The organism is Tissierellales bacterium (assembly GCA_035301805.1).
Classification (GTDB): Bacteria; Bacillota; Clostridia; order Tissierellales; family DATGTQ01; genus DATGTQ01.
In genome coordinates, this window is record DATGTQ010000152.1 from 1 (window position 1) to 46953 (window position 46953).

The following is a 46953-nucleotide window of genomic DNA, read 5'->3' on the forward strand; positions in this document are numbered from 1 at the left end:
CAGATAATAGTTCAAAGGTGCACTTCAATTTAACAGAAACTTAGGATAACTCTCAGCTAGGTAGAAACCCCTCTCTGTAAGTATGTTAAATTTACTTTACCTTATCATAACCTTTAAATATGAAATTGATTACTTAACATTGTACATTAACTTTACATATATTTCAAGAACTACTTTAGATAATTTTCCTTTATATAATCTATGCGCTTTAATATATTTTGTTTACCTAAAACATATATTATATTAACCATTTCTGGCCCATGTACAGCTCCAGTCAATGCAACTCTTGTTGGCATAAATAAATTTTTACCTTTTATTCCAGTTTGCTTTTGAATTTTTTTCATAATACCCTTAGCAAAATCTTCATCTATTTCTTCCACTTCACTTACCGCTTCTTCAAAAGCATTTAATAGTTCGGGCACTTGTTCTCCTTCAATAACTTCTAACGCTTTATCATCTTCTATAACTACTTTATCATTAAAGAAAAAATCTACTTTATCCACAATATCTTTTGTTGTAGATAGGTTTTCTTGAACAGTAGTTACCATAGTCTTCAACCATTCATATCTATTTTTTACATCTTCATCAGTAATATAACCTGCTTCTTTTAAATAAGGAATACAAAGGTCTGTAATTTCATCTGCAGTTTTACCTCTAATATAATGTTCATTTACCCAATTTAATTTTTCTTTATCAAATATCCCACCAGTTTTAGCTACTCGTTCAAAGGAAAATTGTTCTATTAATTCATCCATATAAAGTATTTCTTCATTACTCTTAGGACTCCAACCTACTAATGCCAAATAATTTACTATAGCCTCTGGTAGATACCCTTCTTTTATAAATCCATCTACCGAAACATCTCCATGCCGTTTACTTAATTTTTTCTTGTCTTTATTTAAAACAGTAGGTAGATGAACATATTCCGGTTTTTCCCATCCAAAAGCTTCATATAACAGTATATGTTTTGGGGTAGAAGCTAGCCATTCTTCACCACGAACTATATGAGTTATCTTCATTAAATGGTCGTCTACTACTACGGCCATATGATAAGTAGGAAAACCATCTGATTTTAAAAGAACTTGGTCATCTATATCGTCAGTATTTATAGTAATATCTCCCCTAACATGGTCATGGAACTTCACATCTGTATTATGAGGTAATTTTAATCTTACTACATATTCTTCTCCGTTAGCGATTCTCTCTTTGGCTTCTTCAATAGAAATATTTCTACAAAAACCATCATATTTAGGAATTAAACCTTCAATCTTTTGTTCTTCTCTTACTTTGTCAAGTCTTTCCTTTGAACAAAAACAATAATAAGCATGACCTTTTTCTATTAATTCATCTATATATTTTCTATAGATATCTAATCTTTCTGATTGAATATATGGTCCATAATCTCCTTTTTGTATTATTTCCCCATTCTTCAAAAATACGCCTTCATCATGGCTTATTCCAGCCCATTCTAAAGACTGGATTAAGTTTTCAATAGCACCTTCTACAAATCTACTTCTATCTGTATCTTCTATCCTTAAAATAAATTTTCCATTATTATGTTTTGCAAATAAATAATTATAAAGAGCCGTCCTAATGGAACCTATGTGTATATATCCAGTAGGACTAGGAGCAAATCTTAATCTTACTTCTCCCATTGCTACTACACCTCCTAAATAAAATACCTATATACTATTATGATTAATCAAATAATCCTTTAAAAAAATCTGCTATGGCATCAAATATTTTACTTATAAATGATTTCGCTTCTTCACTCTGTCCAATAATATTATCTAACTTTCCAGAAATGTCCTTTAATTGGGTTTTTATATCATCTAAATTTAAATCTAATTCAGAAATATGCTTCATTAATGATAATATTTCTTCTATTTGCTTGTCAGTTAGCTTAATACCAGATTCTTGGGCCATATCTTCTATTGTTTCCCTAATTCCTTTTTCATCTTTAATATTATTAGCAACTACATAAGCCTTTACATTGTTAATAAGTTCTGTAGCATTTTCATTACCAATTTCATCACCTAGCATGGCAGTTTTAGCAATTTCTTCACTAGCTACTTCCTTTTCTTCTTCTGTTACTACTTCTCCAGTTATACCCTCAAAGGCCTTTATTATACCTGTTAATGCTGCAGTTCCAGAAACATTTATAGGACTTGTAACTTTTACATTTGCATCTTTAACACCAGCTGTTATAAGTGCATTTCTGTACATATCTTCTGTAACCCAAGAAATATTATTAGTTTGTACTGTAATTCCTTGGCCTTCATCGAGTTTTTCCACATAGGCGCAAGATAAAGCTTTAGTACCTAATAAGCTTTCATCTATATGTTTTCCAAGATATTCTCTTTCTTCTTGATTAGTAACTTCTACTATCCTAGTATTTTCATCTACACCAAAGTGATTAAGCACTTCTTGTCTTTGAGCTTGCGTTAAATTTTTTCCAATACTTACTACAACTTCATTTGTTATACTATCAGCAAACACTATAACAGAAGAAAGCAATAGAACTACAATCAATAGACTAGATGTTATTCGCCTCAACATTAATATCCCTCCTTAACTCATAAAATATTAACCTTCTAAAATAGAATACCTTATTATCTTATATTTTTCAATTCTTTTAGAACTCTATCCTTAATTTCCTTTACTTCAATATCCATATTTTCTCCTTCTTTCCTTAAGGAGTACTCCACTACATTTTCCTTTGCCTTTTTACCAACAGTAACTCTTATAGGTATTCCTATTAAATCTCTATCATTAAACTTAACTCCTGCCCTTTCATTTCTATCATCTAAAAGAACTTCTACCCCTAAATCTTCAAGTTCCTTATATATTTCTTCTCCTAATTTCTTTTGCTCTTCATTTTTTACATTAATAATAGTTACAATTACATGGTATGGTGCAACTATCAATGGCCATATTATACCATATTTATCATGGTTTTGTTCAACTATTGCAGACATGGCTCTAGAAACCCCTATACCATAAGAGCCCATATAAAAATGCTTATCTTTTCCATTTTCATCTAGATAAGTAGCTCCTATACCTTCACTATATTTTTTCCCAAGTTGAAATATATTTCCCACTTCAATACCTCTATCTAAAGAAAGAACTTCCCCACATTTAGGGCATAAATCACCTTTTTGTATATCTATTAAATCTTCTACTACTTCCCCGATAAAATCCCTATTATAATTTACATTTTTAATATGATAGTCTGTTTCATTTCCGCCTACGACAAAGTTTTTCATTTTTGTTACCCTAGAATCTACTAAAAGTTTTACATCTTCTTTTAAATCCACAGGTCCAGTAAATCCTGATTTAGCTCTTGTTATTCTTTCTATAGTTTCATCATCTGCTATTACTAGTTCATGTTCTGCAACCCCTAAATGATTACACAATTTAGTTTCATTTAATTCCCTATCTCCTGGTATTAAAGCAATAATAGGCTCATCCTGAACTTTGTAAACTACAGCCTTTGCAAGTTTATACTCCTCGACATCCATAAATCTAGCCAAATCTTCTATAGTTTTAATATTTGGAGTGTGTACTTTTTCTTTTTCTAATTCATCTTCTCCATCTATCTTTTGCCTATATACTACTTTCACCTTTTCATCTGTAGCAGCATAATCACAAGAATCACAATAGGCAACTAAGCTTTCCCCTACTTCTGACATGGTCATGAATTCATGGGATTCATTTCCTCCCATTGTACCTGAATCACCTTCTACCACTTTGTATTTAAGATTTAGTCTATCAAATACTTTTTCATAGGCTTCCCACATATTTTCATAGGAAACTTTCATATTTTCTTCATCAGTATCGAAACTATAAGCATCTTTCATAATAAATTCTCTACTTCTAATTAACCCAAACCTAGGCCTTTTTTCATCCCTATACTTAGTTTGAATTTGATATAAATTTAAAGGCAATTGTTTATATGATCTTATTTCGTCTTTTATAAGGTTTGTAAAATACTCTTCATGAGTTGGCCCTAAACAAAATTCTCTTTCATGTCTATCTTTTAACTTAAACATTTCTGGCCCAAAATCATCCCATCTTCCACTAGCTTCCCATAATTCTTTAGGTTGAATTGCAGACATTAACATTTCTTGTGATCCTGCTTTATCCATTTCCCCTCTAACTACATCTTCTATCTTTTTTATAACACGATAACCAAGAGGTAGGTAAGAATACACTCCTGACACTAATTTTCTCATCATGCCTGACCTTAATAATAATTGATGGCTAGAAATTTCTGCTTCTGATGGTACTTCTCTTAAAGTAGGCATATATAAATTCGACATTCTCATTTCTTTTCCCTCCATATTTATTAATATTTTTTATAATAAAAACCTTCGCCTCATTAGAGACGAAGGTTTTTCGCGGTACCACTCTAGTAATTTGTAGAATACAAACTACAAATTCACCTTAAAATTTTTAACGGTATTACCGTTTAGAACTACTTACTTTTCATTCTAAATGCTCAGAGACGGGTTCAATATTAAGAGGGTCAGAAGTCTTCCAGCATTTTAACTTCCTCTCTAGGACCATTAATACATACTATTTCTCATCTTAGCAAATATTTAATTACATACATATTACTAAAAGAACATTATATTGTCAATAAACTTAATTTCTAAAAACAACTTCTTCCTTCTCAAACATTTTTACAGTAATAAACAAAAACAGAACTATATATGTTAAATTCCATAAACTAGTTGTTAAAATATGTTTATAGTTAAATACAGACACAATTACCTCTTTAATTACACCAATAGTACTCATTACTGGTATATGAAAATAATGCTCTGGTACTGATCTGCCATCAGTGAACATAGTAAAATAAGCTGGTACCATAAGAACTATAGTTAAAGGGCCTAAATAAGTTTGTGCCTCTTTAAAGTTCCTTGCATAGAAGCTTATCGATAACTCTATACTAGCAAAAGTAAAAGCTAGCTGTAAACATACAAAAGTTATTACAATAGCAGATTTAAAAGGTAATGCTGCCCCTTCTCCCATAAAGTCTGGACTTATTTTAGACGCTATTAGAAAGCCTATTAGAGATGCTATTGTACCTATAACCCCTGCTACAACTACAGTAAAGTATTTACCCATAAGGATTGATGTTCTACTAGCTTTAGTAGTTAAAAGTGGCTCTAAGGTCTGCCTTTCCTTTTCCCCAGCTCCTAAATCTGTTGCCGCTGCAATTCCACCAGCTGCCGACCAAATAGTTAGCATAAAAGGTAGCATCATAGCAAACATCATAAGCCCTTCTCCACCTTCTTTAGAAACACTGGTACCTTCGATTGCTATAGGATTAAGAACCTCGGGATCGATGCCTGCTTTATCTAATCTATTTGCAACAATAACCTGTGAATAACTAGAAATAATTTCTGATATCCTTGAAAATGCTATATTAGATTTTTGACTAGTATCATCATATATTATTTCTACTTCAGGCTTTTCTCCTTTTTCTAATTTTTCATCTATTTTATCATCAACTTTTACTATAGCCTTTACATCTAGTTTATCTAAAGCCTTGTCTATATCTTCTACTTCTTTTATATTAATTTCTTCACTATTACTAAGATATTCAGTTAAGCTATTTTCCGTTTCATATATTAATCCAATATCTACTGGTTCAGTGCTTTCTTTCATTAAATCTGAACTACCTAATCCCATGAAAAAGGCTATTAAAGGAAATATAATAATAGGAATTATTATACTAGAAATAATGGTTTTTTTGTCTCTAAAAGTATCCATTATTTCTTTTTTAAAAACTATCCAAGTATATCTATTCATTATTACCACCTACCAAGGACACGAATATTTCTTCTAAATTATCTTCTTCATATTTGTCTTTTAAATTTTCTAAACTCGAAACTTCTACTAATTCACCTTTATTTATAATTCCTACTTCATCACATAATTTTTCCACTTCATTCATAGAATGACTTGAAAAAATAATCGTCTTACCTTTAGCCTTTAGTTCCTTTATAAACTGGTGTACTATCCTTACGGCTGTTACATCTAATCCCGATGTAGGTTCATCAAAAAACATTATACTTGGATTGTGAATAATACTCCTTGCTAAAGAAACTTTCTGTTTCATACCCTTAGAAAATTTTCCAGTCTTTTTATCCATATACTCTCCCATATCTAATGTTTTTGAAAGTAATTCTATACCAGAGTCAATTTCTCTTTTGTCCATACCATTTAACAAACCGAAATATTCAATATTTTCTCTTGCTGTTAATCTATCATAAAGGCCAGTTTCTCCACCGAAAAGTATTCCAATTTCTTCTCTAACCTCTGCCGAATCTTCTACTATATCATATCCATTAATTACTGCTGTACCATTAGTAGGCTTAAGCATTGTAGCTAACATCCTAAGGGTTGTAGTCTTACCAGCGCCATTTTCACCTAATAAGCCGAAAACTACTCCCTCTTCCACTTTAAAGGATATATTATTTACTGCAGTAATCTCTTTAAATTTTTTTGTTAATTCAATTGCTTCTATCATAGATTTCCCCCTTTAAAACAAAAATTTTAGTGTATTGAGTTTATGGTACACTAACATACTATAGGTGTCAAGAGCTAATTTTACCTTTTAGACTTCTTTATTCCTTAATTATATATACTTATCCTGTTAAAATTTCTTTTATTCTTCAATTCTTTTCAATAAACAAACGCTATAAGAAGATATACCCTCTTTTTTCCCTACAAAACCAAGTTCTTCTGTTGTAGTCGCTTTAACATTTATATTTTCTATAGGGGTATTTAATACCTTTCCAATGTTTTTCCTCATGTCCAATATATAAGGTGCTAATTTAGGGGATTGTGCCGCAATTACACTGTCTATATTTCCAATTTCATACCCTTTTTTCTCCATAATAATATATACTTTCTCTAATAGTACCATACTGGATATATCCTTATATTTCATATCTGTATCAGGGAAGTGTTTGCCTATATCATTTAATGCTAATGCTCCTAAAATACTATCCATTATAGCATGTACTAAAACATCTGCATCTGAATGACCTAAAAGCCCCTTTTCATGAGGAATGTCCACTCCTCCAATAATTAATTTTCTCCCTTCTACCATTTTATGAACATCATAGCCTATTCCTATTCTCATTTTTATTCACCCTATCTAGTTTGAAAAATATATTTTCTTTGTCTAAAGAAATAATCTTTATCCTTTAAAAGAGATTCTGCCACAATTAAATCTTCAGGAGTAGTAATTTTTATATTTTCATAACTACCCATTACCATTTTTACCTCATATCCAGCTCTTTCTACTAACATACTATCATCTGTTCCGACAAATCCGTCTTTTATTGCCTTTTCATAAGCTTCCATAATAATAGTATGCTTGAAACATTGAGGAGTTTGAGCTGCCCAAATTTTATCTCGATTTGGTGTTTTATCTACATCATTATCAGAATCTACTACTTTTATAGTATCTTTTACAGGAACACCTATGACACAAGCATCATATTTTAATACTCCTTTTATACCATCTACTATATTTTCATTTTTTACAAAAGGTCTCGCTCCATCATGAATTAGTACTATATCTGCTTTTTCATCTAAAGCTAATAATCCATTATATGCTGAATCTTGCCTGGTTTTGCCACCTCTAACTACCTTAGAAACTTTATTGAAACCATATTTTTTCACTATTTCTCTTTTGCAATATTCTATTTCCTCATCCTTAGCTACAACAATAATTTCATCTACATAATTACAAGCTTCAAATTTTTCTATAGTATGAGCTAAAATAGGTTTATTATCTATTGAAATAAATTGTTTATTTATTTTACTTCCCATTCTATTACTCATTCCTGCCGCAGCTATTATTACTGAAACGAATTTTTTATCCAACATTCTTTTCACCTCTTAAACATTATAGCATAACCTAATTGCAACTTGAAATAATATTATAGATTTAATCTACCCAAAAAAACAAAAAAATATTAGGGTCATGTCCGACCCTAAACAGCTTTATCTACTGCAGATTTCGGTTTTGCAAATATCATTCTTCCTGCAGAGGTTTGAAGTACACTTGTAACTAGCACCCCAATAGTATCACCTATATGTTTTTTTCCACCTTCTACAACTATCATAGTACCATCATCTAAATATGCCAAACCTTGACCTGCCTCTTTTCCATCCCTTATTACCTGAACAGTCATTTCTTCTCCAGGAATAACTACTGGCTTAACAGCATTAGCTAATTCATTTATATTTAAAACATCTATGCCTTGTACTTCCGCTACTTTATTTAAATTATAATCATTTGTTAAAACCTTACCATTCATTTTCTGAGCCAATTTTAAAAGTTTCGAATCTACTTCTTGTATATCTTCAAAATCTTTTTCATAAATAATAACTTCTACATCTAATTCCTTTTGTATCTTATTTAATATATCCAAACCTCTTCTACCTCTATTTCTTTTCAAAGAATCTGATGAATCGGCAATGTGTTGAAGTTCTTCTAGTACAAATTGAGGTATAACTAAAGGTCCTTCAATAAATTCCGTTTTACATATATCTGCAATCCTTCCATCAATTATTACGCTAGTATCCAAAATTTTAGGACAAAATTTACAATCTGACCTTAAAACCTCCTTAGTTGCTGTATCCCTTCTAAAAAATCCTCCAACTGTATTAGCAATATCTTCTCCCTTTCTAGTTGGAACAGTAGCACCTAAATATCCAAGTATTAAGTATAATATAATAGATACAACAACCCCTAAATAGGGCACTTTCAAATTATAAAATGGTTGGCTTAGTAAATAAGCAATAACTAGACCTATTATTAGTCCAATAGAACCTACTACAATATTAGATAATGGAATTTTCTGTAGTTCTACTTCTAAAAAAGATATTGCCTTTTTGCCACCTTTTATAAACTTATGGGATAAAGAATAAAATATAATTCCAAATAAAATACTAACGCCGATACTAAACCCTATATTTAAAATTCCTTTATTACTTAATTTTAAAAAGGGTAATGCTTTTAAACCTATGGATATTCCATAGCCAATTAAAACTCCTATAATTGTAATTACTCCTTTTGCAATTTTATCAACCATAAATTCACCTCCTGTATATATATTTATTACCATATAAACAATTAATATAACCACAAAAATATTTTTTAAAAAATATTTTTGTGGCATAATAATTATATACTATTCAGCAACCTCAAATTTTATTGATTCATCAATAAGATTCTCCGCACTTTCTTGTTCTACATCAAGCACCAATACAATTTCACTTACTAGCATCTGTTTTGCATTATTTAACATTTTTCTTTCCCCAGTTGATAAACCTTTTACATCATCTCTAATCATTAAATTTCTAACTACTGTTGCTATTTCATGTATATCTCCACTTTTTATTTTTTCCATATTCATTCTATAACGCCTATTCCAATTTTGAGGCATTTTACTTTGTTCTCCTCTTAAAATATTGAAAACTTGATTCATTTCCTCATTTGTAATGATTTCTCTAATACCTATCTCTTCAACATTGTCTACTGGCACCATAACTCTCATCTCACCTATTGGCATCTTCATAACATAGTATTTTTTCTTATCCCCTAGAATTTCTTTTTCCTCTACCGCTATAATTACACCGGCCCCATGCATTGGATAAACAATCTTATCTCCTATATCAAACATGCTAGACAACCTCCCATAATCATACTTGTTTATAATTATACATTATTTGCTTATGGTTGTCAAAGAGTACATTGTATCACATTGATATTTCCTTTGTCAAATAAAAAAAATTTCTTTTAATTTAAACTTTTTTATAAAAAATAATAAGAAAAATTTGACAACAACTTGTCCTCATAAGTATAATAAAGCTAGGGTATAAAAATACAAACAATTAAATTTGACTGGGGTGGGGATATATGGTTAAAGATGCAATAAACATAGATGAATTTAATATTTGCGATGATTTTCAAAAGAAAGTTTCAGAAGTCCTTATAAGACATAAAAGTATTTTAGATGTCATTACAAAGCTAGAAGAATATAACTCTAGAATAAATAGGGCTATAGTAAAATCTGTAACCTCATGTGGATGTCTCTCAATTTCTGCTACTAAACAAAGTTATAATAAAGAAACTTTAGAAGAGGTAAGAGATCATATGAGCGATCATTTGGAAGGCAATTTATGTGAGGTCTGCGAAGAAATGATAGAAGAAGAAATAGGCGCTTATTTATTTTATCTTGCCGCTTTATGTAATACAATAGATGTAAATTTAACAGATGTATTGCTAAGAGAGTATAGTAATTTAAAAACTTTAGGTATATATAGTATAAAATAGAAAAGCACATATATGTGCTTTTCTATTTTATACCACAAATTTGTCTTCGTGAACTACCGCCACTTATAGAATATGGCAGAATTTTTGCAGGTCTAGGTTAAAACAAAATTCTACCTTTCTTAAAAGTAACCTTTTCTTTAAATTAGTGTTCTATCTATCATAGCTTGTTCTTGACATCTTCTTATACCTTCTTTTATAGTTCTAGCTCTCACTTTACCTATGCCGTCAACTAAATCTAAATCTGACACTGAAGCTTTCAAAATCTCTTGGAAGGATCCAAACATTTTTATAACATTTTCTAAAACTGCTAAAGGCAATCTAGGTATTTTACTTAAAATTCTATAACCCTTTGGATATACACTAGTATCTAAAGATGCTAATCCATTACTATAGCCTAAAACACTTCCTATATTTTCTAAACTCAATAATGCATTTGATGAAAAATTAGATATTTCCTTTCTTACTTCTGTATATTTTTCTTCCCTTATGGAATAATCTTTTACCACATTATATCCATCTTCATCTACACCACTCATTAATTCATTTAATTGCATACTAATAAGACGTCCTTCATTACCTAATTCTAAAATATATCTTTCTATTTCAAAAGCCACTCTAGAAACCATTTCTAATCTTTGTATCACCCTTGACACATCATAAACAGTTACTAAATTTTCAAATTCTAAAGCTGTTAAATTATTCATAGCTTGGTCTAACACAGTTTTATATTTTTCTAAAGTTTGTATAGCTTGATTAGCTTTATTAAGTATTTCACTGGATTCTTTAAGAATATATTTATCTTCTCCTTTGTAAAGAGTAATAACATTCCTTCTTTGAGATATGGCAATGACTAAAGTTTCACATTGTTTTGCAACTCTTTCTGCCGTCCTATGTCGAGTGCCTGTTTCTTTGGAAGAAATATTTTGATTGGGAATTAATTGAGCATTAGCATAAAGTATTTTTTTGCAATCACTACTTAAAATAATTGCTCCATCCATTTTTGCTAATTCATATATATAAGATGGTGTGTATTCACTATTTATATTAAAACCACCATCTACTATATCCAATACCTCTTTTTCATCTCCTATTACGATTAATGCACCAGTTTTAGCACGAACTATATTTTCTAACCCTATCCTTAACCGGGTTCCTGGTGCTACTATTTCTAATGAACCATATATTTTATTCTTTTTAGCCATACCTTCCATAACTATCCTCCCAATATTATCTCTAATGCTTCGCCTACATTATTTATTCCAATAACTTTAATGTTAAGCTGATTTTCATTCTTTAAATCTTTTTTATTTGTATTAGGAATTATAGCAATCTTAAAACCTAGTTTTGCTGCTTCCTTCAACCTCTTTTCAACAAAACTAACAGTCCTTACCTCTCCTGTTAACCCAACCTCTCCCATTACTATAATATCCGATCTTATAGGAGTATCTCTGAAACTTGAGGCAATAGAAGATATAATTCCTAAATCCATAGCCGGCTCCTTAGATTGTAATCCACCAACTATATTTACATAAGCATCACTATTCTGAAGCTGGTATCCAACTTTCTTTTCAAGAACTGCTATCATAAGAATAACTCTATTATAATCTATCCCCATAGTTGCCCGCCTAGGCATACCAAATATAGTTGGACTTATTAAAGATTGAATTTCTACCAACATAGGCCTAGTACCTTCTATAGTAGGTACTACTACGCTACCAGAAGCAAGTTCTGGTCTTCCAGAAAGTAAAAATAAAGATGGATCCTCTACTTCTACTAATCCCATTTCACCCATTTCAAACATACCTATTTCGTTAGTAGAACCAAATCTATTCTTTACAGCCCTAAGTACCCTATAACTATGAAACTTTTCCCCTTCCAAATATAAAACCGTATCTACCATATGTTCCAATATTTTAGGACCAGCAATTGAACCTTTTTTAGTTACATGGCCTACAATAAATGTGGCTATGCCTTGTTCTTTTGCTATATTCATCAAAATATGAGTTACTTCCCTTACTTGACTCATACTTCCAGGGGTAGAAGTTATAGTTGGCGTATAAACAGTTTGAATAGAATCCACTATTAATATATCTGGAGAAACTTTATCTAATCCTTCCTTTATTATATCCCAATTTGTTTCTGGTAAAATATATAAATTATCAGTTTTTAATTTTAATCTTTCAGCCCTTAACTTTATTTGCTTTGGAGACTCTTCTCCTGCTATATATAAAACTTTTAGATTTTTATTTCCTAGTTTATTTGCTACTTGTATAAGTAGTGTAGACTTTCCTATTCCTGGCTCTCCTCCAACCAGTACTAGAGAACCTTTTACTATTCCTCCGCCAAGTACTCTATCTAATTCTTGACTTCCTGTATAAGTCCTATCCTCATTATCTATTTTAACATCTGCAAGTTTTTCTACTTTGCTTTCAACAAATCTACTAATGGGCTTTGATTTTTGCCTATCCTTAATTTCTTCTTGAAAAGTATTCCATTCATTACAATCTGGACATTTTCCTGCCCATTTATAGGTTTCATAACCACAACTTTGACAGACAAATACAGTTTTTACTTTAGCCACATTATCCCTCCTTACTGCCATTAAACTAATTATATCTAAGAAGAAAAATTCTTGCAACAAAAGAAAGCCATGGTTAAACCATGACTTCTTTAGAAATTTATTTTAAAGATGTTTTAGAAAATACTAACTCTTTATCTTTATAACCTATGAATATATCATCTTCTTTAGACACATTTCCCTTCAGTATTTCTTCAGCTAATTGATCTTCTACCATTTTTCTTATAGTTCTTTCTAAAGGTCTTGCACCATAAACTGGATCAAAGCCTTTTTTACTTATATATTCTTTGGTATCTTCACTAATATTTATATTTATACCTAATTTTTTAAGCCTTTTTGATAAATCTTCAATCATTACATCTACTATTTCTTTAACATGTTCTTCTTGTAATGAATGGAATATTATGGTCTCATCTATTCTATTTAAGAATTCTGGTCTAAAAGTTCTTTTTAATTCTTCAGATATAGTCTCTTTCATTCTTTCATACTCTTCTTTCCCCTCATCTCCAGGAGAGGCAAATCCAAGTACATTTTGTTTTCTTATTGATGTTGCTCCTACATTGGAAGTCATAATAATAACTGTGTTTTTAAAATCTACTACCCTTCCTTTAGAATCTGTAAGCCTTCCATCATCAAGTATCTGCAACAACACATTAAATACATCAGGGTGAGCCTTTTCTATTTCATCAAAAAGTATTACAGAATAAGGCTTACGTCTTACGGCTTCGGTTAACTGGCCTCCTTCATCATAACCAACATATCCTGGTGGCGAACCTATTAACCTAGAAACTGAATGTTTTTCCATATATTCAGACATATCTATACGGATCATAGAATCTTCATCGCCAAATAAAACTTCGGCTAAGGCTTTAGCTAAATAGGTTTTTCCTACACCGGTAGGTCCTACAAATATAAAACTTCCCACAGGCTTACCAGGATCTTTTAATCCTACTCTAGCTCTTCTGACAGCATTTGATACAGCATCAACAGCTTGATCTTGACCAATTACTTTTTCATGAAGAATTTCTTCCATCTTTAATAATCTTTCACTTTCTTCTTCAGTCATTTTCTTTACTGGAACACCAGTCCAATCAGATACTACTTTTGCTATTTCCTCATATCCTACTACCATGTCTGAAGTTTTCTTCTTTTGTTGCCATTTACCTTTTTCTTCCTTTAATTCATCTTTTATTCTTTTTTCTTCATCCCTAATTCTTGCTGCTTTTTCAAAGTTTTGAGTATTAACTGCTTCTTCTTTTTCTTGGTACAATTCCTCTAATCTTTCTTCTAAATCTTTCAATCCATCTGGAGCTGTATAGGATTTTAATCTTATTAAAGAAGCTGCCTCATCTATTAAATCAATAGCCTTATCAGGTAAATATCTATCAGTAATATACCTATGAGACAATTCTGATGCCGCCTTCAATGCTTCATCTTGTATCTTCACTCTATGGTGGGCTTCATATTTATCTCTTAGTCCCTCAAGTATTTTAATTGTATCTTCTACGGTAGGCTCTTCTATCATAATTGGCTGAAATCTTCTTTCCAACGCTGAATCTTTTTCTATATATTTTCTATATTCATCTATTGTAGTAGCTCCCACTACTTGAATTTCACCTCTTGCAAGAACAGGTTTCAAAATATTAGATGCATCTATAGCTCCTTCTGCTGCTCCAGCTCCAACTAAAGTATGAAGTTCATCTATAAATAATATTACATCCCCAGCCTCTTGTAGCTCTTTTAATACAGCCTTTAATCTTTCTTCAAATTCACCTCTATATTTTGCCCCAGCTATCATACCAGGTAAATCTAATGTGACTACCGTTTTATTCCTACTAGTTTCCGGCACATTCCCTTCAACTATTTTCTGCGCCAGACCTTCTCCAATAGCCGTTTTTCCTACTCCTGGTTCTCCAATTAGAACTGGATTATTCTTTGTCCTTCTACTTAAAATTTGAATTACTCTTTCTATTTCCTTCATTCTACCTATAACTGGATCTATTTTCCCATCTTCAGCTAATTTATTTAGATCTCTACTATATTTATCAAGGTTTGGAGTAGAACTATTCTTACTTGGTGCTCCATGGGAAGGTTTTGGGTGATTTTCTGAAACTGATTTTATTATACTTTCCCTTATTTGGTTTAAATCGGCACCTAAATTAACTAATACTACAACAGCAATTCCTTCACCTTCTTCTATTAATCCTAACAATATATGTTCTGTTCCTACATAATTATGTCCTAACTGTCTAGCAGCTACAAAACTTAATTCAAAAATCCTTTTAGTTCTAGGTGTAAAACCTAATATATCTGTTTCATACTTTCCTTCTCCAACTAATTTTATAATTTGATTTCTAGCCTTTTCTAAGTCTATTCCCATATTATTTAGGGTTTTAGCTGCTATACCTTCTCCTTCACTTAATAACCCTAATAATAAATGTTCTGTTCCTACATAATTATGTTTTAAATTACGGGCTTCCTCTTGAGCCAATAATATTGCCTTTTGAGCTCGTTCTGTAAATCTATTAAACATAGCCATACTATTCCTCCTAACTCATTATATCTTATCTCTTATTAATTGTGCTCGTTTAGTATCTCTTTCCCCTTTAGTCATTTCTTTTTTAAAACTTTTTTGTAAACTTGCAGGTTGGGTTAGTATCATAAGATTACTTATATCCTTTACATTTACATCTTTAATTAGACCTATTTCTGCACCTAATTTTACATTGGATAATAGTTTCATTGCTTCCCTAGAAGAAATTATCCTAACATACTTTAAAACACCATAGGATCTAAAAACCCTATCTTCAATTTCCATTTTTCGTCTACTAACAAATCCATCTCTAATATCTCTTTCCTTATTTATTATTTGATGAGCTACATTTTTTAGTTTTTGAATCATTTCCTCTTCTGTTTCACCTAAGGTTGTTTGATTAGATATTTGAAATAAATTTCCCAAAGCCTCTGAACCCTCACCATAAAGACCTCTAACTGTCAAACCAACTTGATTTACTGCTTGGATAATATTATTAATATATCTTGTAAAAACTAAACAAGGTAAATGAAGCATAACAGATGCTCTAAGACCTGTGCCTACATTAGTAGGACAGGAGGTTAAATATCCTAATTTTTCATCAAAGGCATAGTCTAAACTTTCTTCTAATCCATCATCAATTTCACTACATAAATTCCAACTTTCATCTAAATTAAGACCTGATGAAAGAATTTGCATTCTTATATGATCTTCCTCATTTATCATAATTCCAACTTTTTCATCATCCCTTAATAACACACTACTTTTCATAGAATTCTTAACAAGCTCTGGACTTATTAAATGTTTTTCTACATAAAATCCCTTATCTAGATAATCTAAATCCTTAATTTTAACAAAGTTATAATTTCCACTATCTATACTATCTTTTGCAGCATTTAATATTTCATCTGTAACAGATTTTGCATCTTCTAAGTTCATATGTTGAGGAAATTGATAATTGTTTAAATTTCTAGCAAGGCGTATTCTACTACTTATAACTACATCTTCTTCTGGCCCAGTACCTTCAAGCCATTTAATCATACCCATCACTTCCGACCTCCTTCAATTTCCCCTTCTAATTCTTTTATTTTATCTCTTACTATAGCTGCCTTTTCAAATTCTTCTTTCTTAACCAAAGAATCTAATTGACTTTTTAGAACTTTTAACTCCCTTTTTATACCTATAATTCCACCACCTCTTTTAGGTATCTTACCTATATGACTATTATGTCCATGAACTTCTTTAAATAATGGAATAAGTCTATCTTTAAAAGCATCATAACAATTAGGACAACTAAATTTACCTACTTGTTTAAACTTCTCATAACTCATCCCACAAGTTTTACATACAAGATCTTCTTCTTTTTGCGTTGGTGAATCTTGAATATTATCAATTAATCCTGTTAAAAACTTATGAAAAGAAAAAGGGGTATCAAATTCTAATTCCTTATGATCCTTGGCACACTCTTCGCATAAATGTAACTCTGTCACTTCACCATTAACTACTTTAGTATAGTGAAGAGTAGCAGGGTTTTTTTCACAAGCTTGGCATAACATTTAAATCCCTCCCAATTATTCAACAAAAACTAATAGTAAGTTTTTGAGAATATCTGCTCTTAATTTATTTCTTTCACTTGTTACACTAGCTAAAGCACTATCTCCTAATACCACTTTTATTATTTCTCCTTCTCTTTTTGTAATTACATCTTCATCTACTAATCCTTCTATTACATTATAAGATTTATACTTAGTAATTGAATCACCAATTGTATCTATTATTAAACTCTTTATATTCTCATCTTCTTTTATACTAACCTTCTCTATTTTTATATACCCTCCTCCACCTCTTCTACTCTCTATATAATAGCCCTTATAGGGTGTAAACCTAGTAGTAAGTACATAGTTTATCTGAGAAGGTGCACAATCAAAATATGCTGCTAGTTCATTTCTTTGGATTTCTACAATTCCTTCCTCTGCCTCTTTAAACAATTCTTTTATGAATTCTTCGATTATATTACTTAATCCTGGCACATTTCCACCTCTTTTGACTTTGACTTTCTTTGCCCTTGATTATATTGTCCATTATACCATAAAACTTATCTATATGTATAGTACCCAATTTTTATTTAAATAAAAGATATAAATAAAAAATCATTATACTAAATAAAGGTCCAATCCTGATTAGATTGGACCTTTATTTATATTATTCTTTTTCTGCTTCAGCTTCTTCTATTATTTTCTCTCTTACTTCTGCTGGAACTTCTTCATATTTAATAAATTCCATTGTAAAACTTCCCCTTGCCTGAGTCATACTTCTTAAATCAATAGCATATTCAAATAACTCAGATTGAGGTGCTTCTGATATAACAAGTTGCTTACCATCTTCTTGAGGTTCCATTCCTAATATTCGTCCTCTACGTTTATTCATATCTCCCATTACGTCCCCCATATACTCTTCAGGAACTAATACTTCAACTTTCATAATAGGTTCAAGTAATATAGGCTTTGCTTTAACTATACCTTTTCTAAAGGCTAAAGTAGCAGCCATTTTAAAGGCCATTTCATTGGAATCTACTGGATGATAAGAACCGTCATATAATGTAGCTTTAACATTAACTACTGGATAACCAGCAAGAGGTCCACGTTCTAAAGCTTCTTCTAACCCTTTTTCTACTGCTGAAAAATATTGTCTTGGTACTGCTCCACCAAATATTTCTTCTTCAAAAATAAACTCTTCTTCAGCAGGTTCAAATTTTATAAATACATCACCATATTGACCTGCGCCACCACTTTGTTTCTTATGTTTACCTTGTACATCTGATTTCCCCTTTATAGCTTCCCTATATGCTACTTTCGGTGTAGTTAATTCTACCTCTACCCCAAAAGAATTTTTCAATTTATCTTTAATTACGTTTATCTGCATATTTCCCTGTCCGCCGATTAATAACTGTTTAGTTTCACTATTTCTTTCTACTGTAAAAGTTGGATCCTCTTCTCTTAGTCTTGATAGAGAAGTTCCTATTTTTTCTTCATCTCCCTTTGACTTTGGTTCCATAGCAAAAAATAATGTTGGTTCTGCGAACTCTATTCCTTCATAAGTAATCATATTATCTTTATCACATAAAGTATCCCCAGTTTCTGTTACTTGTAACTTAGAAGTTGCTCCAATATCTCCAGCTACTATTTCCGATACATTTATTTGTTCCTTTCCTCTTAATACAAATAAACCACTAAGCTTTTCTGAATCTTCTCTATTTGAATTGTAAATATTATCATCTTTTTTTATCTTACCCGATTTTACTTTAAACAAGGTTAATTTACCAACAAAGGGGTCTACGATTGTTTTAAATACTGATGCTGAAAAAGGTTCTTCTGGATTTACTTTTTCATCTACTTCGCTTGGCGCTGGAATATATTTTTTCACTGTATCCAGTAATTCTTCCATACCTATATCCTTATCTCCTGAACCTACCAATAAGGGAACTAAATCTCCATTCTTTAGCGAATTTTTTAAACCTCTTTGTAACTCCTCATCAGTAAACGCTTCTCCTTCAAAATATTTTTCCATTAATTCTTCTTCTGTTTCTGCCACTTTTTCCATTAACATTTCTTTAATTGATTCTACTTCATCTTTTAATTCTTCTGGAATGTTTGACTCTTCACCAAATACATTTACTATTCCTTTAAAATCCTCTACTTGCCCTATTGGTAGAGTGAAAGGTACTATATTGTCTCCAAAAAACTCTTTCAATTGGTTAAATGATTTTTCATAGTTAACGTTTTCTTTCTCCATTTTATTCAAAAATATTATTTTGGGTATATTAAAATCTTCTGTATATTTCCATGCCTTTTCTGTACCTACCTCTACACCTGACGCAGCATCTACTATTAGAATTGCTCCTTCACTTGCCGTTAAGGCGCCTAACATTTCCCCAGCAAAATCAAAATATCCTGGAGTATCTAAAAAGTTATATTTAATATTATTACTTTCTATGGGAATTATAGAAGTTCCAATTGAAACTTGTCTGGATATTTCTTCTTCATTAAAATCAGACATAGTATTTCCATCTTCAACACTTCCCTTTCTCTTTGTAACACCTGCTGCATGTAATAAAGCTTCTGTCAACGTTGTTTTACCACTGCCAGCATGACCGATTAAGGCTACATTTCTAATTTCATCTGTTCCATATACTTTCATATATACTTTTCCCCCTTAACAAGCATTTTTGTTCCTTATGAGTTATTATTCTACAAAAGTTTTTAAATTCCTTTAAAAATTTATTTCCTTAAATATAATATCCTCATAATAAACTTATAAGATGTTAATTAAAGTATCTTTATTAAATTGTATCATGAACTTTTAAAAAATTCTAATACTTTTTTCTTGCTCTTATTCACTATGGTTGATATACTAAAATTTAGATAGATCTGAAAGGAGCTGATCTTTTGTCAATACATTTTAGAAAAGAAATTAAAGACTTACAACCCTATAAGCCAGGAAAACCTATTAGAGATGTTAAAAGAGAGTTTAACTTGGACAAGGTTGTTAAATTAGCATCAAATGAAAATCCATTAGGTTGCTCTAAAAAGGCTAAAAAAGCTATTATGGACTCTTTAGACAATTTGGCAACTTATCCTGATGGTAATGCAACTATTCTTAAAGAAACACTTGCTAAAAAATTTAATGTATCCACAAGGGAGATACTTCCTTCTAGTGGTGCTGATGAAATGATTGACTTAATATCTAAAACCCTCTTAGAGAAAGATGATGAAGTTATTATGGCAGATATTACCTTTCCAAGATACATAGCTACCGCCGAAATGATGGGTGGAAAACCTGTAATTGTTCCATTAAAAAATTATACTTATGATTTAGAGGGTATGTTGGAATCCATAACAGAAAAAACAAAACTTATTTGGTTATGTAATCCAAATAATCCAACAGGTACAATGGTAACTAAAAAAGAGGTATTAGACTTTTTAGATAAGGTACCTGAAAACGTTGTAGTCGCCTATGATGAAGCTTATAGAGATTATGTTACAAGAGAAGATTATCCAAAGAACAGTATAGAACTTATGAAAAAATATCCAAATGTTATAGTTATGAGAACCCTTTCAAAAGCCTATGGCTTAGCTGGAATAAGAGTAGGCTATATAGTAGCAAATGAAGATATTGTTACAAATATCGATAAAGTAAGAGGACCTTTCAATGTGAATTCTTTAGGACAAGTTGCAGCAGTAGCCGCCCTTGAAGATGAGGAGTTTTTAAAAGAAGTTTATAATAATAATTTAGAAGGTAAGAAGTATTTTTATGAGGAATTAGAAAACATGGGATTATTCTTCCCACCTTCAGAAGCTAATCACATTTTTGTAGATGTTAAAAGAGATGGAAATGAAGTTTTTAAAGAAATGCAAAAACTTGGAGTAATTATCAGGCCTATGGCTGGAACCTTTATTAGAATTTCTATTGGTACTATGGAAGAAAATAAATTATGCATAAAAACTTTAAAGAAAGTCTTAAAAAACAACTAAGGTCTCCTTAGTTGTTTTTTGTTAAAACTATACAAAGGGTATAACGATTATATATCGAATTTACTACTATCTTATAATATAAGGAGTTGGACAGTATGACAGATAGAGAAAACATATTAATCTTTAAAGGAAATATAGCATTTACACCTACTAAAGATTCTTTTATTACTTATGAAAATCATTACTTAATAGTCAAAAATGGAAAAGTAGAAGGCATTTATCCTAGTTTAGATGAAAAATATAATAATATAAAAGTTAGAAATATAGGAGATAAAATTATTATACCTGGATTTGTAGATTTACACTTTCACGCTCCTCAATACCCTAATAGGGGATTAGGATTAGATAAGGAACTTATTCCTTGGTTAGAAACTTATACCTTCCCAGAAGAAGGCAAGTATAAAGATATAGATTATGCAGAGAAAGTTTATACAAAAATGATTGAAGATATTTGGAAAAATGGAACTACAAGAATTTCTCTTTTTTCTAGTGTTCACAAAGAAAGTACTAAATTGCTTTTAGATTTATTGATAAAATCAGGCCTTGGAGGATATGTTGGTAAAGTAAACATGGATAGAAATACTTCTGAATATTTAACAGAAGATACTAATATTTCTTTAAAAGAAACAGAAGAAATATTAATAGATTATAATAATAAATCAAGTGTAGTAAAACCTATTATTACTCCACGATTTGTTCCTACATGTACTCCAGAATTATTAGAGGCTTTAGGAAAACTTTCTAAAGAATATAATATTCCTATTCAATCTCATCTAAATGAAAATATTGGTGAAGTAGAATGGGTAAAAGAGCTACATCCTGAATCTGAAAATTATTCTAGTGTATATAATAATTTTGGATTATTTGGACAGCAGAAAACCATTATGGCTCATTGTATCCATAATACAGAGGAAGAGCTAGTTTTAATGGCAGAAAATCAAGTACATATAGCTCACTGTCCTCATTCAAATTATAACCTATCTAGTGGAATTATGCCTGTTAGAACATTTTTAGATAAAGGAATACCCGTTGGTTTGGGTTCAGATGTATCAGGAGGACATAAGGTTAGTATTACTAATGTAATGGTTTCCGCTATTCAAGCTTCAAAAATAAAATGGTTAGAAACAAATAAAGAACTTGCTCCATTGACTACAAGTGAAGCATTCTATCTTGGTACAAAAGGTGGCGGCAGTTTCTTTGGAAAAGTAGGAAGCTTTGAAAAAGATTATGATTTTGATGCATTAATAATTGACGATTCAAATCTAGGCAACTTTAAAAAGCTTTCCTTAGAAGAAAGAATACAAAGATTTATTTATATTGGTGATGATAGAAATATTGAAGAAAGGTATGTTCAAGGTGTTAAAGTAGAAAAACCCCTTGTTTAATATTAATTTAACCCTACTAATTTAGTAGGGTTATTTTTTTACTATGCTCCTATGATATTAGTTGCATTTTCATTTATTTCTTCAATAGTATTTACTATTTTTAAGGCTGTTTCTGTATCAAATACTTCAATAATACTACCTATATTTCTAAAAGGTTCTTCCGTTAATTCTTTGGCCTTCATAACTCCATTTTTAACTACATAATCCACTATATGTTTTAGAAATCTAATTTGTTTACTATTTAAATTTTTATTATTTAAGAACTCAGAAAAAGCTTCATTAGCTGCCTTTTGATCTAAACCTACTATCTCCCTTACTAAAATAGATAAAGATTTGTCTCCATATTCTCTTTCATATTCTTCTTTAGTTCCAACTTCACTCCATAAAATTTTTTCTAACTCTTTAAAATCACTAGCTGTAAGTCTTTCATTATTTTTTAGTTTGTATATAGAAATATGATTTTGATTTTCATTTATATAACGATTAACTTTCTTTTTATAGTCTTTAAAATCTTCTATTGTAAATTCTCCTTCACTTTCTATTATATTAGTTACTTCATCTTGAATATTTGTAAAATATATACCTCCTCTTTCATAGATACTTAAACTCTTTCTATTTAATTCTCTTTCCTCCAGGTAATCCTCCTTTTCAATCGTTCCTAAACTATAAGCTTCATATAATTTTTTTAAATCTGAATTAAGCCTAGAAATCCTAAAAGAAAGGGAAATCCGATGTTTTTCTACCACCTCAATCTTCATCTTGCTTATACCAATTATCCTATCTTTACAATATGCTCCACTTGCATCAATACTCAGTACATTTCTTAGTTTTTTATTACTTCTAACCCCATTCCTCATTAGAAGCGGCTTAGTATTACCATTAAAAATTATACCTCTATACTTATTGACTGGATTTCTTTCTAGATCGTATCTTGTTATTTTAAAGTGGTCTTTCTTTTTATTGTTATCAAGTATCTCCTAAGCTGCCAAAAATAAATCATTTGGAATTATAGCTTCATGGAGTTTTCTACAATTATCCATTTATCTTTAGGTTTTTGCCTATGATGGCCAGACTTTTACATCTAAACTGCTAAGTTATATTTTTTAATTTTAATTACTTCAAATCTTATTATGTTGCGACGCATTTTACTAAAATTATGAACTAAAAAATACCGTATATTCTTTTGAATAATACGGTATTTTTATTAATTTATATTTAATTTTCTCTTCTTAATATATTAAATTTACTCATAGAAATTTATCTGTTTCTAAAGCCAGATAAAGTAAAATTCCTTATACAAAAGAATAACCATCAAAAGCTTTCAAACCTTCCTCATTTAATAGTTCACCTACAACAATTGTCTGATGTGGACTTCTTTCAAACACTTCTTTGCATGGAATCATAATATTACCCCCTGCAATTTCTGCTAATTGTTCATGTGAGACACTATATACCAATTTTCCAAGTTTAGACCAAACCATAGCACTTGAACACATAGCACATGGCTCACAACTTGAATATAGTATATATTTACTTAAATCATTTACTTTGTTTTCTAAACAAAATTTACGAATCAATCCAATTTCAGCATGATGTGTAGGATCAGAAATTGAATTAATTTGATTTTCTCCACTCATCACAATTTCATTATCCTTTACTAATACGGCTCCAAATGGTTCATTTCCCTGTTCTCTTGCCTTTAAAGATAGTTCAATTGCTTTTTTAATAAAATATTCATCATTCTTTATCATAATAGCCTCCATTATAAAAATCAGACTGATATTTATATTTTAGTGTAAAAAATAATAGATAAATATCATTACATAATAATATAAAACAAATCATATTTCAATAAATATTTAATTTTTTACTAAAATGATAACCTAATTATATACTGCATTATTCAATTTTCAAAGGTCATTTAGTTCGCAATTTTAAACTATGACGAACTCATTTAGTTCGTCATTTACTAATATTACGTATCAACCTGACCTTATACTGTTATCATTTTCTCAACTATACAAATTTAAATTTGCAGCTACAGTATACAATAGTGAGGAATGATATCTTCATATGTTCCATCTTTCATCAGAAATCCATTAGTAATAACTCCTAATTTAGTAAATCCAAGCTTTTCATATAGTCGAAGTGCATATTCATTTGACTTAACTACTGCATTAAATTGTAAAATCTTAAAGTTTAATTCTTTTGCCTTGTTCATACTATGAATAACAAGTTTTTCACCAATACGATGACCACGCATACATTTTTTTACTGCATAACTTGCGTTAGAAATATGGCCACATCGTCCAACGTTATTAGGATGAAGTATATATAGACCAACAATTTCTTTTCTGTCTATATCATAGGCAACACCAGTAAAGGATTGTTTTGAAAAGAAATCATCCCCACTGCTCTCCGTTAATAAATTCATCTGTGGAAAAGCAATACCATCTTGAACAACCTCATTCCATATATAAATTATTTCTACAATATCTTCTTTATCATATGCTTTTATTTCAATATTCATATATATCTACCCCCCCAAAAATAACTTTTATGTCGCACTTTTAAACTGATACCTCGTAGCTGACAGTGATTATAATATAAATATACCATATAATTATAAATTCTTAAAGAATTAAATCCCTGCTTTTCATACACTGCTTACAACAATTATCTACTAATTACTCTAAGCAATACATGAAATATATTTGTTAAAGTTCCTGAAAGCCTTGATTTTATAATACATATTACACCTATCACTATTATGACACGTTCCCATGTAACCATTACGGCGTATATATTTTTTCATCACTATTACTTAACTTTGCCAAAATACTTCCAATAGCTCCTTCTAATCCGTAGCTTACAGTACCTGCATTAGCATCATCCTATGCAATAATTATATCATCTTTATTTACTATAATATATTTTTCACTAGGCATACAATATTTAATATTCTAATCATTCCTTAAATGTTCTATTTGAATATATGGTATACTGCCTTCTTTTTTTACTTCAAGTTCTATAACCTTTTTTCCTTTTCTAATATTATAATAATCCCCTAATCGTATACTCTTAATTGTCATAATATCACTTTCCCTCTACCATTCTTTCCAATTCACCTAATCCATCCCTTATCTCTACTTCTAGACCTTTTATCTCCTCTAATATTACCCCTGGTTCTTCATTTCCATATAATTCTTTAATGAACGGAAATACCTCTTCTGAAACTATTTGATACACTTTTCTGCCTCATAATTTTGAAATTAACTCTATCTTAAATATTGCCTGTCATCTGGAAATATTCTTTTAAATTCTATACCTAAAACCTGGGATTCCTTTTCTTTTTTAGTTTCTAAATTATCTAATCCTCTTATAAATAATAGATATGTAATTTATCAATAACTGAAAGGGGATTGGTAACTCCTCCAGTCCAAAATACCTCCCATATTCTATCAACTTTATTTCTAGTATCTCCTTCTAACATTAGATTCCTCCTAAACTAGTCTATTTCTTACTTTAGTATATTTATCTATATATATTTTATAGTAATTAGGGATCATTGCAAGATTGGTAAGATTTTTTGGTTTTTGGAGGGTATTGAGAGTTGGTGGGAATTTTTTACGGAAAAATTAAAAGCTCTTCTGGATATAGATAATTATTGGCGAACCCAGCAAAAACCAAACTATCCGGAAAATACTTTTTAACAATACTTTCATACTTTCCAACAACTATAGGTTCCATCACATAACCTACATACCCATCCTCATAAGTTACCGAACCATCTTCTTCATATGTTCTCACTAAAGCAAATACTCTATCATCATTCTCCCTATCCTTCGGATATGCTAACATATGTTCTCTTCCTGGATTTCCCCACCATGCAAAATCAATGGAATCTACTTCAAATTCTTCACCATATTTATCTTCTAAATAATCAAGCATTTCTTCTAGAACTTCTTCTTTCGTTGGTAAACCTTTCTTTTCTTCTTTCTTTTTCATAGTACAACCACTTAAGATTAAAGTTAATAATAGCAGTAATAATAATATTCTTTTCATCTACTTTATCTCCTAACTTTTCAAATAAAATAGTCTACCTTTTTAAATTATAAACTCCCCATGTGGTATCTCATTAGACTTATTACTTTAAAACCCCTGATAATTTTTTGTAATTCTAATCAAAGTCAGGTATATTATGAGTTTTTACGACATAATCCGATTTGTTCCTATACTGTATATATATGTATGTTTAATTTATTATACCCTATTATTATACTGGCCTCAACTGTATATTATATATTATGATAAAATATTGATTTTACTTAATTTTATCCAAAAACAAAAAGGGTTTCACCCCAATTTATCGAATTAATTAAGTGTGAACAAAAATCATCCGAGAAGAATGAAACCCCTTAATATGTATATTTGAGAAACAACTCTATTTCCTTTGAGGAATTTATAGAATTCCAACAAGAAACTAATTTAGAATTCATTTTATCTCAAATTGATGTCTTAAAACTTGCTAATGTTCTGAGAAAACCTAGTAATTCTAAAGGCTCGAAGGACCATGAACCTGAATGATTAATATATTCTTTAATATATTCTTTAATATATTCTTTAATCTTTTCTGTTGCATAATATCACTCTAATTTATATTTTCTTATATTATAGGATATAAAATAACTAGCTATTATACTACAGCCAGTCAATTATATCCTATAATATATATTTTTTAACATCTTCTAGGCTTTCATATTCAAATATACCATCGATTATAATTTCTAAAGTTACGGCATCTAGTTTTGATATTCCTATCTTAAGTTCTTCCGGTAAAACTCCAAACTTTTTAGTTAATAATTTTATCACAGCCTTTTCAAGAGCTTTCGTTTTTCCTTTTTCTATTCCTTTTTCCATTCCTTTTTCCATTCCCTTTTCTATTCCTTCTTTTCTAAGTATTTCAGCTAAAGTCATAACCCGCTCACTCCCTTCTGGATAGGTATTTTCAATCTTTTGAACTATCTTATTAATATCTTTTTTGGATACGTCTTTGCCAGCACTAAAAATATATCTCATAAGTATTTCAAAATATTCTATTCCCATTTGTTTATCTTCTAGTTCTTGTAGATATTCTATTGATTTTAAAATAGATTTAAACAATTCTTCACTATCTTTTGTAAATATATCCCTCTCTTTATTTATATCTACCTTGAAAAGTAAATCTGAAAAGCCTTCTTGAAGTTCTTTGTTTATAAAACTATCTTTTTGGGGCTCTATTGTGTCTAAATCTATGATTTGCATAATGCTTTCTGGTAAATAGTTACTTAAAAAGTTCTTTGCTACTTCTATATCCCCAAAGGTTTCCTTAAAAACTTATCGTGTGGACTTTGTATTTTCATCTCATCACCTACCTACTTTTATTAGACCTTATAATTTGGTAGTGTCACATAGAATTTATAGTTTTAAATTTTTCTCTCAAATCCATAGCATCAAATATTTATAATATTCCTGGTATCTCTTTAATTTAATCCTAATATTTTTTGATTTTCATTTCCGTCTACTATTGACTCGTTTTTAATAATAATCACAATATGATCTGTGCCCTATATTAATATTTTTTAGATAAATCCGTATAATATTCTTCACTCTTTCAAGGAATTTCCCCTTCATTTTACTACCCTCTAAATTCCCTAACCATCATTCATCTTTTTCTGCAAGTTTATTTTTAGAGATATGGTAACGCTGAAAAGAAATAAGTAATATATTTATTAATATTAATGGTATAAAGATACTGGATAAAAGCTTATTTCCTTTACCTACTACTATTATTATAAAGAACAAGGCTAATGATAAATAACTTATTTTAAGCTTATTAGAAACTGCATTTGACCATAAAAGTATATTTAAAGGTAAAGTAAACATCCCTATAACAGCTGGAATCCAACCTAATAGTAATGTACCTAATCCATACTCATAGGTACCTTCTAATTCTTGCAATCCCGAAGGACTATATATATCTGCAGTTGCCCTAAACAACATAAATGTAATTATAGTCACTACAATTGCTAAGATAAAACCACAAATAATCTGTATAATTTCTGATGCACTCCAGTTCTCTTTATCTGGAATAGGTTTCTTTATCACCATTGTATCACCGCTCTTTCAATATAATAGTTATTAACTAAATAATTAATTATCTTTGTTATAGCTTATATTCTATAAATACTGTAAATATTCCTCTAATTCTTCGTAATGGGGCTTTTATAACTTTATTAATTTCATACATAATAGTTTATTCCCTATTTTATAAACTTACTGGTCTATATCAATAAGTCTATTGTGCTTCAATTTATATTTTTTGCCAGTAATATATGGATATTAACAATGATTCTTAATATATTTTACATTGTAGGAATATATGTTATACTAATTAACATACTAAATACAGGGAGTGATTCTTTGAATATTTCTGGCAAGACCCCTCTTATGCGGGCCAAAAAGTTAGAGCAATATCTAGGGGTTAAAAAAATTTACTTAAAACTTGAAGGTTCAAATCCATACGGGCATAAATTTGATAGGATATCGGAGGTAATAATTAAGGATGCTATAAATCAAAACAAGGATAAAATCCTCGTTAACGGTTCAAATGACTACATCAATTCTATTATTCATTTTGCTGAAAAAGAAAATATTGAAGTAAATATTCCATATTTTAAAGGAGAGGATTGGAAGCTTCCTTTGTTTCCCCAGGAATCTTTAGTTGATTTCAGTAAAAGTGACACAAGCCATATGTATAAGCTAGTTGGCGGTTACTGTAATGAGCATAATATGTATAATGCATCTAATGGATATAGAAATAGAAATCTTAGTGTCATTGCATTACAACAATTAGGAGAAGAAATATCAGACAAACTTGGAAATAATATATCAACAGTATTTACTCAGCTTAGTTATGGATACACTGTAGCCAGCCTTTATAATGGCTTTGTAAACAAATGGGCACATGGTCATATTAACAAATATCCTAAAATATTTTCTTGTACTATTCCTAAAGGCAATGCTATCTTTGACGATTATAAAAAAAATATGGGAATCGATGGTTTAGAGAACTATAATATAGAAGTAAATAAATATACAAGGCATTTATTCACTGGAAAGGGTTCTCTTTTGGAAGACACTTTAAAAGCGATTCACGATACAGAAGGTAGAATAGTATCTGTAAATCAAGATCTCTTAAAGGAAAGTGCTAAAGTTTTAAGAGAACAAGAAAATATTATTTTGTCAACAGAAGAAGCTTATTCTTTTGCTGGTTTTTATAAGCTGGCAAAGGAAGGTAAGATTAAAAATGGTAAACATGCAATTATTTTAAATGATGGCAAAAGTGACTTACAATTATATAGGGTAAAAGATTTTGAAAAATATCCTAAAGAAGAAATCTCTAAATGGATTAAAGAATGGCTTCTAGATTATTCAGATCCATTAAAAGAAACTTTAGATGCCGTAAATACTGCAGTAGATACGGGTTTTATACTCTTGGCACTTCGGAATAATATTCCACAAGGGGTTTGTGTTGTAGTTCATTCTGGATTTAAAGACTTTATTCCCACTTACCACCTTGCATATATAGTAACTAAAAAAGGTAATAAAGGACGGGGTATTGCTACAGAATTAATTAATGAGATGATAGAACTTACTAATGGTAATCTATCACTACATGTAGATTTCGATAATAAAAGAGCTATTAGCTTATACGAAAAATTAGGTTTTGAAACTAAATATGCTAGAATGATATATTCTGAGGAATAATATAAAAAGGAACTACTTCAAATAAACAATCAATAAAAAAAGGGGTCTAGAAGCTATTTAGCTTAGACCTCTTTTTTAGTATGACAAATCTATCATGAGAAATTATACTAAATTTAATCATGAAGCAAAAATCAAAAAAATGCAACTATCTTTTAGTTATAAAACAACCCCATAGTATAATTTATATGGTGCATATCAAGAGGACACTATAATTTCTTTAAATTGCTTATAAAATAATATTCCTGTCACTGTCTAGCCCTATTAAGTTTCTCCATTTTTTCTAATCTTTTCTCCATACTGAAAACTCTTTTAAAAAATTTTTCATTACCTCCCCTTCCTAATCTTTTAATCTTTCCCTTCTGTGGTTTCACTAGATATTTCCCATAGGTATAAAGATGCAACTGAACAATAAGGTGAATATTTGATTCTATATATCTCAAATTCCTTTTTTGATAGTTCTGTTAATTTATATAATTTCATTATCCCCTTTCGAATACCTAAATCTTTATAACTAAGTATATTAGGCCTTTGCAACGAATGTATAAGTAACATCTCGGCCGTCCACTCTCCTACACCCTTGAGTGAAGTCAATTCTTTAATCACTTCATCATCTGTCATGCTATGAAGATTTTCAAAATCTACTGTCTTATTAATAGCTACTTCGGCTATTCCCCTAATATAACTCGCTTTTCTTAAAGACATTCCACATTTTTGTATAGATTCCAATTCAATTTTATTTATATTTTGTGGAATAATCTCTCCAATCAGTTCTATAAGTCTATTTTTCACCGTAATTGCTGCCTTAGTAGATATTTGTTGACTTATTATACTTGAAATAAGTGCTGAAAATATATCTGGCTCTACTTCTCTTTTTACCATACCTATCCTATCTATTTCTTTCCCAAGCTTTTTATCCTTCTTTTTTAAATATTCTATTTCTTTGTTCGTATATTTAAAATATTTCATAACAACCTCTTCTTTCATTGTTAATGTCCATCTACTGCGCTAATTAACTTACAGACAAGATATTTCCATTGGTTCCTTTCCGATTCAACTAAAGCTTTTTGGAGAGCTGATTCATAAGGAAGATCACCTACATCAGCAAGATAATTATATGGAGACTGTAAGTCCAATGGATGGAAAACACCCTTAGAAGGATATCTAATCATATAATCATAACACTCCTTTTTTATACCTTTTATTATAACTTTATAAGTCGAACTCACTATAACTAAAAATACCTCCTATTTACTTACCGAGAGCCTTTTTTCCATAACATGAATTGTCCAATTTGTTTCAGGTTTTATGCTACTTTTTACAGTTTTGACAGTTATAAAGCCCATTTCTTGCCAGAACCTCAACCCCTTTATATTTTCTTGTACAACTCCTAATCTAATCCTTTCATAACCTTCATCCATAGCTATTCTTTCAATATATTTATAAATCTCACTTCCAATTCCCCTATTATGCTTTTTACCATCTACAAGAAAAAGTCCAATATAAAGAACATCTTGGTCTGGATAATTTTCGATATAGTCTATCACTCCTATTGGATTACCATTTTCCGTAATGAGGCAGAAACATTTTTGATCTGTGCTCGTATTAGGCGGTACTTCGGTCATATCCTTCAATATAGCATCCATAGATGCATCTTCTTGAGATACTATTTGAAAATACTCATTATTAGATTTATATATATTTAAAACAGGCGATAAGTCATCTGAAGACTGTAATGGTTTGATTTGATAGTCCATATATTATACTCTCCTTTTATTTATAACATAACATTATTTTATTATACTAAACTTCAGCAATAAAGTCTTATCCAAGTTATTTATCTTTATTATAAAATAAATCACAAGTATATTATACAAACATATTCCTTTATGATATACATTGTCTACAATAGGCTTTCTTATATAAATAAAAGCACCTTCGTAAAATGGCTATATATTAATGAGTTAGGCTTCCCCCTAACTCATTAATTATTTTATATTATATTTATATATTGTCTTATCGTAACTTTTATTATATCTAATTCTATGAACATCTAGTACCAACTTTTCTCCAGTTCCTTTAAATTTAATAGTTCTAGTATAATTTACTTTGGTGCTATCTCCATCTACTAATTTTTCATAATCTCCTGGAATGGTTTCATCTGCTCCTATTTGTTTTCCATCTATATCTAAGAGCGCTTTACTCAATGTTAAATTTTCATCTGTAGTTATATTTATATAGGTATTTCCCTTTGACTCATAAACTTCGTTAATTCTAATATCCTGCTCTAATATTTTGACACTTTTATTAATCTTTCCTTTCTCCATTTCTATAGTTTTATTAACCTCATAGTTTCCTCCAAATGATTTTGATTTTATTTCAATATTCTTTGTATCTTGGGGTAGTGCATCATAAGACATATTAAATCGGCTACCTTTTATATCTGTACTCACACCCGAACTTTGCAAATCAACTTCCTTCCCATCAGCTATTAGTATTAGTTCTATATTTTCAGGCATAAATCTTTGTCCTGTAATTTGGTCTATTCCTAGCTCAACTATATTTTGAATTTGTCCCTTTACAACTGTAGTTGTTGGCGATGCTATTAATGATCTAACTTTTAGTTTTCTTTGATTCGCATCAATAACTTTATTAATAGGGATTTTTAGGTTATGATCCATTTCATCTCAGTACCATCTTCATTTATTTCTCCATACCCACCATATTTATAAGTGGTTCCAAATAATCCTTCTAATTGATGAATTTCTAAATCTAAATACGCATCTTCCACGTTACCTGAAGGATCTTTTATAGTATGGAATAAGATTAAATTATTATCATCTAACATTACGCCATCTAATGTGACCTTATTCCATTTTTAAATGTATAAGATTATCTATAATTTGTCCCCTTCCTAACTCATTTAACTCTTGTAAGGTTCCATTCATCACATTATCATATCCAATTAATCCCTTTGCATAATAGGCCAAGGTATTTGCATTGTATCCTATAAGAAGTGCTAGAATAATTAATACTGCAATCTTTCCTTTGATATTAAAACTTCTTTTTTTATTAGGTATACTATCTAAGGTAGCTCTCAACCTTACTTCCATATTTTCTGGTATATATAAATTATCTAATTCCTTTTTGCCATCAGTTAGTAGCTTTTCAATATTAGCCATTTACATCATCCTCCCCATAAATCCTCTTTAAATTTCTCATAGCCGCATTTATCCTTGATTTCACTGTACCAAGAGGAATTTTAAGTATTTCTCCTATGGTCTTATAATCAAGGTCAAGTAAGTATCTTAATCTAATTACCTCCTGATGCTTAGAACTTAACATAGATAAGTATTTTTCTAAAACTACCTTATTTTCAGGATTATGATATGCTTCATAGCTACCTTCTTCTTTTACTTCTTCTAAGGAAACAATTTTTTCTTTTCAATATATTTTTGCAGGAATTAACTAATATTGTCTTACTCCAACTATAAAAAGCAGTATCTTTCTTAAGTTTGTGTATATTTTCATATAGGATGACTATCATGTCTTGTATTGCATCTAAAGCATCATTTTCATTTTTCATATAAACATAGGCTAATTTATAATAATCTGTTTTTTGAGCCATGACTAACTTAAGTAAAGCTTCTTTATCTCCATTTTTTGCTTGTTTTATTAGCAGTTCTTCTTTCACTTTCCCACCCCTATCTATATATAAGAGTATTTGACTATTAAAAAAGTTCATTTATATTATTACATATTTTAATATAAATGAACCAATTGGAAAATTATATTATAAAATCCCTAGAAAGAGGTAAAAGGTGTAAACTTTCTTTATTTATAAAATACTAATTATCTAGGACTTGAACTGCTAGATAAAAGAATCATATTACTCCCATAGTTTAAAATAACATTAGTTCCAAATCTTGATAATAAAAAGCGGTAAGATATTAAACCTACCGCCAATTTAGCTTTATAATATTCAGTTTCTATTCTCATATTGTCTATCGTCCTATTAGAAATAATGGTCTAATCAATGAAATATAATATTTAATCACTAAAAACTATTTCTAAACATGCTAAATGCTTCATTATTTCTTTATAGTTAAAACACCAGAGCAGTAGGATAGCTTCTCAAAATCAACTTTTAAATCTGGTAATAGCTTCATTATTTCATCGGCTATAAGATAATGTTCAGTATCATCCCACAAGTCCTTATCTTTTTCTTTTGCCATTATCATTTCGTATTTATTTTTAAAAGAAACATCTCCAAATACAATAACTCCATCGCCTTTTAAATATTGTAATATTTCATTAATACAGCTTATTTTTTGTTCATCTGTTAGGTGATGAATAGCATATGTGCTAATAACTGAATCAAACATCACTCCATCTAATTCTTTAGGAAGACCTTTTGTAAAATCAAATTGTATCAACTTTGCTTCTGGCATCTTCTTCTGTGAAATTTGAACCATCTTCTTTGAAAAATCAATTCCATAGATTTTATTACCATTATCATATAATCGCTTTGTTAATGTACCTGTTCCGAAACCAATATCCAAAATTACTCCTTTATGTTTATGAACTTTATTGTAAACAGTATTTAGCACTTCTTCATAGGCTGCAAAAGGATATTGATTATTTTGCTCCGATATCTCTACATCTTTATCATAACCTTCTGACCATAGATCAAATCCTCTACTATCCAATAGTTTAGCAGATGAGTCCCCTGACATATCTTTACGCATTAGTACAGAACCATATTCATCCTGTCCATCAAATTTAAAGCCTTGTTTCTCCCAAAAATTTTTATTTCTATTATTATATACATTTAAAGCAAAATATCTAGCTCCCCGCTTTATTTCTTTTTCACTAATTTCTTGGAAAGCTTTTGTTCCTAGTCCTTGATTTCTATATTGAGAAAGAATACAGAAATCAATTATAAAGCATTTCCCATCTTCAGAGAAATAAGTACAATAAGATGCAAAACCTATTATATTATCATCCTTTATAAAGAAGACCGGATTGGCTGTATCTTGTTTTCTTCGGAATAATTTTTCCATGTGGTTACAATATTCATCCAAAAAAAACCATCCTTTATCCTCTTCACTTCTAAGTTCTCCTAATTCACAATTTGGAATTATATCTTCAAGCATATATTGATCCCTTATCTCCCAAAACTTAGATAATTCTTCCTCTGATTTAATCCTTTTAATTATAATTTTATCTGTCATTTTACCCTCCATTTATTTTATTGGAGGCTAATTTTGAGTGATACCTCCATTCACTTTTAATATTATTGTTATATTCTTTTTCATAAAGCACCACTCCTTTTCGATTTATTTATATTAAAACGCTATTGCGATTTAATCATAATTCCTATAATACTTGCAATTTGGATAAAACCTTAAAATTTAACTTCCTTTATTATTAGTATATATAGAATTTTATTTTGTGTCTATGTTTATATATCAACACCAAGTCTATCTAACCTTTAAATAATGTTATACCCTATCAATACTTTTCCAATTACTTCTAAACTTTAGAAATCTTTTCTCAAATAGACCATATCAATAAGTTGAACCCCATTTTCGAAAATAGGCTGACCGTAGTTATCAGTAGAAAAGTTTTAACTCTATGTGAAATTTTAAATCCACAATGCTCATAAAAAGGAATAGTAAAAGGACTATCTCCTGTGCCTACAAACACAGTTTTACATATATCACCATAATAATCAAAAATATAATTCATAAGAGCTTTTCCATAGCCCTGCCCTTGATATTTTTCATAAGTTGCAATATTCTTCAATTCATATATTCCTTCATCTTCTTTTGTCACCACACAAATGCTTTTCAAGTCTTCATCATATAGAGCAAAAACATCTCCACGCTCCAAATATTTATCAATCATATCTTCTTGTTCATCTGCTAGCAGCAGCAAATCAAGAAATTGTTTCTTGTCACTTAAAATTCTTTTTATCTTCATTGCTATACCTCACAAAATATAAATCGGCTTTGTTTAAAAATCTTTTTCATTACATATTTTTTTCAATATTATATCATTAGAATCATCTAGAAATACCACTTTTTTTAAAAAAGGAAATATTTGAAAAAAGTCTATTTTACTTTATATTCTATGAAAGGCTTTCGTAGAATTATTAATAATATAAGTTAAAATTAACGCTTACATATAATAAATAAATTCTTAGAACAATTCATCTAATAAAATATAATATTTAATTTTCTCTCAATCTAGTTAATCAAAGTAATTTAAAACTTATATATTAGCATTACGGAGCATTATATAAAACGGCATATTCAGTGATTTATGAGTAACAGTTTGATGAAAAGTAAACCCAGCCTTCCTATATAGTTTTATTGCTCTTTCGTTAAACTGAGCAACAGATAGTCGAAAATTTGCCTTATGTCCCAATAAATTTGATTCAGCAAATGCAAATCCTGCATATAAAAAATCAAGACCTAAACCTTTTCCACAAAGTTCTGGTTTCATACCCAATCCTATGTCCAATGCGGTATCTGAAAATATGAAACCTTCACAAGTGGTAATACGTGCACTACTTCCAAAACAGAAATAACCAATTAATTCTTCTTGCTTATTAAAAACAGAATAGTAGCTTTCTTCTAAAAGCTCTTTGACTGTTTCATCATTATCATCAAAGTTATAAAAATCATAAGGGCTTGGATATTGCCATTTAGCTATTTCTCCAGCATGTACCTCGTCAAGAAATATAATTTTATATTCGCCATATATGCTTGTTATAGTTTTATTTGACATTTATCTATAAATACCTCCACAAAATATATTGTTAACCTTTATTGCTCTAAGTTTAGAATAATAAACAATTCTCTGATTCACTAAATTTATATTTAACTAATTTATATTATATATAAATATTAAGATCAATCCAACAACATTGAATTTTTTACTCAAAATTCCTATTCATTTAACATTACTCTTTAATCTGTAATTTAGTTTAGATAATTCTCCAGTTCAGCTTTTCATTCATTAACAAAGGCACCAAGATTTTTATCTCAGTGCCTTTGGATTTTTTTATAGTACTAGGTGCAATGGACCGATTTCTCACTAAAACATTAAAAATCATCATCTTAACAGTTATTTTTACATTCTTCGTTAATATGAAAATAAAAATTGTCCATTAGCAGATTCTTATTCTATTTCAGTAAATTTATAATAGTATTATAAACAACTTTTGGTGCTACATTGAGGAATAATCTTTTTCTAACCTTTCTGTGAATTTGTGAGCATCTTTTCCAAAAGGTCCTATATTAACTACTGGAAGATTTAGCTTTTGTAAATCTTCAATAGGCAATTTATATTTCACTCCAAATCCAGGCATATTATTCTTAAGAGATTCAACAGCTTCTTTTTCTCTTGGAGCAGCTACATAGCTTAAATCAGAAATATATGGATAAAATTTCTTTACTTCGATATCATAATTAGAGTCAATATTTTTAACTGTTTTCTTAACTGCATTTAAAAGATTCTCCTCTAATTTGGATTTTCCTTCTACATATATGTGTGGATAATATGGTGGTGAGAAGAAGACTATAACTACTGGTTTTTTATCAGACCACATATTATGAACTTCTTTTACTATTTTCAATGCAAAATCTCTATCATCTATATTGGGATCAGCCAATAGTTTATTATTTAAATCTCTTATTACTTTATCAACCTCTACTCCTCTTTCTTCCTTTACTTTCTTGTATAGTTCATCATAGGGCATAACCCTAGATTTCCAAGGTAGTTTTTCATATAAAAAATTATTTAGATGGCAATATTTCTTGTATTCTTTATTTAAATTGTCAATTACATTTTGAAAAGCTAAATCTGCTCCTTTTACTACCTTTTCCATAACTCCATCTGGAGTACTTATATGAGTTCCATAGTTAAAGTAAAGATAACTAGTTTTCGCTGTTTGTACTGAATACTCCGGCTTTAAATCTTGTTGTCTTAAAGTAATAGGTGGTACAGTAACCTCTCCTTCAGCCTCATCACAATATTTAGTATTGAAATCAATTTCACTAGTTATAGCTGAAGATATTAAATTAGGATCTATTCCTTTAAAAGGATCTCCCCCATGAGTTTCTGCTCCAGCTATATAGGAAGTAGGCATTAGTTTCCCTACAGTACCTAAATATACATATCTGGTGTTATCATTTTCATATCTTGGAGCACTATAATCTGTATCAATTACTGCTAAGTATTCTAAGTTCTCTTTTTTCTTCAATTTAACTAACTCTGGAACTACTGAAAGCATGCCACCAGAATTCCTCTCTTCGTCACATACCGCTGCAAACACAATATTACCTTCAAAGTTTTCTATATCATCAGAGATTTGCTCTACTAAAGTCATAAGAGTGGCTACCCCACATTTCATATCAAATATACCTCTGCCAAATAAATATTCTCCTGATTTTAGATCTTTCACTACATATTCAGAAAGGGATCTTTCTTTAAACTTTTCTGCTAATTCTAAAGGTTTAGTAGCATATTTTTTCAAATCACCATAATCAGAAATTCCCACAGTATCTATATGACCTATTAGAATAACTGTCTTATTGCTACTTCCTTTTTCTCATTTTACCATAGCCATTACACTTTTTCTTTCTAAAGGATCATCTATTACATCTACATACTTAACATATTGTGGATACTTTTTAAAATAACCCATTTCTATAAATTTTTCATAAACTTTATCAGCCACATTGTTTTCTTCTTTAGTTCCTACAATTCCCCTTATATTTGTTAATTCCAATGTGGGTTTTTCAATTTTTTCATGCATGTCATTACCTCCTCGTATATTTAATACACCTATTCAGAAAAAATTACAAGACTTGAAATTTTTCTCTCTTCAGTACATGTGATTAATATTTTAATTTATAAATTTTTTTGTTAAACTTACAGTATATTTATCATATCTATTTTTATCCTTTATCTATTTATTTTATCTATCAATAATATCTTAAACTATCCCATAGGACTATCTAATATATTCTAGAACCTTACAACCTATTAAATAGGTTATCACTCCAATTATGTAAACTAAACCTAAGATGTTCTTCATCTAGTATATTTAAAAAAGCATATGAAAATTCTTTTAAAATACATTAGAAAAGTACTTTGTTGACAAGGAAACAAAAACGCGATATAATAAATATGTTTCCTAGGAAACATTAATGATAAGGAGGAAAGTAGATGAAAAAAACTGAGGTTTTCTTGTCAAACCTAACAGAATTATATGAAAAACGGGACCTACTAAATAAATTAATAGAAAATAAAAAACTTATTGAAAACTATAGTATCTCAGAGATCCATTGTATAGATTCTATAGGTAAGATAAAAGATCCTAATGTTACTAAATTAGCAATTTCTCTAAATATGACAAAGGGGGCTATAAGTAAAATAACTAAAAAACTTAACGCACAAAAAATAATTACAAAGTATACAAAGGCTGATAATAAAAAAGAATTTTATTTTAAATTAACTAAAGATGGTAAAAAAGTCTATACAAAGCATGAATTATTACACAATAAATCTAAAGAAAAATATATAGATATCCTTAATAAGTTTGATGACAATGAAAAAGATGTGATAATTAAATTTTTAGAAATAATTGTAGAGCATTTGGAAAATGAAATAAAGGAGGTAAATATAAATGAAAATTGATTTAACAGTTCCAATTAATAAAAGAGCCTGGAATAAAATAATAGACAGAACTTCTACTGATAAGAGTTTCAATAAATTTGGGCATATAGGTACTCACTTCGATTTAATGGACAAAAAGTTTAATCTAGAAAATTTCATAAGACCTGGAAAAATATTTGATGTAAGTAGTATTAAAAATAGAGATATTGAAACAAGTGATATCAATACAAAAGAAATATTGGAAAAGGATTTTGTTATATTTTATACAGAGCATTTAAAAGAGAACTCCTATGGGACAGATAATTATTTCCAAACTTATCCCAACTTATCAAAAAAACTAGTGAAATTTTTAATCAAGAAAAAAGTCAGCTTAATTGGCATAGATACACCGGGAATAAGGCAGGCAAAAGAACATCGTGAAATTGACCAGTATTGTGCGGATAATAATGTCTTTATTGTAGAGAACCTAAATAACTTGGATTTATTATTAAAAGAAACAAAAGATAGAGAATTTTTACTATACACCTTCCCTATAAATCTAGAAGATGTATCTGGACTACCATGTAGAGTAATAGCTGAGATTTAAGAAGTAATAATATACTTTTCCTATATGATCAAATATTTTAAAAAATACCACTAACTTTTAAATAGAAAGTTAATGATAAAAAGTTTGTCATTTAAGATTTTTAAATGATTTTAATCACCTTGCATGGCGGTGCAAGGTGATTATCTTTTTCCCTTAATTAACATTAGAATTAAAAGGATTTATATAATAGATATAGAAGTATAGTAAATAACAGTGATTTATATTAAGTTTAACACTATATTTAAGGAGGTCTTTTTTATGTTTAAAGAAGTTAATTTTAACGATTATTCTAAGGAAGCCCTTGACCAAATAAATAAGGGAGCTTTTCTCACTGTAAAAAGTAATGATGAAATAAACACTATGACTATAGGTTGGGGAAATATTGGCATCATATGGAGTATGCCTATATTTACAGTAGCTGTTAGATATTCCAGACATACCTATGACCTATTGGAAAATACTGATGAATTTACGGTAAGCATTCCCATTGAAGCAGATATGAGAAAAGAATTAACTTATTGTGGAACTAAATCTGGAAAAAATGTGAACAAAATTAAGGAATGCAGTATAAATTTAAAAGATGGGATAAATGTAAATACACCTATAATTGAAGACTGCGAATTATATTATGAATGTAAAATAGTTTATAAGCAAGCTATGGAACCTGGAACTTTAGATAATAATATTAAAGAGGAATATTATTTTAATAATGATTATCACGTTTTATACTATGGAAAAATAGTTAATTGCTATGTACAAGGATAATATATGTGAACTACCACCACTTATAGAAGTGGTGGCTTCATGCTTCCTAAAACATAGCCTAACACTAGGTCTTATGCGTTCTCCACAGGCTTGACTTTGGGCAGTACCTGCCCTAGATTCCGACATTATCGGTTTCTTTTGTACCTTGGATATTTTACACATAGATGGGATAAGTCCATAGCTTGGTTATCGCATTTTTAGGACATTTATAATTTCTCTATGTAACCCTATATACCCAATTATCAAAGAACTTTCATGGTATTGTTTTGTCATGTTTGCAAGATGCTGGCAATTCATCTCCCACTTATAGAAGATGTAAGAATTCTTGCAAGTCTAGGTTAAATAATTCCTTCCCAATATCCACCATCCAAATATCTAAAAAATTAATGCCTAACCCTTTTTTTCTATATGCAGGGACCCATCCTCTTGTATTTCTGCATAGAATACATCTCCAACGGAATATATTCCTTGTGCTTTCAATTTTTCATAAAGCCAGGTCTCATCTAATCCTAATTCTTCTAAATTTCTTTTTATTAGATTTCCATCAGTTATAATTTCAGTTGGTACATATAGACGAGTCTTTTCTCTTTCTTGCTTCTTTAAAACACTTAGTTTCCCATTAGGTTCTAAAATAGCATAATCAACTTCCTTAATAGAAAACATATCTTTATCTCTAAGTAACATAGTTAAATCATCTAAATTTAATCCAGTTTCTTTTAAAGCTTTTTTTAAAATTATACCATTCTTTATAACTATCGTTGGTTCACCTGCCAATATTGTTTGTGCTTTAGGTAATTTAAGTGTTAATAAACTTACTAAAAATGTTAATATCGTCCACCAAATTAAATTAATCATATCATTTAAATAATGATTGCCTTTATTAAGAACAGTATTAGCTACAAGGGATCCTATAGTAATACCGGTAATATAGTTAAAAAAGGTCAATTGGCTTAATTACTTCTTCCCAAGAGTTCTAGTAAGTATTAATAAGACAAAAAATGTTAATGTTGTTTTTGATATGGTCTCAAAAAAATCCATAACTTAATAAATCCCTCCATAGTATTAGATATAATATTCCATAATATATAAGTATATATTCTAGCTACTATGGAGTATTTTCTATTAATCAACCTTTGTAAAACCACCTTGATTTAAAGTTCTCATATTTGCTACATCAAGAAATTTTCCCTCTTCATAATAAAAACTAAAATATGATGTCATTTTTGCACCTGAATTCAGGACATCTCCTCCATCTACAATGCACTCTTCATTACATAAAATTAAGTAGTAGCAATTATCTTCGTTCATTATTTCATTCCTATTAAACAGTTCATAAATTTTTTCTTCTGTTATATCATACTATGGAAAATCTTGTGCAACCTTTCGATAGCAGCCCGCCCATTATATACTTCATAAGTTCCAGAATAATAATTATTTGTCTTATCATCGGGAACTTGATGCCATTTAAAAGTTCCATCATCTTCTCATTCTAAAAGGGAACCATCCCCTGCTATCCAGCCTTCTCCAAAAATATCATCCTTATTTTTTCTTTCTTACATCCAACTAATATAACTAATAATAAAATACTACACAGAACTAAAGTTAACTTTCTTTTCATAACGTCCCCCATTTTTTTATAAATTCTTATTATCTAACCTTTTATATACTCATCCCTTAGAATTGAATAACAATATTCATCATAGACTTTGCCATTATATATTTTACTTGAATATCTTAAAGTTCCTTCAAATTTAAACCCACATTTTTCTATAACTCGCTTAGAACGCTTATTAAAAGGATAATGATAACAGGAAACTAATTCTACTTTTTCATCATTAAACAAATACTCTAAAACCTTATTTACTGCTTCTGGAACTAAACCTTGTCCCCAATAATCTTGACAAAGAACATATCCTATCATTTTTGCATTAATATCCCTACGTTTATCATCCTCATGAGCACCAATTGAACCAATTGCCTTTCCAGTTTCCTTATCCACTATTGCCCAAACCTCATCACCTTCAATAAAGTTTTCCAATATAGCCAAGCTTTCCTCTTTAGACTCATGAGGCTTCCATCCAGCATTAGGCCCTACGTCTGGATCCTTTGCATATTCAAAAAAATCATCAATATCTTCTAGTCCCCATGCCCTTAAAATTAATCTTTCTGTTTCTAATACTTTCAAACTAATCATCCCTTCTCATAATAGTGTTACTCTTCTGATAAACCATTAAAATCTTAGGAAGTATTCACCCATCCTAAATAAAACAGGTAATATAATTAGAGATATTAAACCAACAATAATAGTAGCTATAACTAACCCTAAGTAACTAATAATTTCCTTATTAATTGAATATATGATAATCAAGCTACCTATTGGCATTAATAAAAGTATTCCAGTTATTAAACCTGGACAATATTTCTTAAATTGGATTGTTAGTGCCAAGTGAGGAAAAATAACATTAAACATCATTACTCCAATAAAACCAAAATATAAATATTTAAAGACTGAAACTTCTGGTAAAAATACAAAACAAAGAGTAATTAAGTAAGCGAAAGATAATGTTACAATAGTTGTAAAAATAGATCCATCTTTATTCATAGGCTTACTACTTTTTTTAAAAGAATTTGCCCACTCTGTTAACCATAATGATTCCTCTATATTATGTAACGTAAGTATTAGTGGAAATAGTAAAAATAAGTTCAATAATTCAAACATATTAATCTCCTCTCCTAAATATTCCCCTACATCTTCTTCACCTTAATGTCTATTAATAAAAACATTACATATAAATACACTTTAAAACATCATGGTATGTATATTCAACAAATAACTTCATTTTCCTTTATTATTATACAAATTAATATATAAAAAGACTACCTCTTGAATTTATTCCAAGAGGTAATCTTCATACTTGGCTTCATCAATAACTTTTCTATCTTGCTAATTCGTTATAGAATGCTATTATACTATAAATTTTGTTCTTTCTATCTAAACTTTAGCTCCCTCTAGTTGAAGCAAAAATTTTTTAACAGATATTCTATTACCAACAAATCCTACTAAACTACTATTTTTGCCTACGCCCTATGGCAAGGATAACTATAGGCAATTGATTAGCTCTACTGGCTTCTCCTACTGCTCTTACAGCTTTAAGATTTCCTATAGTTTCTGCAACTTGTGAATAATTTCTAACCTCTTCAGAGGATATTTGTCTTAAAGCCCTCCAAACTTTTTTCTAAATTCCGTTCCCCCTATAGACAAAGGTAGCTGAAATTCTTTTCCCTTTTTATTAAAATATTCATCTAATTGTACTATTACATCTTTACAAACTTCTTTATTTAATTTAATATCTTTATTTTCTTGTATATATTTTCCCAATCCTCTTCAAAAAGAATTATCTTTTTAATCCCTATTTCATCTACTACTACATGGATAAGTCCTATAGCTGAATTATAATTATCGTATCTAACTCCTATAAAAATCATCCTTCCTTTTCTATTGCATACTTAAACTATATTCCATAAATATTATTAAAATCCTTAAAAAAATCTTTACAATCTTACAATTATGTTAAAATATAAAATATTTATTGAATTTTACTAATAATATATATATATGATGATAAATGTACTTAAATATTATAAGGGGCTGTAGTTATGGTTATGATAATAAGTTTACAAGCTAAACAAAACTTTATAAATTCAGTTGAAATAACACGGCCTATGTTTAATTTTTTATTGCCATTACCGGTAAAGTAGAAACTGGGATAGCCTCTGATATAAAAAATTACTGGAACTCTTAATGAAGATATTCAAATAGAAGATTCTGTAGATGTAATAAATAAATATGGAGATCTCTTCAACTCTAGAAGAAATACATGGCCTGAAATAAAAAGTGAAATAGAATTTAAAAATGTATCTTTTGCTTATAAAAATGGAGAGACAGTTTTAGAAAATTTTTACCTTTATGTAAGTTCTGGAGAAACTATTGCTCTAATTGGTGAAACAGATTCTGGAAAAGGCACTATAGTGAATTTACTTTGTAGGTTTTATGAGCATACGAAGGGAGATTCTTTATAGATAATTTTAATTATAAAAATATACCTCGAGTTGGATTCATGAAAATTTAGAATATGTTCTTCAATCTCCTCATCTTTTTAGTGGCACTATTAAAGATAATATTCAATATGGAAATTTGGATGCTAGTGAATTAGATGTAGTTAGAGCAAGTAAACTTGTAAATGCCCATGACTTTATTGTAAAACTTCATATTTGAATATTAAACAAAAAAGTCTTATTAAACCCTATTATATTGCTAGGCTTAATAAGATTTTTATAAATATCCCCTATTTAACGTATAGCTTTTAATTTAGCTATATCATAAGCATTTTTAGTTGTTAGCACCTCCATTGTACTTAAATCACTCCTAAGTTCTACTAATTCATCATGTACAGACTGAATTTCTGTATGGAGTTCATCCGCTAATATATTTATATCATCCTTAGTTGCAAGATTCTTTAAGTCATCCTTAGTTGCAAAGTCCTTTAAGTCTTCCTTAGTTGCAAAGTCCTTCAAGTCTTCCTTAGTTGCAAAGTCCTTTAAGTCTTCCTTAGTTGCAAAGTCCTTTAAGTCTTCCTTAGTTGCAAAGTCCTTCAAATCTTCCTTAGTTGCCATAGTTTCTTTTATGTCTTTCATCTCTGTCTGCATACTTTGAACCTCTAAATATAGTTTCTCTAATAAACCGTACATCTTTTCAGACACCTAGGACTCACCTCCGATATGTTACTATTTAGATTATATCATTTATTTATTACTTGAATCAATAAATAATTTCTTTTTATATATTACTATGAACAATATTTCCATCTATAATTACTGTCTTAGGTGATGTATAATAATCTAGTGGTTCTCCATCCCAAATTACTATATCTGCGTCTTTGCCTACTTCTATACTTCCTATTCTATCCCCAATGCCTACCATATTAGCTGCATTAATAGTCATAGCCTCCAGGCCTTTCTTTCTAGATAATCCTTTTTTATGCATCATTATAGTTTGCACCATAGCCATACTTATATCTACTGTAGGATGCCCTGTAGAAATACAAAAATCCAAACCATTCTCCTCCATTATTGATGCTATTATTGTATCTCTATTTCTTATTTCATGTTCTCTTTTCCCACCATAAGCAGGACCTACAACAAACTTCGTATTAAACTCTTGTAATTCCTCTGCTATTAAATAGGCTTCACTGCATTTATCTATTGTATAATTTAAATTAAATTCTTCACCTAATCTTATAGCTGTAACTATATCATAGGCTTGATGAGCTGTGAACTTCACTAGCATTCCATCATATATTCTCATTAAAGAATGTAGCTTTATATCAAATTTCGGATGGTTCCCCAACTTATATTGCCTATGATATTCTTTAGCTTTAATAAAAGCTTCCCTAATCATAGCCGCTGAAGCCATTCTAGTTTTAGGCATCATATCTTTATTCCCATAGGTTTTTTTTGGCGAATTTCCTAAAGTTACTTTTAAACCTATTTCATCTTCTATTGCCATTTCTTCAATAGTCTTACCATAAGTTTTAAAAGCTGCAAAGGTACCTCCAATTAAATTAGAATTCCCAGGACCTGATACTACTGTAGTCACTCCTGATTCCCTTGCCACCTTAATTCCTTCATCAGTAGGATTTATTGCATCTATTGC

At 29.6% G+C, this 46953-nt stretch carries 53 protein-coding genes, 1 pseudogene and 1 other annotated feature; of the genes and pseudogenes, 8 read left to right on the forward strand and 46 right to left on the reverse strand.

The genetic code is table 11. The features are described 5' to 3' along the window. Positions 1 to 170: 170 nt before the first annotated feature. The 9 genes from gltX to VK071_07600 all read right to left on the reverse strand — a co-directional run bounded on the left by gltX (position 171) and on the right by VK071_07600 (position 9713). Positions 171 to 1655: a glutamate--tRNA ligase gene (gene gltX, locus VK071_07560; GenBank protein ID HLR35165.1), complete on the reverse strand. Its 1485-nt coding sequence runs from the start codon at positions 1653 to 1655 to the stop codon at positions 171 to 173. 43 nt (positions 1656 to 1698) lie between these two features. After that, complete coding sequence (locus VK071_07565) at positions 1699 to 2559, reverse strand: DUF1002 domain-containing protein (GenBank protein HLR35166.1); 861 nt, start codon at positions 2557 to 2559, stop codon at positions 1699 to 1701. A 53-nt stretch (positions 2560 to 2612) separates the two neighbouring features. Beyond that, the gene (locus VK071_07570) at positions 2613 to 4328 is read right to left on the reverse strand and encodes a proline--tRNA ligase (GenBank protein ID HLR35167.1); all 1716 of its coding nucleotides are present in this window, start codon (positions 4326 to 4328) and stop codon (positions 2613 to 2615) included. A 52-nt stretch (positions 4329 to 4380) separates the two neighbouring features. After that, positions 4381 to 4601 (reverse strand) — a binding site (T-box leader). A gap of 46 nt (positions 4602 to 4647) precedes the next feature. Then, complete coding sequence (locus VK071_07575) at positions 4648 to 5820, reverse strand: ABC transporter permease (protein HLR35168.1); 1173 nt, start codon at positions 5818 to 5820, stop codon at positions 4648 to 4650. Then, positions 5813 to 6541, reverse strand: a complete 729-nt coding sequence (locus tag VK071_07580) for an ATP-binding cassette domain-containing protein (GenBank protein HLR35169.1) — start codon at positions 6539 to 6541, stop codon at positions 5813 to 5815. Before VK071_07580 ends, VK071_07575 begins: the two co-directional genes overlap by 8 nt. A gap of 138 nt (positions 6542 to 6679) precedes the next feature. Beyond that, complete coding sequence (ispF, locus tag VK071_07585; GenBank protein ID HLR35170.1) at positions 6680 to 7159, reverse strand: 2-C-methyl-D-erythritol 2,4-cyclodiphosphate synthase; 480 nt, start codon at positions 7157 to 7159, stop codon at positions 6680 to 6682. Positions 7160 to 7170: 11 nt separating this feature from the next. Beyond that, positions 7171 to 7911, reverse strand: a complete 741-nt coding sequence (ispD, locus tag VK071_07590) for a 2-C-methyl-D-erythritol 4-phosphate cytidylyltransferase (protein HLR35171.1) — start codon at positions 7909 to 7911, stop codon at positions 7171 to 7173. Positions 7912 to 8018: 107 nt separating this feature from the next. Beyond that, complete coding sequence (locus VK071_07595; GenBank protein ID HLR35172.1) at positions 8019 to 9122, reverse strand: PIN/TRAM domain-containing protein; 1104 nt, start codon at positions 9120 to 9122, stop codon at positions 8019 to 8021. A gap of 99 nt (positions 9123 to 9221) precedes the next feature. After that, a complete protein-coding gene (locus VK071_07600) occupies positions 9222 to 9713 on the reverse strand; it encodes a CarD family transcriptional regulator (GenBank protein HLR35173.1) in 492 nt (163 codons plus the stop codon). 236 nt (positions 9714 to 9949) lie between these two features. Between VK071_07600 and VK071_07605 the strand changes: the two genes are divergently transcribed. Further along, positions 9950 to 10366: a DUF1573 domain-containing protein gene (locus VK071_07605; GenBank protein ID HLR35174.1), complete on the forward strand. Its 417-nt coding sequence runs from the start codon at positions 9950 to 9952 to the stop codon at positions 10364 to 10366. Positions 10367 to 10503: 137 nt separating this feature from the next. On the opposite strand, the gene disA is transcribed toward VK071_07605, so the two are convergent. The 7 genes from disA to fusA all read right to left on the reverse strand — a co-directional run bounded on the left by disA (position 10504) and on the right by fusA (position 19674). After that, a complete protein-coding gene (gene disA / locus VK071_07610; protein ID HLR35175.1) occupies positions 10504 to 11577 on the reverse strand; it encodes a DNA integrity scanning diadenylate cyclase DisA in 1074 nt (357 codons plus the stop codon). 2 nt (positions 11578 to 11579) lie between these two features. Then, positions 11580 to 12947, reverse strand: a complete 1368-nt coding sequence (gene radA, locus VK071_07615; protein ID HLR35176.1) for a DNA repair protein RadA — start codon at positions 12945 to 12947, stop codon at positions 11580 to 11582. A gap of 97 nt (positions 12948 to 13044) precedes the next feature. Next, positions 13045 to 15483, reverse strand: a complete 2439-nt coding sequence (locus VK071_07620) for an ATP-dependent Clp protease ATP-binding subunit (protein ID HLR35177.1) — start codon at positions 15481 to 15483, stop codon at positions 13045 to 13047. Positions 15484 to 15501: 18 nt separating this feature from the next. Continuing rightward, on the reverse strand, positions 15502 to 16524 hold the full coding sequence (locus tag VK071_07625) for a protein arginine kinase (protein ID HLR35178.1): 1023 nt from the start codon (positions 16522 to 16524) through the stop codon (positions 15502 to 15504). Further along, the gene (locus tag VK071_07630) at positions 16524 to 17033 is read right to left on the reverse strand and encodes a UvrB/UvrC motif-containing protein (protein ID HLR35179.1); all 510 of its coding nucleotides are present in this window, start codon (positions 17031 to 17033) and stop codon (positions 16524 to 16526) included. The genes VK071_07625 and VK071_07630 overlap by 1 nt, the downstream gene beginning before the upstream one ends. Before the next feature lie 15 nt (positions 17034 to 17048). Then, positions 17049 to 17507, reverse strand: a complete 459-nt coding sequence (locus VK071_07635) for a CtsR family transcriptional regulator (GenBank protein ID HLR35180.1) — start codon at positions 17505 to 17507, stop codon at positions 17049 to 17051. Between the two features lie 172 nt (positions 17508 to 17679). Then, complete coding sequence (gene fusA / locus VK071_07640; GenBank protein HLR35181.1) at positions 17680 to 19674, reverse strand: elongation factor G; 1995 nt, start codon at positions 19672 to 19674, stop codon at positions 17680 to 17682. 248 nt (positions 19675 to 19922) lie between these two features. Here fusA and hisC point away from each other — a divergent pair, with 248 nt between their 5' ends. Then, positions 19923 to 21008 carry a histidinol-phosphate transaminase gene (hisC, locus tag VK071_07645; protein HLR35182.1) on the forward strand — a complete coding sequence of 362 codons (1086 nt, stop codon included), beginning with the start codon at positions 19923 to 19925 and terminating at the stop codon, positions 21006 to 21008. Between the two features lie 95 nt (positions 21009 to 21103). Further along, positions 21104 to 22393 (forward strand): guanine deaminase, encoded by a 1290-nt coding sequence (gene guaD / locus VK071_07650; protein ID HLR35183.1) that lies wholly within the window; start codon positions 21104 to 21106, stop codon positions 22391 to 22393. A 41-nt stretch (positions 22394 to 22434) separates the two neighbouring features. On the opposite strand, the gene VK071_07655 is transcribed toward guaD, so the two are convergent. The 8 genes from VK071_07655 to VK071_07690 all read right to left on the reverse strand — a co-directional run bounded on the left by VK071_07655 (position 22435) and on the right by VK071_07690 (position 28543). Then, the gene (locus VK071_07655; GenBank protein ID HLR35184.1) at positions 22435 to 23250 is read right to left on the reverse strand and encodes a type I restriction-modification enzyme R subunit C-terminal domain-containing protein; all 816 of its coding nucleotides are present in this window, start codon (positions 23248 to 23250) and stop codon (positions 22435 to 22437) included. 435 nt (positions 23251 to 23685) lie between these two features. Continuing rightward, entirely contained in the window at positions 23686 to 24144 is a 459-nt protein-coding gene (locus tag VK071_07660; protein ID HLR35185.1) for a nucleoside deaminase, read from the reverse strand. Between the two features lie 287 nt (positions 24145 to 24431). Continuing rightward, complete coding sequence (locus VK071_07665; protein ID HLR35186.1) at positions 24432 to 24923, reverse strand: GNAT family N-acetyltransferase; 492 nt, start codon at positions 24921 to 24923, stop codon at positions 24432 to 24434. A gap of 433 nt (positions 24924 to 25356) precedes the next feature. Then, on the reverse strand, positions 25357 to 25485 hold the full coding sequence (locus VK071_07670; GenBank protein ID HLR35187.1) for a hypothetical protein: 129 nt from the start codon (positions 25483 to 25485) through the stop codon (positions 25357 to 25359). 4 nt (positions 25486 to 25489) lie between these two features. After that, complete coding sequence (locus VK071_07675; protein ID HLR35188.1) at positions 25490 to 25642, reverse strand: hypothetical protein; 153 nt, start codon at positions 25640 to 25642, stop codon at positions 25490 to 25492. A gap of 378 nt (positions 25643 to 26020) precedes the next feature. Then, positions 26021 to 26458: a hypothetical protein gene (locus VK071_07680; GenBank protein ID HLR35189.1), complete on the reverse strand. Its 438-nt coding sequence runs from the start codon at positions 26456 to 26458 to the stop codon at positions 26021 to 26023. A 657-nt stretch (positions 26459 to 27115) separates the two neighbouring features. Beyond that, positions 27116 to 27745 (reverse strand): Rpn family recombination-promoting nuclease/putative transposase, encoded by a 630-nt coding sequence (locus VK071_07685; GenBank protein HLR35190.1) that lies wholly within the window; start codon positions 27743 to 27745, stop codon positions 27116 to 27118. Between the two features lie 348 nt (positions 27746 to 28093). Further along, positions 28094 to 28543, reverse strand: coding sequence for a hypothetical protein (locus VK071_07690; protein ID HLR35191.1), 450 nt, complete (start codon positions 28541 to 28543; stop codon positions 28094 to 28096). 312 nt (positions 28544 to 28855) lie between these two features. Between VK071_07690 and VK071_07695 the strand changes: the two genes are divergently transcribed. Further along, the gene (locus VK071_07695) at positions 28856 to 30202 is read left to right on the forward strand and encodes a pyridoxal-phosphate dependent enzyme (protein HLR35192.1); all 1347 of its coding nucleotides are present in this window, start codon (positions 28856 to 28858) and stop codon (positions 30200 to 30202) included. Positions 30203 to 30547: 345 nt separating this feature from the next. Here the strand turns inward: VK071_07695 and VK071_07700 are convergent, their stop codons facing one another. From VK071_07700 to VK071_07765, 14 genes and pseudogenes are all read right to left on the reverse strand, one after another. Continuing rightward, complete coding sequence (locus VK071_07700) at positions 30548 to 31168, reverse strand: hypothetical protein (protein HLR35193.1); 621 nt, start codon at positions 31166 to 31168, stop codon at positions 30548 to 30550. A gap of 20 nt (positions 31169 to 31188) precedes the next feature. Continuing rightward, positions 31189 to 31428 carry a hypothetical protein gene (locus VK071_07705; GenBank protein ID HLR35194.1) on the reverse strand — a complete coding sequence of 80 codons (240 nt, stop codon included), beginning with the start codon at positions 31426 to 31428 and terminating at the stop codon, positions 31189 to 31191. 18 nt (positions 31429 to 31446) lie between these two features. Next, positions 31447 to 31956: a GNAT family N-acetyltransferase gene (locus VK071_07710; GenBank protein HLR35195.1), complete on the reverse strand. Its 510-nt coding sequence runs from the start codon at positions 31954 to 31956 to the stop codon at positions 31447 to 31449. A gap of 231 nt (positions 31957 to 32187) precedes the next feature. Beyond that, the gene (locus tag VK071_07715; protein HLR35196.1) at positions 32188 to 32880 is read right to left on the reverse strand and encodes a hypothetical protein; all 693 of its coding nucleotides are present in this window, start codon (positions 32878 to 32880) and stop codon (positions 32188 to 32190) included. Beyond that, positions 32865 to 33047 (reverse strand): hypothetical protein, encoded by a 183-nt coding sequence (locus tag VK071_07720; protein ID HLR35197.1) that lies wholly within the window; start codon positions 33045 to 33047, stop codon positions 32865 to 32867. The genes VK071_07715 and VK071_07720 overlap by 16 nt, the downstream gene beginning before the upstream one ends. Before the next feature lie 19 nt (positions 33048 to 33066). Continuing rightward, the gene (locus VK071_07725; protein HLR35198.1) at positions 33067 to 33381 is read right to left on the reverse strand and encodes a hypothetical protein; all 315 of its coding nucleotides are present in this window, start codon (positions 33379 to 33381) and stop codon (positions 33067 to 33069) included. Next, positions 33374 to 33544, reverse strand: a complete 171-nt coding sequence (locus tag VK071_07730; protein ID HLR35199.1) for a sigma factor-like helix-turn-helix DNA-binding protein — start codon at positions 33542 to 33544, stop codon at positions 33374 to 33376. Before VK071_07730 ends, VK071_07725 begins: the two co-directional genes overlap by 8 nt. Positions 33545 to 33599: 55 nt before the next feature. Continuing rightward, entirely contained in the window at positions 33600 to 33893 is a 294-nt protein-coding gene (locus VK071_07735) for a sigma factor (protein HLR35200.1), read from the reverse strand. Positions 33894 to 34051: 158 nt separating this feature from the next. Then, positions 34052 to 34198, reverse strand: a complete 147-nt coding sequence (locus tag VK071_07740; protein ID HLR35201.1) for a hypothetical protein — start codon at positions 34196 to 34198, stop codon at positions 34052 to 34054. Positions 34199 to 34290: 92 nt separating this feature from the next. After that, positions 34291 to 35433, reverse strand: coding sequence for a GNAT family N-acetyltransferase (locus VK071_07745; protein HLR35202.1), 1143 nt, complete (start codon positions 35431 to 35433; stop codon positions 34291 to 34293). Positions 35434 to 35755: 322 nt separating this feature from the next. Beyond that, entirely contained in the window at positions 35756 to 36184 is a 429-nt protein-coding gene (locus tag VK071_07750) for a GNAT family N-acetyltransferase (GenBank protein ID HLR35203.1), read from the reverse strand. A 291-nt stretch (positions 36185 to 36475) separates the two neighbouring features. Next, positions 36476 to 36994 carry a GNAT family N-acetyltransferase gene (locus tag VK071_07755; GenBank protein ID HLR35204.1) on the reverse strand — a complete coding sequence of 173 codons (519 nt, stop codon included), beginning with the start codon at positions 36992 to 36994 and terminating at the stop codon, positions 36476 to 36478. A gap of 442 nt (positions 36995 to 37436) precedes the next feature. After that, positions 37437 to 38801 (reverse strand): annotated as a pseudogene (locus VK071_07760) (M20/M25/M40 family metallo-hydrolase). Positions 38802 to 38819: 18 nt separating this feature from the next. Then, the gene (locus tag VK071_07765) at positions 38820 to 39026 is read right to left on the reverse strand and encodes a hypothetical protein (protein HLR35205.1); all 207 of its coding nucleotides are present in this window, start codon (positions 39024 to 39026) and stop codon (positions 38820 to 38822) included. A 413-nt stretch (positions 39027 to 39439) separates the two neighbouring features. On the opposite strand from VK071_07765, the gene VK071_07770 reads away from it, so the two are divergent. The 3 genes from VK071_07770 (at position 39440) to VK071_07780 (ending at position 41240) form a co-directional block, all read left to right on the forward strand. Next, complete coding sequence (locus tag VK071_07770; GenBank protein ID HLR35206.1) at positions 39440 to 39910, forward strand: MarR family transcriptional regulator; 471 nt, start codon at positions 39440 to 39442, stop codon at positions 39908 to 39910. Beyond that, positions 39900 to 40475 carry a cyclase family protein gene (locus VK071_07775; GenBank protein ID HLR35207.1) on the forward strand — a complete coding sequence of 192 codons (576 nt, stop codon included), beginning with the start codon at positions 39900 to 39902 and terminating at the stop codon, positions 40473 to 40475. The genes VK071_07770 and VK071_07775 overlap by 11 nt, the downstream gene beginning before the upstream one ends. 258 nt (positions 40476 to 40733) lie before the next feature. Beyond that, positions 40734 to 41240, forward strand: coding sequence for a flavin reductase family protein (locus VK071_07780; protein ID HLR35208.1), 507 nt, complete (start codon positions 40734 to 40736; stop codon positions 41238 to 41240). A 390-nt stretch (positions 41241 to 41630) separates the two neighbouring features. Here VK071_07780 and VK071_07785 read toward each other — a convergent pair whose 3' ends face one another. The 6 genes from VK071_07785 to VK071_07810 all read right to left on the reverse strand — a co-directional run bounded on the left by VK071_07785 (position 41631) and on the right by VK071_07810 (position 44726). Next, complete coding sequence (locus tag VK071_07785) at positions 41631 to 42185, reverse strand: DUF421 domain-containing protein (protein HLR35209.1); 555 nt, start codon at positions 42183 to 42185, stop codon at positions 41631 to 41633. A gap of 177 nt (positions 42186 to 42362) precedes the next feature. Beyond that, the gene (locus tag VK071_07790) at positions 42363 to 42548 is read right to left on the reverse strand and encodes a hypothetical protein (protein ID HLR35210.1); all 186 of its coding nucleotides are present in this window, start codon (positions 42546 to 42548) and stop codon (positions 42363 to 42365) included. Between the two features lie 343 nt (positions 42549 to 42891). Next, the gene (locus VK071_07795; protein HLR35211.1) at positions 42892 to 43425 is read right to left on the reverse strand and encodes a GNAT family protein; all 534 of its coding nucleotides are present in this window, start codon (positions 43423 to 43425) and stop codon (positions 42892 to 42894) included. Positions 43426 to 43470: 45 nt separating this feature from the next. Beyond that, entirely contained in the window at positions 43471 to 43959 is a 489-nt protein-coding gene (locus VK071_07800; GenBank protein HLR35212.1) for an HXXEE domain-containing protein, read from the reverse strand. A 495-nt stretch (positions 43960 to 44454) separates the two neighbouring features. Next, complete coding sequence (locus VK071_07805; protein ID HLR35213.1) at positions 44455 to 44619, reverse strand: hypothetical protein; 165 nt, start codon at positions 44617 to 44619, stop codon at positions 44455 to 44457. Then, positions 44580 to 44726: a hypothetical protein gene (locus tag VK071_07810; protein HLR35214.1), complete on the reverse strand. Its 147-nt coding sequence runs from the start codon at positions 44724 to 44726 to the stop codon at positions 44580 to 44582. Before VK071_07810 ends, VK071_07805 begins: the two co-directional genes overlap by 40 nt. Before the next feature lie 510 nt (positions 44727 to 45236). Here VK071_07810 and VK071_07815 point away from each other — a divergent pair. Beyond that, positions 45237 to 45320 carry a hypothetical protein gene (locus VK071_07815; protein HLR35215.1) on the forward strand — a complete coding sequence of 28 codons (84 nt, stop codon included), beginning with the start codon at positions 45237 to 45239 and terminating at the stop codon, positions 45318 to 45320. A 270-nt stretch (positions 45321 to 45590) separates the two neighbouring features. Here VK071_07815 and VK071_07820 read toward each other — a convergent pair whose 3' ends face one another. Next, a complete protein-coding gene (locus VK071_07820) occupies positions 45591 to 46001 on the reverse strand; it encodes a hypothetical protein (protein ID HLR35216.1) in 411 nt (136 codons plus the stop codon). Positions 46002 to 46077: 76 nt separating this feature from the next. Continuing rightward, a partial coding sequence (locus VK071_07825; GenBank protein ID HLR35217.1) for an amidohydrolase family protein occupies positions 46078 to 46953 on the reverse strand: 876 nt, incomplete at its 5' end.

Bases quoted from the DNA above. Each gene is read 5' to 3' on its own strand.
- gltX (HLR35165.1), bottom strand. From the start codon at position 1,655: ATGGGAGAAGTAAGATTAAGATTTGCTCCTAGTCCTACTGGATATATA.
- VK071_07565 (HLR35166.1), bottom strand. From the start codon at position 2,559: ATGTTGAGGCGAATAACATCTAGTCTATTGATTGTAGTTCTATTGCTT.
- VK071_07570 (HLR35167.1), bottom strand. From the start codon at position 4,328: ATGAGAATGTCGAATTTATATATGCCTACTTTAAGAGAAGTACCATCA.
- VK071_07575 (HLR35168.1), bottom strand. From the start codon at position 5,820: ATGAATAGATATACTTGGATAGTTTTTAAAAAAGAAATAATGGATACT.
- VK071_07580 (HLR35169.1), bottom strand. From the start codon at position 6,541: ATGATAGAAGCAATTGAATTAACAAAAAAATTTAAAGAGATTACTGCA.
- ispF (HLR35170.1), bottom strand. From the start codon at position 7,159: ATGAGAATAGGAATAGGCTATGATGTTCATAAAATGGTAGAAGGGAGA.
- ispD (HLR35171.1), bottom strand. From the start codon at position 7,911: ATGTTGGATAAAAAATTCGTTTCAGTAATAATAGCTGCGGCAGGAATG.
- VK071_07595 (HLR35172.1), bottom strand. From the start codon at position 9,122: ATGGTTGATAAAATTGCAAAAGGAGTAATTACAATTATAGGAGTTTTA.
- VK071_07600 (HLR35173.1), bottom strand. From the start codon at position 9,713: ATGTTTGATATAGGAGATAAGATTGTTTATCCAATGCATGGGGCCGGT.
- VK071_07605 (HLR35174.1), top strand. From the start codon at position 9,950: ATGGTTAAAGATGCAATAAACATAGATGAATTTAATATTTGCGATGAT.
- disA (HLR35175.1), bottom strand. From the start codon at position 11,577: ATGGAAGGTATGGCTAAAAAGAATAAAATATATGGTTCATTAGAAATA.
- VK071_07620 (HLR35177.1), bottom strand. From the start codon at position 15,483: ATGGCTATGTTTAATAGATTTACAGAACGAGCTCAAAAGGCAATATTA.
- VK071_07625 (HLR35178.1), bottom strand. From the start codon at position 16,524: ATGGGTATGATTAAATGGCTTGAAGGTACTGGGCCAGAAGAAGATGTA.
- VK071_07630 (HLR35179.1), bottom strand. From the start codon at position 17,033: ATGTTATGCCAAGCTTGTGAAAAAAACCCTGCTACTCTTCACTATACT.
- fusA (HLR35181.1), bottom strand. From the start codon at position 19,674: ATGAAAGTATATGGAACAGATGAAATTAGAAATGTAGCCTTAATCGGT.
- guaD (HLR35183.1), top strand. From the start codon at position 21,104: ATGACAGATAGAGAAAACATATTAATCTTTAAAGGAAATATAGCATTT.
- VK071_07655 (HLR35184.1), bottom strand. From the start codon at position 23,250: ATGAGGAATGGGGTTAGAAGTAATAAAAAACTAAGAAATGTACTGAGT.
- VK071_07660 (HLR35185.1), bottom strand. From the start codon at position 24,144: ATGATAAAGAATGATGAATATTTTATTAAAAAAGCAATTGAACTATCT.
- VK071_07665 (HLR35186.1), bottom strand. From the start codon at position 24,923: ATGAATATTGAAATAAAAGCATATGATAAAGAAGATATTGTAGAAATA.
- VK071_07670 (HLR35187.1), bottom strand. From the start codon at position 25,485: ATGACAATTAAGAGTATACGATTAGGGGATTATTATAATATTAGAAAA.
- VK071_07680 (HLR35189.1), bottom strand. From the start codon at position 26,458: ATGAAAAGAATATTATTATTACTGCTATTATTAACTTTAATCTTAAGT.
- VK071_07690 (HLR35191.1), bottom strand. From the start codon at position 28,543: ATGGTGATAAAGAAACCTATTCCAGATAAAGAGAACTGGAGTGCATCA.
- VK071_07700 (HLR35193.1), bottom strand. From the start codon at position 31,168: ATGAAATATTTTAAATATACGAACAAAGAAATAGAATATTTAAAAAAG.
- VK071_07710 (HLR35195.1), bottom strand. From the start codon at position 31,956: ATGGACTATCAAATCAAACCATTACAGTCTTCAGATGACTTATCGCCT.
- VK071_07715 (HLR35196.1), bottom strand. From the start codon at position 32,880: ATGGATCATAACCTAAAAATCCCTATTAATAAAGTTATTGATGCGAAT.
- VK071_07720 (HLR35197.1), bottom strand. From the start codon at position 33,047: ATGTTAGATGATAATAATTTAATCTTATTCCATACTATAAAAGATCCT.
- VK071_07725 (HLR35198.1), bottom strand. From the start codon at position 33,381: ATGGCTAATATTGAAAAGCTACTAACTGATGGCAAAAAGGAATTAGAT.
- VK071_07730 (HLR35199.1), bottom strand. From the start codon at position 33,544: ATGTTAAGTTCTAAGCATCAGGAGGTAATTAGATTAAGATACTTACTT.
- VK071_07740 (HLR35201.1), bottom strand. From the start codon at position 34,198: ATGAGAATAGAAACTGAATATTATAAAGCTAAATTGGCGGTAGGTTTA.
- VK071_07745 (HLR35202.1), bottom strand. From the start codon at position 35,433: ATGACAGATAAAATTATAATTAAAAGGATTAAATCAGAGGAAGAATTA.
- VK071_07750 (HLR35203.1), bottom strand. From the start codon at position 36,184: ATGAAGATAAAAAGAATTTTAAGTGACAAGAAACAATTTCTTGATTTG.
- VK071_07755 (HLR35204.1), bottom strand. From the start codon at position 36,994: ATGTCAAATAAAACTATAACAAGCATATATGGCGAATATAAAATTATA.
- VK071_07765 (HLR35205.1), bottom strand. From the start codon at position 39,026: ATGCATGAAAAAATTGAAAAACCCACATTGGAATTAACAAATATAAGG.
- VK071_07770 (HLR35206.1), top strand. From the start codon at position 39,440: ATGAAAAAAACTGAGGTTTTCTTGTCAAACCTAACAGAATTATATGAA.
- VK071_07775 (HLR35207.1), top strand. From the start codon at position 39,900: ATGAAAATTGATTTAACAGTTCCAATTAATAAAAGAGCCTGGAATAAA.
- VK071_07780 (HLR35208.1), top strand. From the start codon at position 40,734: ATGTTTAAAGAAGTTAATTTTAACGATTATTCTAAGGAAGCCCTTGAC.
- VK071_07790 (HLR35210.1), bottom strand. From the start codon at position 42,548: ATGAACGAAGATAATTGCTACTACTTAATTTTATGTAATGAAGAGTGC.
- VK071_07800 (HLR35212.1), bottom strand. From the start codon at position 43,959: ATGTTTGAATTATTGAACTTATTTTTACTATTTCCACTAATACTTACG.
- VK071_07810 (HLR35214.1), bottom strand. From the start codon at position 44,726: ATGATTTTTATAGGAGTTAGATACGATAATTATAATTCAGCTATAGGA.